The sequence below is a fragment of the Limosilactobacillus gastricus DSM 16045 genome (assembly GCF_001434365.1).
Classification (GTDB): domain Bacteria; phylum Bacillota; class Bacilli; order Lactobacillales; family Lactobacillaceae; genus Limosilactobacillus; species Limosilactobacillus gastricus.
Genome location: NZ_AZFN01000001.1, coordinates 1 through 57671, shown reverse-complemented (window position 1 = coordinate 57671; position 57671 = coordinate 1). Strand labels below are relative to the sequence as shown.

The following is a 57671-nucleotide window of genomic DNA, read 5'->3' as shown; positions in this document are numbered from 1 at the left end:
ATGCATCATCTTTTGCCAAACTTGCGGTTTAGCGTAAACATCTAACATTTGTTTAATCTTATCTACCATTACATATCCTTGGTAATCGCGGAAGCCAAAACCAGTTCCTTCATTAGTTTCTGGATTATAGGCCCAGACGGTATCGGCGAGCCCGCCAATTTGATGCACAATCGGTAACGTGCCATAGCGTAAAGCAATTAATTGTGATAAACCACACGGTTCAAAAGCTGATGGCATTAAGAAAGCATCACACCCGGCGTAAATTCGTTGAGCCAACTGCGGATCAAAAGCTAACATCAAGCGGAACTTATCTGGATGCCGGCTTGCAATCTCTTTAAATCGATCTTCGAAGAACTGATCCCCATTACCCAATAAAACCACCTGAACGTTAAATTGGAGAATATTATCTAATTCTTCGACTAATAATTGACAGCCCTTTTGCGCCGTGAGTCGACTAACCAGCCCAATCATTGGCACGCGAGCTTTAATTGGTAAATTGAGTTCTTTTTGTAAGGCTACCTTATCTTTTTTCTTTCCCGCCATTTTTTTAAGGGAATAATGAACTGGAATGTCTGGATCAGTTTGGGGGTTGAACTTTTGATTATCAATCCCATTTAAGATCCCCGTTACCTTCCAGGCGACCGAACGCAGGACGCTATCTAACCCATAACCAAATTCTGGTGTTTTGATTTCTTCTGCATATGTTGGACTGACGGTTGTCACCCGATCTGCATATAAAATCCCCGTCTTCATCCAATTAACATCATTATCTTGCCGAACAGTCCCATTATCGTACCAGTCATAGCCTAACCCGAATAATTCAGGTAAAACGGTTGCATCATATTGACCCTGAAATTGAATATTATGGATCGTAAAGACCGTTTTAGTTTGATCATAAGCGCCCACAAAGCCCCATTTCTCACGTAATAAGAATGGAATAAAGGCCGTATGATAATCATTACAGTGTAAGATATTAGGAATAAAATCAAAGCGCTCCATAAACATAATGACGGCCTGTTGGAAGAAGGCAAACCGTTCACCATCATCATAATATCCGTAAACGCCGGGACGATCAAAGTAGTATTGATTATCAACAAAAAAGTAGCGAACGCCCCGATCCCGATATTCAAAAATCCCACAATATTGATTCCGCCAACCAACTTCGACGTAGAAGTTACCAAGATAGGTAAATTTTTCTTGGTATGTTTGAGGGATGTCCCGATACATTGGCAAGATCACCCCTACTTCATCACCATCTTTAGCTAATTGATTCGGGAGGGCTCCTAAAACATCTCCTAAGCCCCCAGTTTTAATAAATGGAGCACATTCAGCTCCGCTAAATAAAACTCTCACGTTTTTAGCTCCCTTCAATTACATCTTGGTTCACCACTTGATTCTTACGAATAACCACTGGCCGTTCAGGACTCCCCTTAATCACTATACCTGGTTCCACCACAACATTTTTGTCAATAATGGCATAAGAAACCTGGGCGCCCCGTTTGATCACCGCATTCGAAATGACAATCGAATGATCGATTTGGGTGTCTTCTTCTATTTTTACCCGACGCGAGACCACGACATGATCTAAATGCCCTGCCACCTTACAACCAGTGGAAACTAGTGATTGGCTGACTTGCGAAGTCTTGGTGTAAAAATTTCCAACCTCATTCTTGATTCGGGTAATGACTTTTTGACTCCCATTCAACAAAGAATCATAATGGGTCTTTTCCAGCATATCCATATTAGCTTTAAAGTATGACATAACATCATGGATGTTTTGCATATAACCGGTATATTCATAAGCACTACTATGTTCATGCGTCATTAACCGGGCTAACCCTTCCGTCGCGTCAGGTACAATCCCACTCATCTGGGCGCGATCTAAAACATCCACAAACCAATCCGCATCCGCAATATAAACATTCATAGATAAGTTATATTGTTCTTGTTCACTCATTTCGTGAATTCGATGATTTCCGACAACCTTATTTTCTTCATCAAATAAGAAGAGTTGATCATCTGGAGCGATTTGCCAACGATCAACCTGTTTGAACACGCCCGTAACCTTATTTCCAGAAACCTGGTGAAACTTTAAGATTGCTTTGAGGTCAACATTAGCTAACATTTTATTCCCGATATAAACTACATAGGCTGAACCATAATTTCGAATAAAGTTAATAATCCGATCAAAATACCGCACCCCTTCATACTTCTTCCGGAGCATTTCTTGGGCAAAATTGATTTCCAGATAGCTCCCAATCGTATCTAATCCCCACTCCTTACCACCACCAAGGTGGTCAAGATATGATTGAATCTTATCTTGGTTCACCATCATAAAAATCTCGCGGATATTTGCGTTTACAATACTACTTAATGGGAAATCCATCAATCGATATTTACCAGCGAAATAAAGGGTAGATAAGGAACGGAAACTTGTGATTGGTTGTAGTTCGTTGTATTCATACACATTATCAAAAACGGCGCACATACTATTCGTTTTCATTTGGAATGACCCCCACTCGTTCATTATTTCCAATTACCGCAACCTCTTCTTGCCCATCAATCACCTTATTGCGACCAATTTCAGCATTTTCCCCAATAATGGCATGATTAATAACCGCTCCTTCACCAATGATTGCTCCTGGCATAATAACCGAATCCGTGATTTTGGCGCCCTTTTTCACATTGGCGTTCACTGATAGAATACTATGCTCAACTTCTCCATCTACATAACAGCCATCAACGACCATCGAATCCTTCACTGTCGCATTCCCTGTAATTAATTGGGGAGCCGCGATGGTATCCTTGGAATAAATCCGCCATGAACGATCGTATAAGTTCAATTCGTTATTGGGATCAAGTAGCTCCATATTGGCATTCCAAAGGGAGTCGATTGTCCCTACATCACGCCAGTAACCGCTGAATTGGTATGCAAAAACTCGTTCATCACTTTGTAGATAGAAGGGAATCACGTTTTTCCCGAAATCAAGCATTTGATTATCGGTTGAAAAAGCCGTCGTTAAGGCATCACGAAGTCGCTGCCAATCAAAAATATAAATCCCCATGGAAGCATGATTACTTTTTGGTTGCGCAGGCTTTTCTTCAAAATCAATAATCCGGTTACTTACGTCAGTATTCATGATCCCATAACGTGAGGCATCTTCCATTGGTACATCCATCACGGCAACCGTTAAAGTAGCATTATTATCAATATGTTGCTGAATCATTTCATCATAATCCATCTTGTAAATATGATCGCCCGACAAAATCAAAAGGTATTTCGCTCCTTGCCGATCAATAAAATCGATATTTTGATAGATGGAATGGGCCGTTCCTTCGAACCACCGACTGCCGCGATTGTCGGTATATGGTTGAAGAATATTAATACTTGAATCCAGTCCATCAAGTCCCCAACTGAACCCGTTACCAATGTGACTATTTAGTTTCAGCGGAATATATTGAGTAATCACGCCAATATTGTCAATGCCAGAGTTCACACAATTACTAATGGTAAAGTCAATAATGCGATACCGTCCTCCAAACGGCACCCCGGGTTTGGCTTGGTTTTGGGTTAAGCTACCCAGTCGCGTACCTTTCCCGCCGGCTAGAATCATTGCTAAAACGTCTGATGCCATCATCTAATCCTCCTTTATTTCTTCTTATGCCGATGTGGTTTAATCGTCACTTTAGTAGGTTTTAAGATTAACGCTCCAAAAGCTGGTACATTCGTTTCCAGTTGATAATCAAATTGTTTAAATGGTCGTGCAACGGTCTGGCTTTCTGGATTATCAGTTTCCCAAGTCCCGCCATATGTTTTTAAAGCCGAATTAAAGACTTCATGATAAATCCCAGCATATGGGACGCCGATTGTGAAATGATCACGTTCCACCGGAGTAAAATTCAAGATCACTACCACAAAATCATGGCGAGTCTTTCCCTGTCGAATAAACGATAAGACCGACTCATCACGGTTATCTGCGTCGATCACTACTAAACTAGCTTCTTCTTGTTCTAACTCCCACAGGGCCCGTTCTTGAAGATAAAAATGATTTAGGGACCGATCAAAAGCTAGCATTTGATCATTCAGCGGATCTGTTTGATTACTCCACTCTAAACCTTCATTGAAACGCCATTCCAAATACTGACCATACTCGCCACCCATGAATAGTAATTTTTTCCCTGGATAAGTCATTTGCATGGTTAATAATAATCGTAGTTGATCGAACTGCTGTCGCCGATCGCCCCACATCTTATTCATTAGGCTTCGTTTTCCGTGCACAACTTCATCATGTGATAATGGCAGGATAAAATTCTCACTCATCCGATACATGAAAGAGAAGGTTGCTTGATTAAAATTATCTTTCCGGAAATAGGGATCCATCCTGTAAAAGTCCAGTTGATCATTCATCCATCCCATATTCCATTTATAATCAAAGCCCAGGCCACCATCTTCAATACGCCCCGTAATTTTCACTTGAGACGAGCTTTCTTCAGCAATCATTAATACTTCAGGATGCATCCATTTAATCGTTCGATTTAAAGTATGTAAAAAGGCAATCCCTTCAAGATTCCGATTACCACCATATTGATCTGGTTCCCATTCGCCTGGTCCCCGATCGTAATCGCGATAGAGCATGTTGGAAACCGCATCGACCCGTAACCCATCCACGTGATAGTTTTCAATCCAAAACAGTGCACTTGATAGTAAGAAGGACACTACTTCGGGCTTCCCTAAGTCAAAATTCAAGGCACCCCAACCACGATTCTCCGCGCGCCATTTTTCCTGATATTCATAAGTCGGGGTCCCGTCATAATAGGCTAGGGCATCGGCATTGATGCAAAAGTGTCCTGGTACCCAATCGATTAAGACCCCAATATTAGCTTGATGACAAGTATCCACAAATTCTTGGAAGTCCGCCATCTCACCATAAGCATGCGCCAAGGCAAAGTATCCTGTCACTTGATACCCCCACGAAGCATCCAGCGGGTGCTCCGTTAAGGGCATGAATTCAATGTAATTAAAGCCTTGCTCTTTAACATAGGGAATTAATTCGGCGGTCAAATCTTTAAATTGATATAGCGAACCGTCGGCATGTTGTTTCCAAGAAGCCGGATGGACTTCGTAAATATTCATAGGACGTGAGAAGTTATTCGATCGTTTGTTCCGTCCCTTCCAAAGTCCATCATGCCACTTCCTGGTTGGCATTTCTGTTACCATTGCCGCCGTCCCTGGTCGCGCTTCATAGCGTAGGGCCATAGGGTCAATTTTCATAACTTCCTTGCCATTGGGCTCTTGCACTAAAAACTTATATAATTGCCCGGTTTGTGCCCGGTTGATTGTAATCGACCAAATTCCGTAATCATCCATGACCATGGGGTGCGTCTTTTGCCAATCATTAAAGTCACCAACAACCCAGACTTGCTTAGCATGCGGTGCCCAGACACGAAATACAAAGCCATCATCGGTCCGATGACACCCCATAAAATCTTGTAAGTGGTACTCCTCGCCCTTAGCAAAATATGTTAATCGTTTTTTGAATTCCTCCATCAGATCCCCACCACCTATTCTTTGCTAAAATATTATATAAAATTAATTAAATAACTTATTGTAACCGTTTCAAGCGTTATTCAAGAATATCTGTTATCCTTAATATAACGGATTTGGAACCGTTTCCTGAGAAGTTTGTTATTTTCTACTTATATTATATAATAATTAAGTCGAAAAGCCCAAACTATTTTAGAATTTAAGACAAAGCTGGTAAAAAATCCGATTACTAGCAGTATTATCTTTCAAATCAAAAGAGAGACGAGAATCACACATGAAAGCTTATTATAATTCTTGGGACGAAAATTTTAAGCGACCCTTTGGGGCCGTTAAAATAAATCAAACGATTACCTGGCGAATTATCGTTGATGATCCTAATGTCCAGGTTTATCTGCAACTAGCTCGAGTTGGCGACCAAGAGGTGGCTAATCCCATGCAACAACATGACGGATCAACCTGGGAATACCAGTTAGCATTAATCAAACCCGGTCTGTATTATTATTACTTCGAGATCCATCATCAGGAAAAAACGATTTGGGCCGGGCGTAATGACTTAGGGCAAATAACGCTCACGGATGACTATGCCCAACTACAAAAATTCCAATTGACTTGCTACCAGTTTGAAAATCCAACTCCTGATTGGTATTGCCACGGCGTAGCCTATCAGATTTTCCCCGACCGTTTCTTTAATGGGCATCCGCATAAAGAAATTACAGGGCGTAAACCAAACAGTTTCTTATATGCAACCGAGCAGGACCAACCCTACTACATTAAAAATAGTGATGGCGAAATTGTTCGTTGGGACTTTTACGGCGGTAACATAGCCGGCATCCAGGCTAAGATCCCCTATCTAAAATCACTGGGCGTGACCATTCTTTATCTAAACCCGATTTTTGCCGCTACCAGCAATCATCGTTATGACACCAACGACTTTTTCACCATCGACCCGATGTTAGGGAGTGAAGATGAATTTAAGAATTTGGTGACCAGCCTTCATCAAAATGGAATTCACTTGATTCTTGATGGTGTCTTTAACCACGTGGGGGAAGATAGCATTTATTTCAACGCTCACCAACTCTATGGGCCGAATACTGGTGCTAGTCAAAACCAACACAGTCCCTATTATTCTTGGTTTAAATTCACGCATTATCCAGATAAATATGCTTCCTGGTGGGGGGTCAGCAATCTTCCTGAAGTTAACAAGGCGGACCCGAGCTATCAAGATTTCATTTATGGTAATCAAGGGGTTTTACACAAATGGGATCAATTGGGAGTAGATGGTTGGCGACTAGACGTTGCGGATGAATTACCAATGGACTTTTTGCGGCAATTACGAAACCGAGAAAGGATTGAAGGTAATCAAGTTCTAATTGGTGAGGTTTGGGAGGATGCCTCTAATAAATATGTAGGTAATGAGCTCCGAACTTATCCAAACGGCGATAACTTATCTGGAACCATGAATTATCCAGTCCGGAATTTTATCACTAATTACCTTCGCCAAATTGATGTCACTAAGACCGTTACCGAGTACCTGGGTTTGATCGAAAATTACCCACGTGATTTCATGCAAAATTGCCTGAATAACATTGGGACTCACGATACCATTCGCATTAAAACAGCGCTGAATAATGACGAACAATTAGTTCAAATCGCTTTTGCCATGCTCTTCATGTTACCAGGCGTACCTTGCCTTTATTACGGTGATGAAGCCGGTCTAGTGGGAGCAAAAGATCCTGACAATCGACGATTTTTCCCTTGGGATCAGATTAATCAGACAATACAAGCAACCGTTAAAAACTGGATCAAACGCCGCCGTCAAGAAGACCTTTTGGTCACCGGTGAGATTGGTCTAGCTTATGACGAGCAAGGTCATCTAATGATCGTCCGCTATCAAGATCACCAGGCTGTTTTACTATTGATTAACCCATCTAAATGTCCATGGACGGTTAATCCCCATCAATTAACCCATCTCCATCTCCCAGCAACCATTTGCGACCAATTAGGCCACTTTTTAAAAGAAAAACAAGTCGCCGGAAAACAAAGTCAATTTATAAAGCTTTAAAAAATAGGCGGGTGAAGACTACATTGCTTCACCCGCCTAATTTTGTGCAAAATAAAAAGCCATCAAATGATGGCTTTTGGTAATATGATCGTGACTACTTAAGGGTAACAGTAGCACCAACTTCTTCAAGCTTAGCCTTGATGTCGTTAGCTTCGTCTTCCTTAACGTCTTCCTTAACAGCTGCAGGGGCACCATCAACGATTGCCTTTGCATCCTTAAGGCCAAGACCAGTAATGTCCTTAACAACCTTGATAACCTTAACCTTAGCAGCACCTGCTTCAGTTAATTCAACCGTGAAGCTGTCCTTAGCAGCAGCTTCACCACCAGCAGCACCAGCAACTGCAACTGGAGCAGCAGCTGAAACGTCAAATTCCTCTTCAATTGCCTTAACAAGATCGTTAAGATCTGAGATTGATGCTTCCTTTAATGAAGCGATGATAGCATCCTTATCAAAAGCCATGTTAGATTCCTCCAATATTTGTTATATAGCTATTTGTAAAATTGAATTGGTAAACGATTCGCTTATGCAGCTTCTTCTTCGGCCTTGTCGGCCACAGCCTTGACGGCCCGAGCGATCTTGCGCATTGGGTCTGACAAAGCAGAAGCAAGCATTGAAAGCAAGTCTTCCCGACCTGGCATCGTAGCGTATTCGTTGATTTCGTCAAGAGTCTTGATGGACTTTTCAATGAACCCACCCTTAACTTCAAGAGCTTCATGTTCATCGGCAAACTTCTTCAAGATCTTAGCAGGTGCAATCGCATCTTCATCTGAAGAAACGATTGCCGTAGGTCCAACAAAGACATCGTTTAAACCTTCGTAATCAGTGCCTTCAACGGCCCGTTGCAAGATCTTGTTCTTGATAACTTGCATCTTAACACCTGATTCACGCAATGTCTTCCGTAAAGTAGTCACTTCTTCAACTGTTAAACCACGGTAATCAACAACTAATGCTGTTTCCGCATTAGTTAACATTTCCTTAGCCGCTTCAACTGCAGCGGCTTTCTTAGCGATAGTTGCTTCACTCATTTGATTTCACCTCCCTATTATTTATTTGATCGGATTATTAAAAAACCCCTATGACTGAAAGACATAGAGAAGAACGGTTCGTTTCTTCCTCGGCAGGTAAAATTAAGGCAAAGCCACCTGAGTCTTAGGTCGAGTCATATTTAATCAACTTTTATAGTTTACCAAATTTTTTCAGGGATGCCAAGATTTTTATCCCCAAAAAGCTTGGCTAAGCAATTTTCATTTTGTTAAAATGAATCCAATTACTGTTAAGGAGCAAATCTATGAGTGGACTTGGAACCCTAATTAATGCTGGAGCCATTATTGCTGGTGGCCTACTAGGCTATCTTTTCCAACGCTTATTAATTCCACGAATCCAACAAACCGTTTTACAAGCGATTGGTTTAGCCGTGATCTTTATTGGCATTTCAGGGAGCCTCGCCTATATGTTAAAAATCAACCAGCATCAACTAGTTACCCAGGGTAGTATTATGGTAACCATTTCCTTAGCCCTTGGCGCTGCTATCGGCGAAGCTCTAAAGATCGAAACTGGGTTTGAAAAATTGGGGCACTGGCTACAAAAAATCAGCCATAACGAAGGTGATTCTAAGTTTATCGAAGGTTTCATCACGGCTACTTTAACAACTTGCGTTGGGGCCATGGGAATTCTTGGCGCTTTCCAAGACGGTATCAACCACGATTACACCACTTTAATCGCTAAAGCAGTGATTGACGGCGTTTTTATAGCAATTATGGCCGCTGGTTTTGGGGTCGGACCCATCTTTTGTGCTGTCCCCCTCTTCATCTATCAGGAGGCCATTACCTATCTTGCCGTCCTCATTCGCCCCTTACTAACTAGCACCATGATCAGCGGAATCTCTTTAGTTGGCTCAATGCTCATCACCTGTATTGGTCTCAACATCATGTTTAATTTAAAGATCAAAGTTGGTAACTTCTTACCATCGCTTCTGATCGTCGTTATTTATATTGCAATTTGGGGTTTTTAGCTAGTATTAGCATTCTGATAATGCTAAGATATATTCAGTATTAATCCGTTAGCCAGCTAAATTTGGTTAACGGATTTTAATTTGGAGGATTTTAAATGCAAACATCAGATCAATCTACTCTTAAAAGGTCATTAGGTTTAACCTCCGCCCTGTCGATCGTAGTGGGGACCATTATTGGCTCTGGAATCTTTTTCAAGCAAGGTTCCGTCTTAGATAGCGCTGGTTCCTCAACCATGGCTATCATAGCGTGGATCTTTGGCGGAATTATCACCCTAACTGCCGGCTTAACGATTGCTGAAATCGGGGCGCAGATGCCGGATACTGGTGGACTTTACGTCTACATTGAAAATATTTATGGACGAATTCTTGGCTTTTTATCCGGTTGGATGCAAATTATCGTTTATGGACCCGCAATTATCGCTTCGGTCGCTGGTTTTATGAGCATCTTGATGGTTAATTTCTTTGGCCTCAGTAATTTCTGGCGCATCCCCTTGGCGGTAATCACGATCGTTGCCATTGGCTTAATGAACCTATTGGAGAATAAAGTTGGAGCTGCCTTTTCCGTTATCACAACGATTGGCAAAATGCTCCCCATAGCTGTCATTATCATTGTCGGTCTATTTTGGGGCCATCATAATGCCCTGGGGCAGACCATTTCAGGAATCCACCAATCAACCGGTAATTTGGGGGTTGCGGTTCTGGCCACCCTTTTTGGCTATGACGGTTGGATTCTCATTGCCAGCCTAGGGGGCGAAATTAAACGTCCCCAAAAATTACTTCCCTTAGCCATTATTTGGGGAATCATTATCGTCTTAGTCATTTATACCTTGATCACAATTGCGGTTTTTCGTTTTCTACCTGCTAGTCAAATTCACCAACTTGGTGAAAATACGGTAGCTTATATCGCTAATACTGTTTTTGGTGAGATTGGTGGAAAGTTACTTTCGGCTGGAATTATCATCTCTATGATGGGGACCATTAATGGTAAAATTCTTACTTTCCCCCGGATTGTCTATGCGATGGCACGACGCCAAGATATTCCCTTTTCTAGGCCACTCTCGTATTTGACCCCTAAAGGAAAATCCCCAGTAGTGGCAACTACTTTCATCATTATTCTCGCAACCATCATGATGATTTTCTTTGATCCCGATCATTTATCCGATTTATGTGTCTTTACTGTTTATTGCTTCTATACCTTAGCTTTCTTTGGGATTTTTATTTTACGTCGCCGCAACCATTTTCGACCCTTCTCTACCCCGCTTTATCCATGGATTCCGTTAATCTCTATCTTCGGCGGACTCTTCGTGATCGTCAGCGAAATTTTAAATGACCCTCAAGGGGTGGTTTTATTTCTAGGAATTGTTATCGTCGGTCTACCAATCTTTTATTTGGTTAAGCGTTATTATCGCCAGCGATGATAAGAAAACATTATGGCGCAATCCATAACTTCAATTACAAGTATGTTTAAAGAATAAGGATGGTAAGAAACGCCAATAGGTTTTCTTACCATCCTTTATTATTGTCCATTAGTATATTTTTGACTAAGCGCTTTTTGCACTTTAGCAGGCGCATGGTTGTATGTATAAGATTTAACATAGGAGCCGCGAATCATCAACCGCCGAGATCCATCATCATTACAAGTAATTAAGGTAATGATCTTTTCGGCTGTATTATTAACAACTTCTACCTGGGTCGCGTCGATAAATTTACGTTCATAGATCCGATATTCATAAACTCGATTCAAATCCGTAATGTAGATCTTTTGCCCCACCTTAGCATGATAATATAGTGGTGAAAAGAGAATCTTACTTCCATTAGCCATATTATGACCAGCTAGCGCATAATTACCTTCCCCCATTTGTTGATCTGCCCGCATGGTTCCCGCTGCCAGCGCTAAAGTAGTATTATCAACTCCTTTAGCAATTGGAATCGTCATTTTGATATCAGGAATGGTAATCACCCCAATCACCTTTACCGATTCTTTATTGGCCCGGGCCTTCGCAACCGTTTGTAGATTTAGATCCTGTACATTACTAAAATCGTAACTAGCCTTTTTCTTGGTATTCGCCTTTATTGATTGCCGCGTGACCGTGGGATGATAAGAATCAACCAAATAATCTTTAACCTGTTGATTAAAAATTAATAATAAACTTACGATTGCTAACATCAAGACTAATAGCCAATAAAGACATTTCTTAATTTTCATCTTGATCCTCCCTCAACACAAAAGGCCATTCCGTTGGAATGGCCTTTTTGATATCGAAGTATGATTACTTGAGACCGTACTTCTTGTTGAACTTGTCGACTGCCCCATCGACTTGAGTAAACTTTTGCTTACCAGTGTAGAATGGGTGTGAGTCAGAAGTAATTTCAACCCGGATCAATGGGTATTCGTTCCCGTCTTCCCACTTAACCGTTTCCTTAGAAGTAGCGGTTGATCCTGAAATGAATTGCTTACCAGTTGCTGAATCTTCAAAAACAACATAGTGGTAATCTGGATGAATTCCTTGTTTCATAATTAATATCTCCTTTTGCCATGAATCATTGCCTGAAACATAGTGATTTAACCCTAGTAATATATCATATTTGGTGGGGTTATTGCAAGACTAATCTTCGTCTTCAATCGCGACATCCGCATTTAAGCGATTCAACTTCCACACAATCCGATCATAGCCTCGCAAAATATGATCCGCATTGTGAATAATCGTCGTCCCTTCCGCCATTAAACCAGCAATCATTAAGGATGCTCCAGCCCGGATTTCCGCTGCTTTCACATCTGCTCCTCGTAATTGTTGGGACTGGCGAACCAAAATACTGCCGTCTTGGGCACTAATGTCCATCCCCATCTTTTGCAATTCTGGAATATGCTTAACCCGCTTTGGATAGATTGTATCAACGACCCGACTTTCCCCAGCCGCCCTTGACATCAGAGGGGTTAAGGGTTGTTGCAAATCTGTGGCAAAACCTGGATAAGGCATGGTTTTAACAATGGTCGGCTTCAAATCATGGACCGTTGGTACGTAAATCCGATCTATCCCAATTTGTAAATCGACTCCCATATCAATCATCTTACTGGTGTAGGCCTCAATGTGTTCTGGAATCACATTGTTAATCATAACCCCATCACCCATCGCCGCTGCTAGTGAAAGATACGTCCCCGTTTCAATCCGATCGGCAATGATGGTATGAGTATTCATCGATTGCATGGTCTGCACTCCAGTAATCCGGATGACATCGGTCCCAGCACCCCGAATTTGAGCACCCATGTTATTTAGAAAAGTGGCTAAATCAATGATTTCTGGTTCACGAGCAGCATTTTCAATCACCGTCGTGCCCTCAGCACGGACAGCGGCTAAAATGGCATTAATTGTAGCACCCACGGAAACCATATCCATAAAAATTCGCGCACCATGGAGCCCTTGGGGAGCATCCAGATGAACCGTCCCATTATCTTCACTGACCGTGGCCCCCAAAGCCATAAAAGCTTTTAAGTGTTGGTCAATCGGGCGTGGTCCAATATTATCTCCACCTGGGAAAGTCACCGTTGCCCGGTGGAAACGTCCCAATAAGGCCCCCATAAAATAATACGAGGCCCGCAAACTCTTAATGGCTTTACTTGGTAATTCGGCTTCAATAATTTGCGTTGGATCGACATCTAAGACCCCATGCGTAAAGGACGACTTTACATTCATCGATTCTAAAATGATCATGAGGTTATGAACGTCCAGAATATCTGGAACCGTATCAAACTGGACCGGCGTATCGGCTAAGATCGCTGCTGGGATCAAAGCAACCGTGCTGTTTTTAGCCCCGCCAATGGTAACTTCACCAGCTAGCCGGTTTCCTCCTTTGATAATCATTTTTTTCATGATTGAAAGTCCTCATTTCTACGTAAGTTAGGGAATCACCCTAAACTAATTAATCAGCTAATAACAATAATAAATAAAAAGCAAGGGAAAAACAAGTCGGTTAATTAAATATTAATAAATCACCTGATTAAGCCCGAGCCGCAGCCTTCACAAAAGCAGCAAACAAGCCTTCAGGATGATTAGGCCGGGATAAAAATTCTGGGTGATATTGCGCAGCCACAAAGAAACGATTTTGTGGAATTTCAACCACTTCCACCAGATTACGTTCAGGGTTAATTCCTGAGATCACTAACCCATGGTCCTCTAATTCTTGCCGGAAGTCATTATTAAATTCATAACGGTGCCGGTGCCGTTCACTAATGATAGCTTGATTATCGTATGCAGCTGCGGCAATCGTTCCCGGTACCAATTGACAAGTATAAGCGCCCAAGCGTTGGGTTCCCCCCATATCTTCCACCGATTCTTGATCCGACATCAAATCAATAACATTGTGGGCTGTATTAGGATCAAATTCGGTTGAATTAGCATCTTGGTAGCCCAAAACATCGCGAGCATATTCAATTACCGCGGTTTGCATTCCCAAACAAATCCCTAAGTATGGTACATCATTTTCACGAGCATACTTAATGGCAGTAATCATCCCTTCTACTCCACGGTTACCAAAGCCCCCGGGTACTAGGATCCCGTCGTATGATCCGAGAACTTCTTTAACGTTGTCAGAATTAATATGTTCCGCATTAAAGTGATCAATCTTAACCTTCGCATTAACTGGAAAACCAGCATGCCGGAGCGATTCATTCACTGAAATATAAGCATCTTGTAAATCAGTGTATTTACCAACCATGGCAATCTTAACTTCCTTGGTTAACCCATGCTTAATATGATCAACCATATCTTGCCAAGCTTGCATATCGGCCGCTGGAACGTCTAAACCAAAGTGGTCAACCACCAACTGATCCATCTTTTGTGCTTGTAGCATCAATGGAACTTCATATAAGACGGAGGCATCCATCGACTCAATCACTGCTTCGGGAACCACATCACAGAAATCGGCGATTTTAGCCCGCATTTCATCAGTAATGTGTTCTTCAGTCCGTACCACCAAGATATTTGGCTGAATCCCGAGTCCCCGTAATTCACGAACACTGTGTTGGGTTGGCTTCGTCTTCATTTCTCCCGCCGCCCGTAAATAAGGAATTAAAGTGGTGTGAATATATAAGACATTTTCACTTTCCTTTTCCTTCTTCATCTGACGGATGGCTTCCATAAATGGTTGAGATTCAATATCACCAACCGTTCCACCAATTTCCGTAATTACGACTTCAGCGTCGGTACTTTCCCCAGCCCGTTGAATTTTATCCTTGATCATATTGGTGATATGAGGGATAACTTGGACAGTCCGACCAAGGTAGTCACCACGTCGTTCCTTACGTAAAACCTCTGAATAAATTTTCCCGGTTGTCACGTTGGAATAACGGTTAAGGTTATTGTCAATAAACCGTTCATAGTGGCCTAAATCGAGATCTGTTTCGGTTCCATCATCCGTCACGAAAACTTCCCCGTGTTGATAAGGACTCATGGTTCCTGGATCCACGTTAATGTATGGATCAAATTTTTGAATTGCAATCTTCAAACCACGATTCTTTAATAACCGTCCAAGTGAAGCCGCAACAATCCCTTTACCTAATGACGAAACCACACCACCGGTAACAAAAATATACTTGGTCATTCTAGTTCTCCTTTATTTGGCTGGGGCGTACGCGCTAATAAAATAAGAAGGCTCCCTATTTCTACGAAACAGGGAGCTTTCATTAATCGTACAAAATGTCCCAATGATTTGGGAGCCCAAATAAAATAATACAAAGGGCACTTCTAATAGTCAAGTCGATTAATTAATTTTCTTCGTCGTCTTCTAGTTCATCGTCACTAAATTCCGACAATTGATCTTCGATGTTGGTATCCTCATCGTCATCTTCGTCCGGATTATCATCATCATAATCGTCATCGTAATCATCATCGTCAACGTCATCATCATCCAGATCTTCATCTTCTGGATCATCATTGTCATAATCGATTACGTCATCATCGTCGTCTGAACCAGCCAAAAAGGCGTTGACTTTACGCCGTTTTTTCTTCGGACGATCTTCTTCATCGTCGGTTTCCCCAACCGTCGCTTCATCAATTGAATCGTATGGATACCATGCACGCAATCCCCAAGTATTATCACCAAGTGAGATAAAACTCCCGTCTACGTTTAGGTCCGTGTAAAATTGTGAGAGTCGTTCACGAATTTCCTCGTCGCTCTTATCGAGGTATTGTTGAATCTCATTTGTTAAGTCTGCAAAGGCCATTGCTTCTCCATGGAAAGACAAAATGGCGTGTGCGAATTCAATCATTGAAAGTTCTGACTTGTCTTGACCGTCAAAAACATGTAATTCCAATTGGTGCACATCCCTTCAAAAAGTTTACTCTTTATCTTACGATATTACGCCTTAAATTGCAATTTAATCTGATAGTTACCAAGTAATTGCCCTTGATTCAAAAGCTGATATTTAATCCATACTTCGCCTTGACCACGCAACCAATCAATTGTGACCTTCAAATCCTGAGTCCGGACCGTTAAATCAATGACTCCATAAACCGTCGGATACTTGCTGATGGTTGCTTGATGCTGATCAAAAACCATCGTGGATCTTAATTGCCCATGACGGCTTAAGATCACTTGATCTTGATCAAATCGGAATTGAATTGGGGTTTCCAGTTCATTTTGTCTTTCAACATAACGTAAATAACGCTTTTGATTGCCCATTTGGACTAATTGACCGGGTTCTTGAAAGGCAAATTCTTCTTGCTGGTTCCCTTGACGAATTAGACTTGAAACTTCCACCGTCACTGCTTGTTGTAGCACCATTTTATTTCCCCTTTATAATTGATTTCGTTTTCAATTAATTATCCGTTATAATATAGCATGTTTAGACTTTTAATGGAGGTTCGTATGTCATTTCAAGATGAAAATTTGCAAAAAGAAAAAGTCTTTCGTGACCCCATCCATGGCACCATTATCGTCGATAATCAAATTATTCTCGATTTAATCAACACCCCAGAATTACAGCGTTTGCGCCGGATCAAACAACTGGGAACGACTTCACTAATCTTTCACGGGGCTGAGCATTCACGCTTTGGTCATAGTTTAGGCGCCTACGAAATTGCTCGGCGGATGTGTAATCACTTTCAACGGAATTACCCTCAGCTAACTCCTGGGGATGGCCGCTGGGATGACAAGGAACGCTCTGTTGCGCTTTGTGCTGCCCTGTTGCATGATCTAGGGCATGGGCCATTCTCACACACTTTTGAACATATTTTTAATACAAATCATGAAACGATTACCCGTAAGATTATAACCCAGGATACTAACGTAAATCGAATTTTACGCCGGGTTAGTGATCAATTCCCTGAACAAGTTGCAAGTGTGATTGACCACACCTACCCTAATCCCCAAGTCGTCCAAATGATTTCTAGTCAAGTGGACGTTGATCGCATGGATTACCTCCAACGTGATGCCTACTATACGGGGACCAACTATGGCTTAGTCGATTTAGATCGAGTTTTGCAGGTAATGCGACCGATTAAAGATGGGATTGCCTTTGATATTTCGGGAATGCATGCCATTGAAGACTACATTATTAGTCGTCTGCAAATGTATTTACAAGTTTATTTCCACCCCGTGACCCGGTCTCTCGAAGTTATCTTAGACCATCTCTTGATGCGGGCTAAACACCTATACGAAGACCGCCCTAGTCTATCAGAATTCACCCCGGATCTCTTAATGCCGTTCTTTAATCAAGCTACTCAACTCGATGATTATTTGGCGCTCGATGATGGCGTCTTAACGACTTACTTCCAACACTGGACCCATGCTCATGATGATATCTTAGCGGATTTGGCGAATCGTTTTTTAAACCGAATTCCATTAAAATCCGTTATTTATGATCAATCAACCGTTAATCTAATTCCCCAATTGCAGGATTTAATTACCAAGGCAGGCTTCAACAGTAAGTACTACACCGATACGAATTCAAGTTATAAATTACCTTATGACACATATAATCCTAAAGAAGCCAACCCCCAATCACAAATTGAGCTTTTACAACCAAATGGGGAATTGGTTGAACTATCCAGCGTGAGCACACTCGTCCACAGTGTTAGTGGCCATGCTCAAGGAGATGAACGGTTCTTCTTTCCAAAGGAAATGCTGGGTGAAACAGATCAAACCGAACTGTTTGCCCCAATTTACCAAGAATTCCAATCACACATTCAAAACCATACTATTATCAAACATTAAAGGAGCTTATTTATTATGGCTATTAAATTAGTTGCAATCGACATTGACGGAACTTTAATTACCGATCAATTAACCATCACCCCAGCAACCAAAGAAGCAATTCAACAGGCTACTAAGCAAGGAGTGAAAGTGGTCCTTTGTACCGGGCGTCCAATGACGGGCGTATCAAGTTACTTGGATCAATTAGAATTAAACGGCCTATCAGACGAATATGTGATTAGCTTCAACGGAGGATTAGCTCAAAATACTGCTGGAGATCAATTAGCCAAATTTGTCATCCCATTCGACGATATGATCGATTTAGGTTCATTTGCGCTCAAGCACGCCCTCCACATGGTCGTCGAAACCTCTCACCATATCCATTCGATTAATCGGCAAATTAGTTCTTTCTCAACGGATGAATCCAACTTGGTTTCTTTACCATTACAATATTCTTCATTAGATGCTTTAGCTGATTGTCGCCAAGACTTAACGATTAGCAAATTAATGTTTACTGATGATGCTCATTTAATTGACCAAGCGATTGAAGATTTGCCCGAAGAACTTGCTAGCCGTTTCAACATTGTCCGAAGCGAACCCTACTACCTAGAGTTCGTCAATCCTAAGGCCAGTAAAGGAGCCGCTTTAAAATTATTAGGCGAAGAATTGGGCATTCAAGCTAATGAAATGATGGCCCTTGGAAATGCTCAAAATGATGAATCCATGATCGAATTCGCCGGCTTAGGTGTGGCGATGGAAAACTCCATTCCAAGCACCCTGGCAATTGCAGATGCCGTAACGGCAAGTAACAATCAAGATGGGGTTGCTAAAGCCATTGAAAAATATGTCCTTTAGGAACAATTCAAAAACATAAGAGGCAGGAGGAGAAACGAAATTTTGTTTCTCATCCTGCCTCATTTTTTAAGCATTCATTATCATACTTTTAACTTAACTAATTTGGGTCACGGCGCCAGTATCAGCATTGTAATCATAGATTCCAATTAGATTGGCCACAGTATTATCAGCATTGCTCTGCCGAACCTCAAACCGATATACGTCACCATTTTGACTAACTGGAATAATCCCATAGCCTTGTTGACTAAAGCCCATTTTGCTAGCAAATTGGCTAATGACGCTTTCGCTAGTCGAATTAGCTGCCGCGGCATTAGCAACACTAGAACTTGCCGAAGTAGTACTGCTGGTTTCACTAACCGAACTAGCACTGTTTGTCACACTTTCGCTTGAACTAGTAGCTTTGGTAATCTTCGCCCGCAAAGCTTGGAAAGCAGCTTCCATCTTCATATTACCAGATTTAGCTGCTGACAAGTTAGTTAAAGCTTGGTCATAGTTTCCTTCGTCGTAAGCTGACTTTGCTGAAATGTAATTTTGTAAATCGCTCGCCAAATTTTTGGTCTTCGTCGAGGTACTTCCTGAATCATTTAAAGTATCAAGCGCTGCCTGATATTTACCAGCGGCAATTTGTTTTGTTGCCCTATCATAAGCACTGGTGTGAGTAACACTTGAATTTGAAGTGTTCGACTCACTAGAAGCCGACTTATTGGTGCCACAAGCTGCCAAGGTAACTGCTGCTAATAGGGCTGCCGTCCCAACCAAGCCCTTTTTAATCCCGTTTGATTTCATTAGTTAACTTTCCTCCTTAACGTCGGAATCGAACTTATTTTACAGATTATTAATAATTCTAACATACGAAACAAATAAACCACAAGTTCGCCGTTTATCAGCAAACTTGTGGTTAGTTTAGTCTTGACTAGTTTCAGTAAAACGATTATGGAAGAGTGGACTCACCGCCCGATTTTCATTAATTCGCTTGATAGCGGAAGCAATTAATGGAGCTACCGAAACTTGCACAATCTTATCAATTTGTTTTTCCTTCGGTAATTTAATTGAATCCGTCACTACAACCTGCTTTATTGGCGAGTTTTCCAAGCGTTCAATAGCCGGACCGGAAAGAACGGCATGCGTACATGAAACGTATACTTCTTTGGCCCCGGCATCCATCAATGCTTGAGCACCTAAAGTAATGGTTCCAGCCGTATCGATCATATCATCAAGCATGATACATTTCTTTCCCTTAACATCCCCAATGATGTTCATAATTTGAGCAACATTCGCCTTGGGACGCCGCTTATCAATAATTGCAATTGGTGATTTCAAGAATTCTGCTAAGGCTCGCGCCCGGGTAACCCCACCATGATCAGGCGAAACAACAACCGCTTCTTCAGCAATACCTTTTTGAATGAAGTAGTCAGCTAGTAAGGGAGCCCCCATTAAATGATCAACCGGAATATCAAAGAATCCTTGGATTTGAGCAGCGTGCAAATCAAGGGCTAGCACGCGGGAAACCCCTGAATTTTGTAACATATTGGCGACTAATTTAGCCGTGATCGGTTCCCGCGAGCGCGCTTTCCGATCTTGCCGTGCATAACCATAATATGGAATGACCACATTTATTGTTCGGGCACTTGCCCGGCGAAGCGCATCAACCAAAATCAACAACTCCATTAGGTTATCATTAACTGGAGCAGAGGTTGATTGGATGATATAGACATTATCGCCCCGTACGCTTTCTTCGATGTTGATTTGAATTTCGCCATCGCTAAACCGATTAACGGAGAGTTGGCCTAAATCAAGTCCAACATTTTCTGCAACTTTCTCTGCTAAAGGCCGATTAGAACTTAAAGCAAAGATCTTTAACTTTGTATCAAAGTAACGGTTGGTCATGGTATCCTCCAAGATTTGAGACATCTATTACAACTCTTTATCTTATTGATTTTTTCCCTAAAAATCAAGGTCCGAAACCGTTTACCAAGGAAGCTTTTTGGCATAATTAGCTTTATTCGTTTGTCGCTGACGTGCAATGGCTAAATCGTATTGTGCCGTGTCATCCGTAATCGTTGATCCGGCGGCAATAAAGGAATCAGCAGCAATATTGACTGGCGCCACTAAATTACTGTTACTGCCAATAAAGACATGATCCCCGACATTAGTGTGGGCTTTATTAGCCCCGTCATAGTTAACAAAAATGACTCCACTACCAATGTTGATGTTCTTACCCAATGTAGCGTCGCCCACATAGGATAAATGCCCCATCTTAGTGCCTTCACCTAAGTAAGCATTCTTCACTTCACAGAAATTCCCCACATGAACGTCTTTACCTAATTCAGCTCCTTTACGGAGGTGGCTATTTGGCCCAATATCGCTACCGGTATGCATTTCTGCTTTTTCTAGGGTTGATGAGATCACCTTAACTTCATCATGTAATACAGAATCTTCAATCCGCGAGTGAGCACCAATAAAGCAATCCGACCCAATCCGGCTTTCACCCTTAATCACCACGCCACCTTCAATGACCGTATCATTGCCAATTTTGACATCTGCATCAATGTAGGTGGTGTCTGGATCGATCAAAGAAACGCCATCTTTCATTAACTTAGTGTTGATCCGTTCTTGCATGATACGCCGCGCTTTAGCCAAAGCAACCAGATCATTAACCCCCATTGACTCTTCGAAGTCATCCATTTGATAAGCCGTGACGACTTCGTTTTGTGACTTCAAAATACCGATCACATCCGTTAAATAATATTCGCCTTGGGCATTATCATTAGTCAATTCTTTAAGGGCCGCAAAGAGTTTTTGGTTATCAAAGCAATAAACCCCGGTGTTAATCTCATGAATATCTTGTTCTTCGGATGTCGCATCTTTTTGTTCCACAATCCGTTCCACAATCCCCACTTCGTTCCGGACGATCCGTCCATAACCGGTAGGATCAGGCGCCTTAGACGTCAAAATTGTTACGGCCGCATGCCGTTGTTCATGGTAGTCAAAAAGGCGGTCAAAAGTCGCGGCCGTAAATAAGGGGGTATCGCCACTAACAACGAGAGTTTCTCCTTCACTTTGACCGAGTAAACTTTCGGTTTGCATCACAGCATGACCAGTTCCTAATTGCTGCTTTTGTAAAGCATAGGCCACTTGGTCACCTAAGGTATGTTTAACATCATCGGCCCCAAGACCGACCACCGTCATAATCTTATTAATCCCAGCCAATTGTAATTGACTTAAGACATGTTCTACCATACTCTTTCCACAAACTTCATGTAACACCTTGTGGAGTTTTGACTTCATCCGCGTTCCCTTACCAGCAGCGAGGATAATTGCATTTCGAGTTGTCATCTTTAACTTTGCTTCTTTCTACTTAATCAAATACCGTTGCTAAATAATTACCAGGTTTGGCACTAAATTGGTTATCAGAACTGTCAACCTTAATCAGAGAGGTGCATTCACCAATTAAGCGTTCCCCTTCAAACTGACCTTCTGCAAAAACATTCATCCCCACCAAATGGGCGCCAAATTCATCGATCAAAGACTTCATCCCATTAAGGGTGCCACCACCTTTTAAGAAGTCGTCAACTACGACCACGTTGGCCCCTTCTTTAAGGGTCCGCCGTGATAATTCCATTTTCTTGATTCTTTGAGAAGACCCCGATACATAGTTAACGCTGACCGTCGATCCTTCAGTAATGTGAGAACTATTCCGAACGATAACAAATGGGCGATTTAGATACATGGCCACACTTTGAGCTAATGGGATTCCCTTGGTCTCAATCGTCATAACCACATCCACGTCTTGCGCTTCGTATTGGGTCGCGATCAAGCGTCCGATTTCTCGCAAAACTTCTGGATCGCCTAGTAAATCTGAAAGGTAAACATACCCTCCTGGTAAGAGCCGGCTCTCATCATCAACCTTTTCAACCAATTGATCTATTACCATCTTGGCATTATCAGCACTATACATCGGCGTTAACCGCGCTCCCCCGCTGGCTCCTGGTAAGGTTTCCAACTTACCAACGCCCCAATCTTGGAGCGTTTTTCGTATGATCCCTAAATCTTCGCTAATGGATGACTTCGCTGATCCATACCGTTCGCCAAAGAACTTTAATGACACTAATTCGCGGGGATGTTCCAACAAATAACGTGTCATATCGACCAACCGATTACTCCGTCTAATTTTCATATTTTTACCTCATTACAATGTCGTTAACAAATTAGATGCATCAATTGTAACACGAATGTTCGCCTTTTACCTCCTAAAAGAACAAAATACAGCAAAAAAGGACGCCTTTTTCGGCATCCTTCACTAATTGACTTGATAATGACGATATATCAAGGCCGACAAATAAATCAGAACCTCAATCACCGCAATAAAGAAAGAAACGGGCCAGTTCGTAATGTAACCCAAGTAAAGCCCGAGCCAGGTCCCTAATAAGGAAAAGAGAATAGCTAAGCCAATCATTTTTGCGACCCCAGTCGTATAGTATTTGGCACTAGCCGCTGGGAGGGTTAGCAAAATAAAAATCAAGAGTGACCCAACGATCTGCGCTGTTACACTAACGCTAACCGCTAAAATTAACAAAAATAAGATTGAAATCACCGTTTCGTTAATGGCGCTGACCTTAGCTCCATCTCGGTCAAAGGAAGTAAATTTCAAGCGCCGATACATAAGGAAAACCGCTACTAAAATCAAGATCGTCAACCACAGTAACTGCCAAACCTCGGTAATACTAATTCCAACAACACTACCGAACAGAATACTAGTGGCTGAACTAGCCGTCTGGCTACTTAACGAAAGAAACAAAATCCCTAAACCAATAAAAAGAGCTGACACGGCACTAATCACCGCTTCCCGACGAGATTCTTTCAGGCTTAGCTGGCCAACCAACACGGAACTCAAGACGGTAAATAAAATCATCCCATTTAAAGATGACCAGCCGGCAAAGACCGCAAAGGATCCACCCGCAAAGCCAATTTCAGAAAGGGTATGGGTCATAAAAGACATTTGACGAGCAACGACAAAAACCCCAATGACTCCACTAAGGATGGCAATTAATGTGCTCGCCACAAAAGCGTGACGCATAAAACTTAAAGCAAACATTTATTTCCCTCCTAAGTGTTGTGATAGTTGATCAATCGTCCCATTTCGGTAGCAACCTGGTTCCATATGCAAAAAATGTGTCCCAAATTGTTGCGCCAACTCCCAATCGTGAGTGACAAAGATCACGGTTAGACCGGACTGTTGGAATTTTTGAACTAACGACAATAATTCAATTTTACTGTCTGGGTCCAGACTCGCAGTGGATTCATCAAGGATCAACAGATTCGGATTACTGAGCAAGCTTTGAGCTAAATAGGTCCGTTGCTTTTCGCCCCCTGAGGCTAACCCGAGTGGTTGATCGGCAATTGCCGAAAGGTTTGTTGCTTTAATGATCCGATCAACTTGTTGACGTTCAACTGTCGTTAGCCACGGCATCATTTTCATTGGTAGATTTAAGGCAATAAAATCACGAATTGATAAGGGATATTCATTATCTAAATTCCGAAATTGCGGTACATAACCAATTTTAACCTTTGGATCGCGGACAATTTCACCCGCATGTGGGGTTAACTGCTTGAGTAAAGCCCGGACTAAAGTCGTTTTACCAACCCCATTTTCGCCGACCACCACTAAAAATTCACCTTGCTGAATCGATAAGTTCAGATCGGTAACGACCGGTTTACTGCCATAACCTAATGACAAATGTTGAATGTCTATGAATGCGATGATGATTCACTTCCTTGAATTTTAATTAATTGTTTATACTGGTCCGTCATCCATTCGACATATGACTTCCCATTTGGTTCTGTTTCGGTAACGTTTAAAACTGGCACATTATTTTCCTGAGCTAATTTTACTAAGTTCTTAACTGTCTTGTCACTTTCTTGGCTGTTATTAACAAAGAAAGCAATCTTATGTTGAGTAATATCATCTCGAATTTGTTGAATGTCTTGTGGAGATGGGTCATTATCATCTTCCACCGCTTTTTCGAAATGTTTGTTGTTAACTTCGTAACCAAGATTGTTCAAAGCATAGTCAAAAACCGGTTCACTTACATCAACCAATTTTTGATCGCCAACATTCTGTTTAGCGGTTTTAATCACTTCGTCTAGTTTCGTAAGCTTGGTTTGGTAGGCCTTAGCATTCTTATAATAATCAGCCTTATGTTCTGGATCAAGTTTACTAAATTGCTTGGCAAGCTGGGTTGCCAACTTATTCATGGTCGCTGGTTGGTACCAAACGTGTTCATTATCGCCATTCTTTTTATCAGCCACTTGAGTCCCGACATTAATCACTTTTTGGGAACTATCAGCAGCTTTGGTTAACTTAGTTAGCCAACTATCATATCCCAACCCATTCACAATCACGACATTTGCTTTGGCCACTTTTTGGGCTTCTTTCGTTGATGGTTGGAAATCATGAGGATCCACTGCCTCATTATCAATAAATGAAGTAACTTGACCATGGTCCCCAGCAACTGCTTTGGCCACTTCACCATAAAAATTCAAACTAGTGACCACCCGAATTGGCTTTTGACTAGTCTTATTAGGTGTCCAATTCGTAACCATTAAACCGAAGACGCCTAATAAAACCACCACTAATAAACCGATTTTCCAATATTTTTTGATCATACTACAATCCCCTAATTGCTTATTTTTTATTTAATAGTAATAGTTACCATTTAAACTAAAGTATGATACTTGATAGTTACCGATAAAGCAAGTGGAATTTATTTTTATTAGACATAAATAATGAGCTGGGAAGATTTTTTCTTCACCAGCCCCTTATAATAAGACAACTTGATAGACCTCATGACAAAAGCCTTTTAGCCCATTGTAAATCCGTTTGGCTCGGGATTCAGCATGGCAAATGGCAAAAACCGTTGGTCCAGTTCCACTCATTTGTGAAACATCGGCCCCCAGTGATAACATTTTCTGCTTAAGTTTATTGATTTCCGGATATTCTTGACAAGTCACCGTCTCGAGGCAATTTCCCATATATTGACAAGCCTGGGCCCAATTATGTTCTTGGATCGTTGCCACTAACTGATTAGTTGGAACATGTTGAATCGTTTCATAATTAATTTGTCGTAGGATCGTTGGAGTTGAAACACTAACTTTGGGTTTTGCAATCACGACCCAATAGTGAGGAAAATTAGGTAGCGGAGTGACCTGTTCTCCATGCCCCGTCACATGCGCAGTATGTCCATAGACGCAATATGGCACATCCGAATCGATCGACAGGGCTAATTTAGCTAGTTCAGCTAAAGATAAGTCTAAATGCCAAGCCTGATTCAAAGCCCGTAAAACAGCTGCCGCATCCGATGATCCACCACCCAACCCCGCGGCAACTGGAATATTTTTTTGAATCCGAATTGTCACTCCTTCGCTTTGATGAAAGCGAGATTTCAAAATATGAGCAGCTTGATAGGCCAAGTTTCGCTGGTCATTGGGCAAAAAGCCACTATCTGTGTAAACCTTAATGGTCTGGGGACTAGGGTGAGTTTCGACAGTAACATAATCGGCCAAATCAACCGAATTCATCACCATATTCCATTGGGGTAACCCATCAAAATATCGCATGGGGGTATCCAAAGCTAAATTGATTTTGGCTGGAGCTTTTTCCGTAATTATCATCAATGGCCTCCTTCCCACAAAAATTATACTTGTCATTCATTATACTAAGGTCCCCAGCATCCTTTCAACTAATGGTATCCTTAATTCTTTTGATCATGCTCGTAATTACGGTCAAAAAGCGCGCCCCACAAGCCTAACCACGAACTCACGTTGATCCGTTTCGTACCAACACTCATTCTAGGTTAGCCCTATGGGGCGTCTGATTACTTTTTTCCCAGCTTCAATCAATTTAAGTTACCAGACCATTTGCTGATGTAAAGCATTGGTCAAGCGAATATAATCGTTCAAGGTTAACTGTTCTGGTCGCGTTTGCGGATCAATTTGAATTTCTGCTAAGGCATTGGTAACTAAATCAAGCTTAGCCCGATCATTGGACATTAATGACTTCAAATTATTCCAAAGACTCTTGCGCCGATGGGCAAAGCACCCCCGAATTAAACCAAAAAGACGTTTATCATCATAGGGCAACTCTGGTAATTCGTTTGGACGGGGCGTTAAAACCACAATAGCTGAGTCCACATTGGGAGCTGGAACAAAGGACCGCCGCGACACATTAAAAGCGACCTTCGCTTGCATTTGATACTCAATCGCTAAGGTCAAGGAGCCATAGGCTTTAGTTCCCGGTTTAGCAGTTAAACGTTCCGCCACTTCCTTTTGCATCATTACACAAATTGTATCCCAGTTGACTTCACTAGCCAACAGGTTCATTAAAATGGGACTGGTAATGTAATATGGAAGGTTGGCCACAACTTTAATGGGTTGCTGAGGATTAGCAAACTCTGTTTGAATCAATTCTGGGAGATTAGCTTTTAAAATATCTTGATGTATGACCTTCACATTGTTGTATGGAGTTAAAACATCATCAAGAACGGGCAATAAATCACCGTCAATTTCTAAAGCCACTACTTGATGCGCCGCTTTGGCTAATACTTCAGTTAGGGCCCCAATCCCTGGACCAATCTCAATCACATTATCATCCTGTGTGATGTGAGCAGCTTGGACAATCCCGTTTAACACGTTCAAGTCGGTCAAAAAATTTTGCCCAAAGCCTTTCTTGGCATGAATCCCGTGTTTTTCTAAAATCTCACGCGTCCGCCGATAATTACCAATTGCGGTTGTTTTCTTCATATGATGAACCTTTCTGATCAATTTGTTGAATGGCCGATCTTAGTTCCTCAGCCGTAATCTGAAACATCTGTAGACGGCGCAGTAACTGTTTACCATTTACATAGCCGATCCCTAATACTTCACCCAATTGGAGGCGGCGTTGCTTGGCTTGGGGATGAGCGATCAAATGGGCTTGCATAAGATCTGTCTGGTTAATTGTAGGTAGCAACTTATCTAGACTATGACTACCATGTGCCACTTGGATCGCTTGCCGAATTGCTTGTGGACTAGCATGCTCTACCCCTAAACTCCCGCTACGATTTTTGGGCACTCCCGCCTGGCGGCTAATAAAAGCGTGCTTGGCTTCCGGAATCTTATGGCTAATCATCTTCCGAATCCGCTCTCCATTAAAGTCGGGATCTGTTAATACAATTAGGCCACGTTTAGCTTGCAAAACTTCTAAACGCTTTAAATCATCTAACGATAAAGCAGACCCGTTCGTTTCGAACGTGTCTGCATTTAAGGCTTCATGGACTCGCTTGGTATCATCGCGACCTTCAACCACAATGATTTCCTTAATCTTATCCATTTTAATCTCTTTTCTTAAATAATTGCCGGGCATTTTCCGTTGTAACTTGCGCCAGTTCATCCGGCTCAACTTGCCTTAGCTGAGCTAATTTTTCAACCACAAAAGCAGTAAAGGCCGGCTCATTTTGCTTTCCTCGATAGGGCATGGGAGTTAGGTAAGGTGCATCTGTTTCCACTAATAAGCGGTCTGCTGGCACATATTGGGCGCTAGCTTGAACCTCATGGGCAGAATTAAAAGTAACTACTCCACTGAAGGATAAATACATCCCTAAATCTAAAAATTTCTTCGCCCAATCGACATCCCCGCTAAAACTATGCATAACGCCACCAATTGCTGATATGTCAGTCATTTTTAAGATGTCATACAGTTCCGCTAAGGCCTCACGACAATGAATGACGATCGGCAGATGGAATTGTTGAGCTAATGAAATCTGATCGAGTAACATCTGCTTTTGCAGTTCATGATGATCTTGATCCCAGTAATAGTCCAGACCAATTTCACCCACGGCCACTACTGCAGGATCGGCTAGCTGGTTTGCTAACTGATCCAAGGTTGCCACCTGATAATCACTAAACTCCTCTGGATGCCAGCCAATTACGGCGTGTAATTGATGGTATCGGTGTGCCAACTCTAAGGCCCGCTGATTAAGGAGCTGATTTGATCCCACAATATTCATCTCCGTAACTTGATAATGTTGGGCCCGGGCCAAAAAAGCCGGCACATCATCAAAAAACGGTTCATCATTTAAGTGGGTGTGGGAATCGTAAATTCCCATGCCTACTCAACCCCAGCGCCGGGCACCATCACGTCTGTATCTGGTAAGGTCACGAGTTCTACCTTGCCATCATGTTCAGCCGACAGTAACATCCCTTGACTGAGTTCACCGCGCATTTTACGTGGTTTCAAGTTGGCAACAATCACGACCTTTTTACCCACCAAAGCCTCTGGTTGCGGATACCATTGGGCAATCCCCGACAAAATTTGCCGACCTTCAGCCGTCCCATCGTCTAATTGGAACTTCAATAATTTGTCGGCTCCTTCTACATGATCCACTGCTTTAATCTGGGCCACCTTTAATTCCACCTTATCAAAGGCATCAATCCGGATAGCCTTCTTTCCAGTTGATTCAACTTCTTGCGCCTGTTGTTTGGCCTCTTCCATTGCCTTACGACCTTTTTGTTTGGTATTAGCTGTCATCTGGCTCTTAATGAATTTTACTTCTGCTGGCACATCCAAACGAGGGAAGATTGGCGTCCCTTTGGCAACTACTTGTGCCGTAGCGGGGAAGTCATCAAATGATAGGTCATTTAAGGTTAACGTTGTTTCTGCTAAACCTAATTGATTCAAGATTTCTCGCGGAGCATTTGGCATTACTGGTTGAATCAAGGCAGCAATCACCCGTAATGATTTCGCTAGATTCGTCATCACATCGGAAAGTACCGCTGCTTGGGATTCATCCTTAGCTAAAACCCAAGGTTCAGTTTCGTCAATGTACTTATTAGCCCGAGAAACAAACTTCCACACTTCAGCTAAGGCATCCGCAAAGTGCGTATCAGCCATTAAAGTCCGATAATTTGCTAACACTTCTTCAAAAGTTGCTTTTAAATCAGCATCAAAATCAGTAGTGGCATCATTAGTTGCCACTAGTTGACCACCTTGGTACTTATTAACCATGGCGACAGTCCGATTTAACAAATTCCCGAGGTCATTAGCTAAATCATAGTTAACTTTGTCCACAAAATCTTCGGGGCTAAAAATCCCGTCGTTACCAAATGGCATGGCCCGCAATAGATAGTAGCGCGTCGCATCTAAACCATAACGCTCAATCAAGGTTTCTGGGTAAATCACATTTCCTTTAGACTTACTCATTTTTCCATCTTTCATGGTCAGCCAACCATGACCGATAATATGCTTTGGCAATGGTAATCCTAAGGCATGTAACATGATTGGCCAATAGATGGTGTGGAAACGCACGATTTCTTTACCAACCATATGCACATCAGCTGGCCAATATTTTTGGTAGAGACTATCATCATCAGATCCATACCCCAAGGCCGTAATATAGTTCGATAAAGCATCAATCCACACATAAACCACGTGTTTTGGATCATTCGGCACTTTAACTCCCCAATTAAAGGATGTCCGTGTAACCGCCAGATCTTCTAGCCCAGGTTTTAAGAAATTGTTGATCATTTCATTCATCCGTGAGCTCGGTTGAATAAAATCAGGATGAGCTTGGTAATAATCCATTAACCAATCAGCGTACTTGCTCATCTTGAAGAAATAAGATTCTTCCTTCACCAATTCCACTTCATGACCAGACGGTGCTTTCCCACCAATCACTTGGCCTTGGTCATCCCGATAAACTTCGGCTAATTGGCTTTCGGTAAAGTATTCTTCATCATCAACCGAATACCAACCAACGTACTCACCTTTGTAGATGTCCCCTTGGTCCAGTAATTGTTGGAAGATCTTTTGTACCGCCGCTTCATGATAATCGTCGGTCGTCCGAATAAACTTATCATTGGTAATTTCCAATTTCTTCCATAGTTCTTTAATCCCAGCAGCCATTTGATCAACGTAGGTTTGTGGATCAAGGCCTAATTTCTCAGCCTTTTGTTCAATTTTAAGACCATGTTCGTCCGTTCCCGTTAAGAAGAAGACATCATAGCCACTCATCCGCCGAAAACGTGCTTCAGCATCACAAGCAACCGTCGTGTATGAATTCCCGATGTGTAGCTTACCAGATGGATAGTAAATCGGTGTGGTAATGTAATAAGTTGGTTTATTTTCAGCCATATGAGGCCCCTCTTTCATCAAATTTATTTTAGTATCTAGTATAAGCAAAAAACGGGTGCATCGCAATGCTAACCCGTTCTTCAGTAACTATTGTCTTTTCATCTGGCGCGCTAAACTAAAAGTAATTAGAAAAGCAATCACCAAAAAGACGTTCACAAGCCAATATGGATATAGGGAATTAACATCTAATAACCACCCCGATAAAAGAGGACCAAAGACATTTCCCACACTAGTAAGGGAAGTATTAACTCCATTCAACAGACCTTGATTATCCCGACCTAACTTGGTCATTAGAGTAGTAATGGCAGGACGTACTAAATCGAAACCTTCAAATACCAATAAGGTCGCAAAGACCACCAGCCAATAATGATGCAAGTAAATCACCATCACGGTCCCAATAATGGCCACGAAATAAGTTAGGCGAATCAAGCCCACTTCTTTAAGTTTATCCACCAGCCATTCAAATAGGAAAACTTGTAGAATCAATGACAAAACCCCATTTAATGTTAAGACAGTCGCAATCTGATTGAGATCAAAGCCGTGGACTTGATTAACATATAGACTATAAATACTTTCAAAGCCGGCTAGTCCAAAGGCCGCAATCAAAATCATGACACACAACATCATCAGCGCTGGGGACATAATTTGCTTTAATTGTTCCCAAGAACTCGCCGATCGATATTCTTCGGCCATTTGAGCATGCGCCTTCAGATCATGTTCATCATCCTTTGGTAACCAAATCACGGTCACCAGAATACTAATTACCCCTAGAATCCCCGCGATCCAAAAAGGAAATTTGTAAGAAATATTGGCTAAAATCCCTCCCAGGCCAGGGCCAAGAATTAAGCCACCGCTAAAGGCTGCTGATAGCCAACCAATTACCTTCGCTCGTTGCTGTTCGGTCGTAATATCTGCCGCTAAAGCCATCGAAGCCGGCGTAAACATGGCCGCCGATAAACCATCAATCATCCGCGAGAAGTCAAACCAAAATAAATTTTGTCCCATGGCGAAAATAAATTCACCCACGGTAAACATAACTAACCCCCAAACCATCATAGGCTTTCGTCCCCAACGGTCTGACAAGCGACCAGCAATTGGGGATGCCGCAAATTGCACTAAGGCAAACAAAGCTGACATCATTCCCATATCAAAAGCGGTTAAATGATACTCCTTTCGGATATAGGGCTCAACCGGAAAAATTAAACTCATTCCTAAGAAAATCAAAAACTGACTAATCAACATAATGTATATGGTCCGCTTGGTTTTTTGTGTCATTAGCGAATCCCCCTTTCTTAATTCCATAAAAAAAGCGGTTCAGAATTTCTGCCCCGTTTTTATACAACCAGCCTAGTCTATCATACTAAGCATTAATCTTCAATTCTTTAAAATACTGACTGGCATCAGTTGTGACCATTTCAAAAGCAATTGGAAGTTGTAAAGGCTCCTGATTAACTGCAATCACTTTGGCTCGCGGATTTACATAATCCAATAATCCGGCAAAGGGATATACCCGCATGGAGGTCCCTACAATCACCACTAAATCAGCCTGTTGCATCGCCGCAACAGATTTTTGTACGTTTTGACTATCAATTGGTTCATCGTACAAGACAATATTAGGACGAATCTCACCTCCATCACTTGAATGAATCCGACTAGTTTGGTAGTCAACCAAGCTAACTTTTTGGTGACATTTAACACAATATAAATCGTAGAGATTTCCATGAAAGTCAATTAAATGTTTAGTCTCTGCTAATTCATAGAGATTATCAATGTTTTGCGTAATGACCGTTGCCCGGTCTTGTTGGGTCAGCGCGGCTTGTTTTTGATGTATCACGTTTGGCTTGGCATCCGGAAAGTAAAGGTTTTGTTGACAATAATCATAAAAACCAGCGGGATCAGTGGCAAAATACTGATGGCTCAAATAGTACTCAGCCCGTTGATTTTGTTGATATAAACCATTGGCCGAACGAAAATCTGGAATCCCGGAAGCCGTAGAAACTCCGGCTCCAGTTAAAAAGACCATTGCTTTTGCTTCATCATATAAAGCTTGATGTGGGTTTGCCATTCGATCACTTCCTTACAATATATGGAATCCCGTGTTGATCTAAAAATTCTTGAACTGGTTGAGCATACAGACTCACAAATTCAGCGGCAGTATCGCCTTGGGGAGCATCAATGACAAATGAGTTTTGGCGATCATTCCGCCTTAACCCAACATAAGCTCTTTTGCCACTCTCCCGATTTTGCATATCTGAATGAAAAATCTCAAAAACTTGTTTTACCGATAATCGCAATTGCCGTTCCGAGAGCACTGGTGAAACAGTAGTAAATTCCGTATTATGCAATGGTGGTAATTGCCATGCATGCATTTGTTCATCAAACAACTTGAACAATCGTACAATGACCCGTCGCATCGCATAAGGAGAGTCAACGGCTTTATCAAAGGCCTGGGCATAAAGTGCTTGGGCCGTCTTTAAGGCTGATGGGTAACGTTGATTCAAATCAGCTTGCACCTGATCTAGGTGATCACCATAAAAAACTAAGGCATCTAATAAGGTTAACAAGCGTAAAGTACGCTCATTATCTACTTGGTCGCCTTCGTCCGACAAGGTGGCGTGAATCCCCGCTAAGTATTCTGCTTCAATTTGCGGAGTGATTAATTCGTGGCGCCGTTGTTCATCTACGACCACCGTATGCATGGCAACATTATATAGATCCGTTGCCATGATCATCATTTGTTCATCCAACTCATCTTCACCTAGCGATAATTGGAAAAAGATTTGTGGAAAACCTTGTAAAAGCATTAATAAATGCAACAATTCATGCGAGGCCGTGTAGTCTGGTTCCGTAAGGTCCGTTAAAGTAATCATCAAGCCGCCCGGAAAAACTTTTTGCTGGGCTTGATCATGACGAACATAACCTACTTGGTCACCCTCAAAATCCAAGAACACTGTCCCGGTAGGATAAAGCTGATTCACTTGCTCTAGTAACTCGTTGGTTGCAGCTTTTAATGATACTTTCTTACCTGCCATTTACTTTTTACCTCGTAATTCTTCTAATAACTTGGTCGCCACTTGCGTATCAACACGAGGACTAGCAATTAAAGCTTGCACCAGCCCTGCAATCTCGTCTTCTTTAGTCCCGACACTAATTGCCAGCGATCGATATTGGAGTTTCATATGCCCTGCTTGAATCCCCGTGGAACCCAGTGCCCGTAGTGCGGCCAAATTTTGCGCTAAACCAACACTAGCGATCACCCCTGCTAATTCTTCCGCGGTTTGGATGTGACTGATTTGATAATTAATTTGCGACTGGGGCAATAGCTTGATCGAACCCCCAACCACTCCGACTGGCATGGGCAAGGTCAACTGACCAACTAAGTAATCTTTCTCCAGATGCCATTGGCTTAACCCGCGATAGTGACCATCTCGACTGGCATAGGCGTGTGCCCCACTCTCAATCGCCCGCCAATCATTACCGCTAGCAATTACTGCTGCATCAATTCCATTCATAATGCCCTTATTGTGGGTGGCCGCTCGATATGGATCCACTTGGGCTAACTGACTAAGTTGCACTATTTTTTCCGCAACCTGGCGACCATTTTGATCAATGGTCCCTAAATCACGGACGTGAACCTTACCAGTAACGGTTTGTAAACTATCGACTGCATAATTACTCAAAATGGCTGTTAAGACTTGATAGCCCTGCTTTTGAAACCATTGACCCACGGCTTCTGCCATCGTGTTGACACTGTTGGCTCCCATAGCTTGGCTGACATCAATGACTAAATCGACACTGATAAAGGGTTCAATCCGGCGAACGCGCAGTTCGATGGCTCCGGCACCCCGTTTTTGTAAGGACGGGTGGGCTTGATTAGCTACCTGTAAGATAGTCGCTTGATGATCAAAGATCCATTGCCGACATTGGTCATAATTTTCGACTTGCTCTAAAACCACTTGACCAATTACCTTCCGGCCCCCTGGATGCGCCTCAAAGCCACCACTTTTGGCAATCCGTTGGGCTCCATTACTAGCTGCGGCAACAACGGAAGGTTCTTCCACCACCATCGGCAGGGTATAATTTTGCCCGTTTACTACTAAACCCACGGCCAAGCCTTCCGGCAAATAATAATCAGTCAGATAATTTTCAATTAACTGACTACTTAGGGAATCTGATTGCGAAAAAAGAAGCTGACATTGTTCTGCTGTCAGCCCCAAGTGTTCCTGTAATAATTGATATCGTTGTGCGATGGAGCGTTTATAAAAACCTTGATACCACTCTTTAGTCATCTTGTTTCCCTCGTTGTTGAATATATTCGGTAATAATTCCCTCACGGACACCACTTTCCGAAAAAATCACACGGCCGTCACTATTCCGTTGCAACAAACAAATCAAGGGTAATAAGCCCCCTACAATAATATCAGCTCGGTCATACTCCAATCCTGGCAAACGTTTTCGTTGTGCCAGATTGCGACTTAGCATATCGCGAAAAATTGAATACACGGCTCCGGACGACATCCGATAACCATGAATTGAATGGGGACGCTGTTTGCGCCGGACTTGTGACATTCGTGCTAGGGTTCGATTAGCCCCACCCAGCAATACTATCGGCACACGATTGGAATAACGTAACCAAGGAACTTTATTAAAACGATTGGTAACCAGCGTTTCGGCCCGAAATAGATCGTTAGCCCGGACATAGCCACCTAATTGAAATTGTTCCGATAAATTAACGGCGCCAAATGGTAAAGAAATCATATCCCGAGCCTTTTTATGTTGCACTAGAACTAACTCTGAACTTGCACCCCCGACATCCAAGATCAGACAATGATCCATTTTTAAGGTTCGTTCAACTCCCAAGTAATCATAGTAAGCTTCTTGCTTGCCTGTGAGGACTTGGAGGGTCAACCCGACTTCATTTTGAACCCGGTCCAAAAACTCCTGTTGATTTACGGCTTGTCGGACCGCGGCCGTCGAAATACAACGCACACTAAGTTGGGAGTATGATCGATAAATCCGCTTAAACCGTTTTAAAGCCGCAATAGTCCGATCCATGGCAGGTTTTTGGAGGCGTTTTTCCGCACCCATTCCTTCAGATAGCCGAGTGTTTTCCTTCACTCGTTTCACTTCTCGGAAGTTCCCATTCGCATCGATTTGAGTAATTGCCATTCGGGTCGAATTAGAGCCCAAATCCACAATTGCCAGATTTTCCACGCTCGGTTCACCTCCTTATTTTAATTTTTGGTCAAAAATGTTTCCTTATAATCTTACCATTTTCAAAGCTAACAAGCATTATCTTCCCGCAGGTTTTCATTCTTTTTCGTTTTTCCTGGTCCGTGATAGAATATGATAATTAATCAAGCTAGGAGGACCGGTCATGACAGATGCAGAGCGCCAAATCGAGCAGACACGTGTAGATCAAGTCATCAAGGAAATTCAATTACAAATTAACGCCACCCGTACCGAATTAGCTAAGGCCCATGATGAAACTCGCGCCGTTGAAGAAAATTATGGAGCTAATGCTTCAATCAACCGCTATGAAATTGACGATATTGCCGAATCACGTTCCGCAATTGAACAACAACGTCAATTGGTGGCCCGGGCGACGGAAAACGAAACGATCTTGCAACACCAATTGACCACCTTAGAACAACTTGCCAAACATCCTTACTTTGGGAGAATTGATATCTTAGATCCCGGCGAGCGTGAACCAGAATCTTTATATATTGGCACTGCTTCTTTGATGGACCACACGAAAAGCGAATTCTTAATTTATGACTGGCGGGCCCCAATTTCCGGAATTTATTATAACGGGACGCTCGGCGAGGTTAGCTATCAGACCCCAGCTGGTATTCAAAAAACCAAACTGGTCAAAAAACGGCAATTTACCATTATTGATGGTCAAATCACCAATATGTTCGACACCAATGAAACGGTTGGTGATGAAATGCTGCAAGCAGTCTTAGGCGAACAAAATAATCAAGCTATGCGTAATATTGTCGCCACCATCCAACACGATCAAAATACCATTATTCGAGATACCGAGAGTGATTTATTGGTGGTTCAAGGGGTCGCCGGCAGTGGTAAAACCTCCACCATTCTCCAACGGGTCGCTTTTCTGCTTTATCATGCCCGGAACCAACTAAACGCCGATCAAATGGTCTTATTCTCGCCTAATCAACTCTTTAGCCACTATATTTCCCAGGTCTTACCAAGTTTAGGTGAACGGAATTTGCGTCAAGTCACCCTCCATAATTTTTTGCAGCGTCGCTTTGAAGGCTTACAAGTAGAATCACTTTTCGAACGCTATGAAGAACGACAATTAGACCGATCACACCAAGTCGGTGATGATTTCTTTGAATCCCCTACCAGTATGACCGCTGTCTATGACCGCTGTCCAAGACTATTTAACCTTGATCCGCCAGCACCAGCGGCCCCTTCAGTTTATCGATGTGACTTTTAATGGCCGAACCTTCTTTTCCCAAAAACATTTTCAACACATTTGGGATCAAATCGACCCCCAATTAAAGTTACAAGATCAACTGGTGAAGTTAAAAAACCATTTTATTCGCATACTGAAACAGCGTATCACCAAAATCGCCCAAAGTGATTGGTTAACTAAAGAACTCGACACGCTTAATCGTCAACAAATCCAACGCTTATTGGGTTCTAAATCAATTGAAAATTTTAAAGATACGGCCGCTTATGATCGGTATCTTGCTCGTCAATTAGCGAAGCAACGTTTACGAATTGTTTATGATGCCCTCTACAATAATTTAATGATTGATTTTCCCAATCAATATACGGACTTTCTACAATGGATTGATCTCCCAGCTTCAATTCACCGGCAGGAACTGATCCAATCCTTCCAACATCAATTGGAATTCCATCACTTTCCTTTAGCGCATACCGCCCCTTACTTATATTTACGTGATTTACTGACTGGTCGGGGACAAAACCGCAACTTCCAATATGTCTTTATTGATGAAATGCAAGACTATCCTCTCAGTTTATTAATCTATCTCAAGTACACTTTTCCAAAGGCCCAATTTACGGTAATTGGCGACAGTGAGCAGGCTCTATTCCGGCCTTTGGAAGCACCCCAAGTTCTTTTAAAGCGAGTTAGCAAATCCTTACAGGCTCAACACCCAACCCTAGTTAATCTGCAACAAAGTTATCGCTCAACCTATGAAATCACCCAATTAGCAACCTCATTACTGCCGGACGGAGATCAAATCACTGCTTTTAGTCGTCATGGTGACCAACCCCAAGTGATTATTCGCCATGATTCAACCGCTTGGCAAGCCGCCCTCATCAAGTGTGCCCAACGGTTACAAAATGGCTATCAAACCGTCGCCATCTTAAGTCAGAATGGCCAACAAGCCCAGGTACTTTACCACCTGCTTCATCCGCACTTTAACCAGATTAGTCACCTGACTGAACATGACCTAAGTCTAAAAACTGGGATCATTATTTTGCCAATTTATTTGGCTAAAGGTCTTGAATTTGACGCCGTGATCCTCCCCGATATTAGCCAGGACCATTTTACCCGGCAACAAACCGGTCAATTGTACACCATGATGACTCGAGCCATGCATGAATTAGTCATGTTATCATTAGGGCCTATCACGACTTTAATCACCGACAGCCAAAACCTTCAAATCGATCAACAAATTTCTTTTAAGCCAAAGTAAGGTTTCCTCTTGTGTTTATCCTCCATTACTATCAGAATATGTCTTGCTTCTGAATTAGTTTAGAATTATTATAAACACGCAGAAAGCAATTTACCGATTTGGAGGTATAGATTATGGAAAACCAAAAAGTTGTTATTGTTGGTGCATCACATGGTGGGCATGAATCTGCCATTGAGATTTTAGATAAGTATGAGCACGTTGATGTGGCCATTTATGAAGCCGGTGACTTTGTCTCCTTCATGTCTTGTGGAATGCAATTATTCCTCGAAGATAAGGTGACGGCGCAAGATGACGTCCGTAACTTCGCGCCAGCGGATATTGAAAGTCGGGGCGGTCATGTTTTTAATCAAGCTGAAGTAACGGCTATTAACGCCGATCAAAAAACGGTGACGGTTCACTTTAAAGCAACTGACAGTGACCAAACTGTCCCTTATGATAAGTTAATCCTATCGTCTGGGGTTACCCCAATGACCTTACCTGTCCCTGGCGCTGACCTGGATAACATTTATTTAATGCGTGGTTACGATTGGGCTACTAAGATCAAGGCGGCTTTAACTGACGACCGCTTCCACAAAATCACTGTCGTTGGTGCCGGTTATATTGGGATTGAAGCTGCCGATGTCTTATCATCCTATGGCCATAATAAAGAAGTGACCCTCCTGGATCGGAATGACCATATTCTGGAACGCTACTTAAATACGGAAAACATCGCCATCTTAACCAACGAGTTTGAAAAGCACGGCGTTAACATTAAAACTGGTCTCAATATTGAAAGTTTTGTTGGTGAAAACGGCCAGGTCACAGCCATTCAAACTGATCAAGAAACCATTCCAACGGACCTAGTCATTGTTTCTGCCGGGGTTAAACCGAATACCCAATGGCTCAAGGGAACAATTAATCTCGATCGACACGGTTTCATCCAAACCGATGCGTACTTACGGACTAATCTACCTGACGTATACGCCATCGGTGATGCGATCCTACCGCTCTCGATTCCAGCTAATAAACCACTGCCAATTGCTTTAGCGACAACGGCACGTCGAGAAGCTCAGTATGTTGTTAACCATCTCTTTAAAGCTAAACCAACTCATCCATTTAAAGGCGTTGTTGGTTCATCAGCTCTTTCCGTGTATGATTACCATTTTGTGACCGCTGGTTTAAACGAAATGACTGCTCGTGAAAGCCATATTGATTTTGCAACTAGCTTTTATGAAGACCGGCAACGACCGGCCTACATTCCGAAAAATGATAATCCTCGAGTCTATGTCAGCTTAACTTACAATCCATTAACTCATCAATTATTAGGTGGTTCTGTACTATCCACAGCTGATCTAACCGCCCAAGGGAATGTTTTATCCCTAGCCATTGCCCAGAAATTAACCTTAGAAGATCTGGCTTGCGCCGACTTCTTCTTCCAACCTGGATTTGACCGGCAATGGAGCTTACTTAACCTCGCAGCACAACATGCATTAGGGAATGCCCCATTCTAAAAAATAAACTCTCGCTTAACCAAAGCTATAATGCCCTCTAAGTATACAGATGAAATAAAAAATCATCTGATACTTGGAGGGCATTTTTCTATGGGCCGTCAATCTAAATTTTCAGTTGAAGATAAGCTAAGAATAATTAATGAGACAAAGTACATCGACGTAGACACGGTAGCTAAAAAATATGAAATTAGCAGATTTACTTTGCACACCTGGCAACTTAAATACAAATACCAAGGAGTTGAAGGGTTACGCTCTACTCATCATAATCAACAATATCAAGCATCGAATCATTCATTAGAGGAATTTGCCATCAAAAATGGGCTTAAATCTAAAAATCAGCTTTTAAACTGGATTCACCAGTATAATGAATTTAACTTAAAGGCATATACGCCAAGAAAGCGAGATTCAAAAATGCATGGCAGAAAGACTAGTTTTGAAGAAAGACTCACGATTATTGAAGAACTGATTAAACACGACTTGAACTATAACTGGGCCGTTGAGCACTACAATGTCAGTCACCAACAAGTTTATGGTTGGTATCGTAAGTACCATCAAAGCGGAAATAATCCAGAATCACTACGTGATCGCCGAGGTAAAGCTAAACCTGAATCTCAATGGACGGAAGCTGATCGCTTAAGGGCAGAAAATCGACTGCTTAAAGCCAAATTAAAGCAACAAGNCAACCAATGAAGTGAAAAGATTACGACAAGAAGTAAGGCAGCTGAAAGCTAAAGCGAAGGAACGGGAGGTACAGATTGCCTTCGCAAAAAAATTGATCGAAATACACAATCGGGAGGTGGAACGGCCGGACGATATCAAGCGATTCAGGAAATGAGCCAAAGTGGGTATAAGGTATCTGATCTAGTTAAAGCAGCCGGGGTAAGTCGGCAGGCTTACTACAAGTGGCTTACCCATGAACCGACGGTTCATGATATTCAAGATCAAGAAATTCTAAAGCTCGTTAAACAGTTAGAAGCACAACATAAACACTGCGTTGGTTATGACAAGATGACCCGTTTGATAAAGCAGGAAAGATTATCATACACAGTTAACAAGAAGCGCGTCATGTGCATTATGAAGGAACACAGTATTAAAGCGGACTATCGTCAGCCTAAGAGAAAACGTGTGCAGGAGCAGGAAACTTATGAAGCACAAAATACCCCGAACCGCCAGTTTGAACAAGCTGCCGCAAATCAGGTGTGGGTGACGGACACGACGGAAATTGCCTACAACATTCGTAAGTACAGAGTCCGTCTACACGTTGTCCTGGATCTATACGGTCAATACCCACTTAGCTGGATTATTACGCCTACAGAAACGAGTACTGGGGCTATTAAAGTATAGAAAAGCTGAATTTATAGTACTAAACCGAAAATAGCCACTAGGNGAAATGGAGATTGCCTTCGCAAAAAAATTGGTCGAAATACGCAACCGGAGGGTGAAAAAGAAAACCAATACCAAGCAATTCAAGAACTAAGTAGAGAACATGAATGGTCAATCACGCAGTTAAATAAGCTGGCTGGCATAACACGTGACGCATACTATAAATGGCTTAAACGGGAAACAAGCCCCTATCGAAAAGAACAGGATCAATTATTGACGGCCATTCTTGAACTAGAGGAAGAGCACCATTGGACGCTGGGCTATTTAGGAATGACGACGCAACTGAAGTCTGAAGGCAAGTTAACTTTTTGTGCGGGCCTAAAGCGGGTCACTCGTTGTATGCAGGACAATCATATTAAAACCACTATTCGAAAGAAGAAACATAATCAAATTAAACGTCACGAAGAATATGTCAGTGATAATTTATTAAACGAACAGTTTGATCGCCAAAGTAAAAACGAAGTTTGGGCTACCGACACAACGGAAGTTGTGTATGGTAATCAAACCGTACACAAAGTTCGCTTACACGTTGTCCTAGACTTATATGGACGTTATGCACTCAGTTACAATATTTCAGCAACTGAAACGACACAAGCCGTAATTGAAACCTTTGAACGAGCGTTCAAAGGTTAACCACATGTTCATCCAATGATTCACACGGATCGTGGAGCAGCGTATTGTTCAGGAGTCTTTACTAGTTATTTAGCTTCGAAAAATTGTGTACATAGCATGTCGCATCCAGGTCATCCTTGGGAAAATTCACCGATGGAACGCTGGTGGAATGACTTTAAGCTAATTTGGCTAGCTCGACATCCACAACCAAAAACGCTGGCCGAACTTGAGCGACTAGTTCAAGAAGGAATCGAATATTTTAATACTAAACGCGCATACGCAACAAGAGACGGCTTGACTGCGGAGCAATTCCGCAACCAAGCCGCCTAAACTAAATTTATTCTATTTCAACTGTATACTTGACAGGACATAGTGCCCAAATCGTTAAACGAGAGTTTATTTTTTAGGCTGTTTTCATGCGCTTAATGGCATGTTTCAAAATAAATGGTGCCAAAATCGTCGCTAAGACAATTACCGTAATGATGTCCGAATAATATGATTCCGATAATAAATGAGCCTCATAACCAATCTGAGCAGTAATCAAGGCCATTTCACCCCGGGCAATCATCCCACTACCAATTACATAAGAACTATCCAAGGGGAAGCCCATCATCTTTGCGCCACCACCCGAGCCGAGCAGTTTCGTCAAACATGCCAAGACGGTCATCACCAGGATGAAGACGATTGAATCCCAGAAATGGTCCAACCGCATACTCAAACCAACGTTTACAAAAAAGATCGGAATGAACATGGCATAACCAATCGGAATAAAGCTTCGGTTAACAGTTTCTTTCTTATGGGTATTAGCAATGGCGATACCGGCGAAGAAAGCCCCAACGGCCCCACTCAAGCTGACTGATTCGGCTGCTGCCGCCATCCCCAAACAAATGACCATTGCCATCACTGAATTAGCGGCAATCGGTAACATTTTAGAACTCAAATGCATCAAGTATGGAGCTAACCAACGAATCAATAGGTAGGACCCACCAAAAAAGGCAACTTGCAGTAATAACACTAAGCCCAGATTAGTAGACCCATGACCTGAAACATGGCTCCCCTGACTATTCATCATCGAAATCATAATACTTAAGAGCATGACACCCCCGATGTCATCAGCAACCGCGGCGCCAAGGATCGTGGCTCCTTCTTTTGTATCCATTTTCCGATATTCACGGAGGACTGCGACCGAAATACTGACCGAAGTCGCAGAGAAGACGACCCCAATAAAGAAAGCTTCAAAAACAGGAATTCCAAAACCATACGCAGCCACTCCCATGACCAGAATTGGTAAGAGCATCCCTCCTAACGCCACCATTAAGGCCGGTTTTAAATATTTTTTCAGTAGAGATAGGTCACTTTCGAGGCCGGCAATGAACATTAAAACAATTACCCCAATTTCTTGGAATTGCTCGATCATTTCGGATCGTTGTAACCAACCTAGCATGGCCGGACCAGCTACGACCCCAACTAAGATTTGTCCGATCACATCGGGGATCCCCACCCGGCTAAAAAGTTGTGAAACAATTAAAGTGACTAATAAAATTAAAGCTAAGGTGCCAATAAATGACATCAATTTCTCCTTTCATTTCCTGTGGTCATATTATCATATCAAACTTTATTACTCCGTGGTATCTAAATCGCTGCTTTTAATGAAGACCCCATCTGCCGTAGTTTTACCCGTTCGCTTGGCAATTTCTTGATAAGCGGCATTTAAAGCGGCCTGATGATCTACTCCCACCAACCGACAAAAGATAAGGAGCGCAATTTGTAGATCCCCAATACTGTCGATTAGTTTGTCCCTTTGCTCTTTATTAAAGGCGCCTGACAATTCACCAAGCTCTTCAGTCATCTTCATAAATTCAACCCGGGGATCTGCTTGATCAACCCCCCGCGCTTTAGCCCAATCATAAATTTTGGGAATTAGTTCCTCATACCCCATTATTGTTCTTCTTTCTTAGTTAATATTTCCTTTAGCATCTTGACCATTGCATCAACATCGTGGGTCGCTACAAGATGCTCCGCTAGTGGACTAGCCTGATCTTCAAAAGCAACGATCGGCACCTGATGATGACGGAAATTTTCGATTACATCTTCAGATTTATTGCCGTTATTAATGTCTAAATATACATCAGCCGTTTGGGCCCATGCATCCACTAAGATTGGCGGACACATCTCTAGTAAAGTTACATTATCATACCGGCGAATTGCTTTGAGTAATGGATGAACCCTCGTATAAGCTGCCACTACAAAGTCATAGTTGGGCATCGCTTGCACTAGGGCATCAAAATCTTCCAGGCTATATGAATTAGTTAAGGTAAAGAAAGTTGGGCGCTGGTTACTTGGCAATGAATTGGTAATTTGGAAATGGTTTTGCCATTTACTACTAATGGCTGACCATTCCATCATCCGATAATCCCACCATAAATCCTTCGTCCGGATCGAGGTATTTAATTGCCAAGGCTTATGAATATTGACATAGTGTAAAATTTTTGGCAATGGATTAATTGATACCTGCGCATAATCACCTAGGTCTTGGACTAAAGTGAACCAGTCCAGTCCAATCATAAAATTATAGGTTTTATCGAGCACCACAAAATCACCGGCTAGCATTTCATTTAACATTTGCTGGTCGCCAAAGGTAATTTGATCCGCATGTTCGTTCATATAGGCAAAGATCCGCCCTTCAAAATCACTGGCTTTCCACTGGTCTACATCAACCACTAAAAGCCCAGAATTGAATTCATCGGCAATCACACCATGATCACCCGTAACATTCTGTGCAGCCGCTAACAGTTTCCCCCGTAAATCCAGGGTAAACAATTCACTAACATCAGCCGTCACAATCGCATCAACGTCAATATAAACTGCCCGAGGTTCGGTCACAAACTGCCCCATCAACAACCTACCATAGGCAATGGTACTAATGTTGGCGGGGGTATTATATTGTTGCAACTGTTCAGTACTGATCCGACAATCAATTAATTGACCGCCAAAGGGTTTAATCATCTGGCGCACGCGTTTAAACCATTCTGGCGGGAGGGTTTCATTAATTAAATATACTTTGGCATCAGCCACATTGGCCATAATCGACTTCATCGTGGTTTCAACTTGATCTAAATAGCGCTCATCAGCGCAAAGTACAAAAGCGTGGGTCATTTTTCTTTTCCTTATACTAACTGTGATAATTGTTGCCAATCAGCTTCGACGGTTGGCATTAACTGACGACGATATAAAACGGCGGCCGGATGATACATGGGGACAATCTGATAGTTAGCTTGGCTCCATTGATATTGGCCAGTTGCTGAATTAAATTCCAGAACTGGGTGTTGAATTAACTGGCCGTGCACCGCTGAGATTACTTCATCTGGTCCTAATAAACGGTGCAAAGCCGTATTTCCCACCGGAATAATGACATCCGGTTGAACTTGATGCAGTTCCCAATCAAACAAGGGCGCATAAATCCGGACCTCTTTATTCGAAGGCGTCCGGTTCGGATATTTAGTCACTATCTTCCCCGTCCGCCGGTCCTTAACCTGTTTGATCGAATACGGACGACTCCGCACCACACTCGTGATATAAACATCTTCTCGTTGATAACCAGCTAAGTTTAAAAAGCGCATTAACTCTTTACCTGAAGCCCCATGAAAAGGAATGTGACTCTCAATTTCTTCTCGTCCTGGAGCTTCACCGACGATCATAAGATGGGGATGCAGGGGACCCGCCCCCTCTAGAAAATCTTCTAATTTAAGGTCAGTCGTCTGGGCTTTGATTGCTTCAACTAATTCGGATGGATAATGCATAATTATTCTTTTTGCCCCTGTAGACTCTCAATCACATGTGAAGGAATAGCGATTGCACAAGCGGTTAACAAAACAGAATACATAGCTGCTGGGGGATAAACTGTTAAACTAAGGACTAAGCCCACTAGTTTAATTAAGAGATCTAAGCTTAACCAGTGCTGACGGAATCGCGATTTCGCTCGTTCTTGCGGATTCTCGATGACTAAAGTACGACTCAATAACAAATTAAAAACTGTTGTTAAGACAACCACTACCCCATACAACACCTGGGCGACTGAATTGTTAAAATGATCGCTAACTAATTTAGTGGTATATGGAAATAACGACGCCCAAAAAAGGACAATCAAATTCATCCATAAGGTGGACGTTTTGATCATTTTGACATGTTGCCATTCATTATGTAACCCAACCCAAAGCGTCCCTAACCAGAAAAAGCTTAAGGCATAAGCTAAGTAACTTTCATGTAGAGCCCAGATCCCGGACCAGGTCATTTGTTCCGGTTCATTTAACTCCAAAACTAAAATTGTCATCACGATGGCTAAGATTGCATCGGTAAAGGCCATTGTTCGTTCTTTTGACATAATTATCCTCCCTAAAAATCTTAATATTCATCTTACCAAATATTTCGAGATAGTGTGAAGATCCAAGGATGAAAAATCAGCCGATTCATTAATAAAACCCCAAGGAAACAATAAGTCCTTTGGGGTTCTATTAATGAGTTTTAAGCTAGATTAAGTTCCGACTTGGCATACAAGACTGCCTGGCCGGCTAATTTCACCATATTACCTTGATCTTCACAATATAAAACGCCACTCCGCGCTGAAGCTTGATAAGCAACTAAGTTGTGTTTACCTAATTGTTGAGCCCAGTAAGGGACAATATGACAATGACCACTCCCACAAACAGGATCTTCTGGAACCGCTAATTTGGGGGCAAAAGAACGGGAAACACAGTCAAACTCGCTCCCTCTAGCTGTCGCATGCTGCAAAAGTCCCGGCAATTGAGCTAATTGTGCTTGATCCGGCTCCATATCTTTAACAATCTGCTCATCATCAAAGATACACAATAGATCACGCCCTAAGAAGGCGGCTTGCGGTGTTGCACCAAAGGTCGCCGTCATGGCAGGTGTGACTGCAATCGACTTTAATTCAAAAGATGGAAAAGTCATTTCATAGCGATCCGCCACCTTCGTGACCATCAAATCACCACTTTGACTTGTCGTAAAGGTTATTTGATCCCCCAAACCAGGATTTTGCATAAAAATTGCAAAAGCCGTTGCAAGGGTCGCATGCCCACATAGATCAATTTCACCTCCTGGAGTAAACCACCTCAACAAGTAATGATCTGGGCTCTTTTGAATCGTAAAGGCCGTTTCAGAAAAGCGATTCTCCATCGCAATCTTTTTCATTAGCTCTTCACTGGGCCATTCGTCAACGAAACAAACGGCAGCGGGATTACCCTTAAATAATTTATCCGTGAAGGCATCGACTACATACATGTCCATTTAGTTTTCCTCCGTCTCTTGAACTAATCGTTTTAAGAGATTATCAATGTGTACTTGCATCACATCAACTTTTCCCACCGGTAAGGTTATCTTCTCAAATAGCAATGGTAATTCAGTACACCCTAGAATGACAGCATCATAACCAACTTGATCTTGCCAAGCTTGACATAACTGGGCAAATTCGTATTGCGTACTTGCTTTCACGACCCCAAATTCTAGTTCATCCGAAATCCGTTGATGAATGAGTTGTTGCTGATCTTCTGTCGGTTTTATAACTTCGATCCCAGCATTTTCTAGTTTTTGACTGACAAAGTTTTCATGCATGGTTGGATAAGTGCCTAATAAGAGCACTCGCTTACGACCCCGTTGATTTAGATAATCAACTGTCGTGTCGACCATTGATACCAACGGAATTGAAAGCCGCTCCTGAACCTGATCAAATACCACATGCGGAGTGATCCCGGTTAATGCCGCAAAGGTCGCTCCACCTTGTGCCAAGTTTTCAAAACCTTTAACCAGATAATTGGTCAAACCGGCATAATCTTGAGCTTGGGCAAAAGCCAAAACCTGAAAAACATCTAAACTCTCGATCATAATAGGTGGAAAAGCATCTTGATGCAATGTCTGCGCATAGCGACTGGTTAATTGCTGATAATAAATTAAGGTTGATTCTGGTCCTGTCCCACCAATAAGGCCTAGCTTGGTCATCGGTAAATTCCTCGTTTTTAATGATTATGATAGCATAATATCGATGACAAATTAGATATTTCTAATGATTATTTAATAAAATGCATAAACAAAACTAACTTAAGTTTACCTGATACAATAGCGAACCTAGCTGATCAATTTCACCGGTCGTTTTAAGCTTTCGCATTTGCCGCGAGATGGTCTCAGGGGTGGTACCTAAGTAAGCCGCTAAATCCTTTAATTCGAATGGCAAGCTAATCGTCGAAGTTCCCTGCTGGATTACTAAATCGGTCAAATATGTCCGTAACCGTTCTTCCAGATGGTTAATTGCTAATAATTCAATTTGTTTAGCTTGTTCATTGTTTTGAAAAATTGTCGAACGTAACAGTTGGTAACTAAGATCGGGAAACTTTTCTAAAAGTTGCTGAAATTCATCGGCTTGAATTGTACACACTACCGAATCCTGCCGAGCAACCACGGTTAAGGTCTGATTCTTAGCTCCAAATAGCCAACTTTCTCCTAAATAGTCTCCTGAATTCATTAACTTTCGGAGTCGCTCATTACCATCTTCAGTATAATGAATCACCTTTAATTTCCCGCTGGCGAGAATGATTAATTCATGATCATCGCCGGGTGCTATTACCAAACTTCCTTTGTCAACTTTAATTCGGTGTACTAGCCCTTCAATCACCATTTTCTGTTGGTGACTAAGGGACTGGAAAAGTGGTACCAAGTTAACACATAGTTCTGCATCCATTCATTTTCTCCCTCTACTATTCATCATCATCTTCTTCATTATACAAGCCTTCGTTTAATTCATGCCCCAAAAATCTTTGACCAAGAGCGATTTGTTTCTTTATCCAACTAGCTAATTTTATTAACAATTCTGCTTCCCCATAATGGTCAGCCACTTGAGCTAACTTAATTGCTCGAGTAATGAATAGGAGTTGGGTATCAAAATCATGAAGCAAATCAAATAGCTGTTCTGATCCATCCAGATATTTTTTGGCACCATCTTCTGCTAGCATCGAAAATTCAATTAACTGTTCGGTCGTGGTTGGAACCAGTTCATTTTCACTAACTAAAGCTTGATTTAGTTGCTGAAAAAAACTCTCTTCCTGATTTTGCCATCTTAGACCATATTGATCCATAAACAAGCTCACCGGTCCTTTAGCAAACAACCGAACCTGCTCAATTTTTAACTGATGTAACCACAAATTCGCGGTAACATGCCCAATCATGGCTCCGGCAGTGGGTTGATGATGTTCTTGTTCACTACGCTTTAGTTCAGTTTGATATTGGGTTTTTGCATCCATGATCTAGGCCTCCTTTACAGTAATTTTCTCAACAGAATAACCTAACTGACTCACTACTTGACTAAGCTGCTCAGCCGAAATAATTCCTTCATCAATCGTAGTCTTAACTTTTTCCGCATTAAACAAGACTTTAACATCTTGAACTCCTTTTTGTTGACTAACTGCGGTTTGGATTTTTGTCATACAAGACGGACACGTCATTCCGGCTAATTTTAAAGTTACTTTTTTCATTTTTCTTACCTCCTGCTTTAATTATCGCTTCAATCAAGTCATCTGTAATTGACCATGATCAAGTCAATATCGAATTAATCGCATTCCATTCAAAATCACAATTAAAATACTTAACTCATGCACTAACATTCCCGATGCCATATAGATATATCCCGCTATCAACCCTATCAATAGCAACACGACGGTTAAAATCGCAATTGTTATATTCTGGCGCATGTTGCGAACTGTTCGCTTACTGTAGCTCAAGGCCATTTTTAGCTGTTCAAGTGTAGATCGAACCAATACGACATCCGCTATCTCAATTGCTGCTTCAGTCCCACTTCCCATAGCAATTCCCACATTCGCCTGAGTTATGGCTGGGCTATCATTAATACCATCGCCAATAAAAGCGACCTGATGACCTGCATCCTGTAGTTGTTTGATAACCGCTTGTTTATCAGCCGGTAGTAGATCCCCGCGTACTAAATCAATTGGCACTTGACGCATAACGCTCTCAGTAACCGCTTGATGGTCTCCTGATAAGACTACTAATTGATAGTGCTGCTTTTCCTTAAATTCCTTTAAAATCGATGCTACTTCCGGTCTTAACACATCCATAACCGCAATTCCCAATCGGAGTTGGCGATTAACTGCCATTAGGACGTGAGTGCTCTCTGCTGGTAGACTCAACTGAGCTAATGAGATTCCTGACTCAGTCATCAATCGTTCATTTCCCACTAGAACTTCCTGACCATTAATTTGAGCCACGATCCCTCGCCCTTCAATAATTTCACTATGATCAATCGGATCAAAATCTTCTCCTGGATAAGCCTCTAAAATGGCGTGGGCTAATGGATGATTAGATTCACTTTCAAGACTAGCTAATAGTCGCCAATTATTGTTAAGGTCCCCATTAATATTTTGTACTGTCTCCACCTGGGGTTTACCAACGGTTAGCGTCCCCGTTTTATCAAAAACTAAGGTATCAACCTTTCGTAAACTTTCTAAAACTCTCCCACCTTTGACCACAATTCCTTTTTTGGCCGCCGTTCCAATTCCAGCGACTGTTGAAACTGGCACCCCAATTACTAAAGCTCCTGGGCAGCCGAGAACTAAAACGGTGATTGCTAGCGATAGATCACGACTAATTAAACCGACTAGAACCGCTAATACCAAAACTAATGGTGTATAAAACTGGGAAAAACGATCGATCAACCGTTGCGTCTGCGTTTGACTATCTTGGGCATTTTCAACCAGTTCAATTAATTTACCAAAGATTGTATCCTCACCGACTTGTTCAGTCATTACTGTTAGGGTGCCACTGGTTAAAATCGTACCAGCCGAAACGGAATCCTGAACTCGTTTATGAACGGGTACAGATTCTCCAGTTAAGCTCGCTTCGTTAACATGACCATCGCCAGCAACAACCGAACCATCAACCGGTATTTGGGATCCGGTTTTTACTAGCAACTGATCACCCGGCTCCACCTCATCAATATCAACTTCTTCTGGCGCTTGATGACCGTTTATTCGTAGGGCCGTTTGGGGTGCTAAAGCCGTTAATTCCCTAATGGATTGGCGCGTTTTGTTTAGGGTGATTGTCTCCAACCAATCCCCAAAGGTGAACAACCAAACTACAATTCCCGCCTCATTATATTCGCCAATTACAAAGGCCCCAATTACAGCAAGTGACACTAGAGATTCAATCGAGATAATCTTATATCGCAAAGATTCCCCTGCACGAATCACCAATGGAATTACCCCGATCAAAGCGACTAAGATCATCGCCAGCTGATAGATCATCATCCCAAAATAAAACTTGCCTAAATATGCAACAGCTAACAAAGTCGTCATCACGATTAATACTAAACGTTGATGATCTAGATAAAATTTTTGAATGCGACTCATTTTCATCACCTCTTAACTATTTTTCTATAGTTTAGGTGATGCTACCTACCGTGTAATTGATCATTGTCAAGTCAACACAAAAAACACCACCCCCTCATCAGGAGTGGTGTTTCAATAATTAATACTTAAAGTATGGTTTTTATTTTCCTTCCGCATGGCGGACTAGGTTCTGTTGATACCGACCGAGCAGTACAATCACCCCGAGAATCAAGGCTAGGAAACCACTGACGATAAAGACATTCATCCCCATGCCAGATAAGAGCGACGTTAAGGGGTTAACAACGAAGGGACTAACAACTCCGCCGACCGAATAAACTGCCACAAAGATTCCGAGCGCCATTGACATCGTGCTCTTATTAACTGAGATCGATAATAGGTACGGGAATTGTCCCATGGCGATACTCATGGCCGCACCGACAAAGAAACTACCAATAAAGGCAAACAAGAGGGTGTGTACATAACCAATCAGCAAGTAAGAGAGTCCATAAACGAGGTAGGCAATGAAAATCGTGGAGTTCTTAAAGCGTTTCCCAATAACTCCCACGATCAATCCACACAACATTCCGCCAATTAAAGAAATGGTGGACGTCAAGGCTGCTTGCGCGGTGGATCCCATATGTTCTTCTGTAATGAATAAGGAAATATTGTTATTCAAGACGTTATTCAGAAGCATCACGCCAAAGCCCCAACCAGCGGAATACCAAACATACTTATTTAATTGAATGCCGCCATCGTCAGCTTCATTGTCATCGTGATCAGAGACATCCTTCGGGTGCATCGGTACTAACAGCAAGACCACTAGTAAAACTAAGAATGAGAATAAGTAGATCCAATAATTGTTGACCCAAGAACTTTGCGCGGCCAATTGTCCCCCACCCATGATGAAGACGATTCCACCGATATTCGTGAAGGTGGTGGTTAAGCCCATTGTTGATTGCCGTTCCGCTTTAGGCAACATTTGCGAAATCAACACTTGAGAAAGGTTGGTACAACTCCCTTGACCAAGACCGACTAAACATGAACAAATCAACAGAAAAGCAAAGCTGGTGTTGTAGACTAAGGGCATAAAGCCCCCTAAACAGATCAGAATAATCGCCCAAATGGTCAAAGTTTTTAAATTAATTTTCGTGGTCGTCAGCTTCCCAATGATAATTCCGGCCAGCATCATAAAGAGGTTCGGCAAGGAGGTCAACATTTGAACCGACGTGTTATTCAAGCCAAAGTTTTGGGCAATGGCCGCATATGATGGTGTGATAGCCAGGGCAGCCATCCCCATAGCACTAACTGCTAGGACCCCAATCCGCGTTTTAGAGATATATGATTTACTTGGAACATCCATTTCCTTAATCCTCCAAATCAAAAGTTACTTGAGATCTTCAACAATGGCTAAGCCAGCTAAACGCCCTGAAGTCCAGGAGAATCCCGATGCTAACCCTTCATAGGCTGGATAAGATTGGCCTTCATAGTAGCCACCAGCATTAGCCCCACCAGCATAGAGTCCTTTGATTGGCTTGAAGTCTTTATTTAAGACCCGCAAATGATCATCAACCCGCATTCCACCAACGGTTCCTAAGAAGGCCACCTGGGCTTTAATCGCATAGAAAGGCCCTTCTTCAACCGGATACTTCAACGATGCTTGTGGTTTAGCAAATTCAGTATCATTTTGGGTTCTAACGGCTTCGTTATAGCGCTCAACGGATTCCTTTAATTCTTGATAGTTAAAGCCGGCATTTTGAGCCAAGTCGGCCAAGGTTTCACCTTTAAAGGCCGTTTCTTCTTGAACCGACTGCTCAGCTAAGGCCACAAAATCACCTTTTGCATCCGTAGCACCGGGACCAGCTTTGGAAACTTTTAATTCATGACCAGTCGTGTATTCATTCAGCGTCTTCGTATCAACTAAAATGTAGTACATTCCACCGACGTTATACCCAGCGTTGGCCCACAGGACCGTGTCATAAACCGTATCTTCGTTGGTGAACCGGCGTCCTTCTGGATCAATCCACATTAATGGCGTTAAGAGGACCCGCGTTAATGGATTATCGGAGAAACCAGCTAAGTGTTTACTAGAAGTCTTTTGAGTAACCTTGGATTTAGCTAATTGAGCGGCATGGATCAAAGCATGGGCATCAATCATGGTCCCACCAGCTTTAAACATTGCTGCCATCCCTTCACCTTTACTTGGCACCCCTAGCGAACGCATCCGGTTAGTATGCATCACCTTTTCAATCCATTCTTCATTCGCCCCAAAACCACCGGTAGCGACCACAACTGCCTTGGCTTTGATTTGTAGGGTTTCCCCTTGATCATTTTTAGCAATCAGACCTTGGACTTGACCATCCGGTGCTTGAATCAACTTCGTCATGGTCGTATTGAAGATAAATTCAACCCCTTTATCTTCGAGAGATTTTTGGATTCGGTCGTAACTAGCATCCTTATTTTGATACATGTGGTATGACCCACCGGCATACGGATTATCAAGATGCGCGAATTGGGTGGTTTGGCTAGTTGGATTTAACTTAATCTCCATCCCCAGTTCTTCGATCGACTCCAAAGTTGGTTTAGCATTTTCTACAATTCGCCGGGTCAAGGGGCCATTGTTTAAATAGTGATTATATTCATTCAATTGCCGAATGGCCTCTTCGGTACTTAAATGTAGGCCCTCAGCCCGTTGTTCCTTAGTGTCCACGGCAAAGAATCCACTGGAAATCTTGGTATTTCCCCCAATTTGAGGAAGCTTTTCAATCACAATTGTTTTTAAACCGTTGGAGACCACGGCATTCGCGGCCGACAAACCAGTCCCACCAGCACCAGCAATTACTACATCTGTATTGAGTTCTACTACCATCTTTGTTTCATCTCCTAATTAATTTGTTGTTTATATTGTAATGTGAAAAAATGTACAATAAAATAATTATAGTTATCTTTATGTTAGTTATAAATTATCTTAAATGAGGTTTTAACATGATTAAACACTATAACAATGGCGATTTAATCAATAGCCATCTCCATAAACATTCATCAGAAGATAAAGATATATTTCACATAGAATTGCTTGAAGCACTTTCATCTTGTACCGTTTCGGCTGGGAAAAGATTCATCGCTTTGGATCGTTCCGACATCGTAATTTCACGTCACTTTAAAGGACTCAAGCTAACTAGTAGCAAAAGTAAAAACATTCTGACTCATTATGAGGTTGATTTAGAATTTCCCAGTCCCTTGAATCAATTTTTAGTGGCGGATAATCCCTTGATCCATGATTTAATGAACGATCAATCCGCTGGGTTAACCTATGTCACCTTCCATCATCTGGAAAATCAGATTTGTCATCATTACCTGCAAAACATTCAAATCTTCGACCCGCAGCTTGATGACCCTTACATTTATTTTCAAAACCAACGACTTTGGGGATTGCTCTTTACGGAATTACTCCGAAATCATTACCAAACCATCAATAAGCCCTACTCGGATTTCCCATCCAAGGAAATCCGCCATGCTTCTAAAGATTCTCAAGCCGGGGCCATCATGTCCTACATTACAAATAAAAACGGAAAAGTAACCTTGGCCGAAACCGCCAATTATTTTGGCTTCCAGCAAAATTACTTTTCCCGTTTATGTCATCAATTATTTGAATTTAGTTTTATCCACTTGCGCAATCAAATTCGGATTGATTTAGCCTGTGAAATGCTTCGATATACCACCAAAAGCATTGTCGAAATCAGTGATGAAATTGGCTATGCTGATCAAGCCAACTTCACCAAACAATTCATCAAGCAAAAAGGGATGAGCCCAAGTAAATACCGGAAGGTTAGCGATTAGTAAACAATCTATAAGCTAATCACCTGCTCCTAAATTATCTCTATACTTACTTTATCTCATATTTTTGAGCACTTTAAAAATCGACAATAAAGCGCGAGAAGATAAATTAATTGATCGAGTTTTTAACCCTTTATTTTCTGTACTGCAATAACAAGGGATAGTATGCTTAATGTCAAAGAAAAGAAAAATGCTGTGGATACACCAAAAAGTTGCAAGAACATGAGCATACAACTGGTTCCGATTGCACCTGAAATTTGACGAACAGTGTTAATAATTGCAGTGCCATCACTTACAAGATTCGTATTAATCTGGTTCAATGTCCATGTTGTCACAGGCATAATAAGAAGACCAATTGAAAAATTTCTTATACATTGAACTGCAGCAATCATGACCAGAGAACTGCCAGTATTTAGCGTCAGCAGAAGTCCAGTTCCAACACAAAGCATAATTGAAGCCGCAACAGTCAGGCGATGAAAGCCGAATTTGTCTGCTAAAAAGCCGGAAACAAGGCTTGCAACAGCAACCAGTACAGCACCGGGGAAGGTAACGATGCCGGAAACCGATGCACTTACGCCAATGAACTTTTGCATATATAGAGGTAATACTACGGAAACTCCATTAAAAGCTGTAAAAAGCAGGAATGTAAAAAGCGTTCCAGTCAGCATACCTTTATTTTTGAGGGTATCAAGTTGCAACAAAGGCTGTGAAATACGAAACTGTCGATGAATAAACAGAAAGATAATGAGTAATCCTGCCGTAAGGCATGATAGAGTAATAGCACTTTTCAGTCCAAATTGGGAGATAAATGAGATACCCAGAGTAAATCCAGAGAATCCTACGGACGAAAGAAGCAAGGATAGTTTATCTAAAAAGCAATTTCCCTCTTGCTTGGTTAAATTTTTAAGCAAAAGCAGGCTCAGGAATAATAGAATAGCTCCTATAATCGTAAGAAGCACAAAAACACTTTTCCATGACCATGCATCGGACATAAGACCAGAAAGTACTGGACCGAATGCAGGCGCGAATCCCATGGATACTCCGATTATGCCCATCAATTTATTTCTTTGTTCAATGCTGCAACTGCAATAGATTGCAATTTGCAAAAGAGACATTAGGATACCTGTCCCTATTCCCTGCAAGATGCGGGAGAATAAAAGAATTTCAAAATTCGTTGCAATAATTCCGATAAATGAGCCAATCGTGAAGGTCAGCATAGAAAAGGTAAATAACTGTCTGCAAGAATAACGTTTCGTGAAAAAAGCACTTACAGGAACTAAAATACTTGCAATCAGTGAATAGATTGTTGTTAGCCATCCAGCGGTGGAAGCAGAAATTTGAAAGTCGTTTATGATGGGTGTCAAAATGGTAGCCATCATATTTTGTGTCAGAAGTCCAAGCAACGTCCCGGCAAATAGTATGACAATAGAAATAGGATTAGAGTTAAAAAAATTACTTTGTGTTTTCATTAAATATTCCTCCATGACTAGCTTGAGACAAATAATATCTTAAGATAAATTATATCTCTGGTTTGTAACAACGTCAAATCCGTTGACAAAAAATATCTCAAGATATACAATTACAGGTGAGGAGGTGTCTGTACATGCAGACAAAAATAGGAGTTGAACAGTCCATTTACGTGATTGTAATAATAGCAAAGCAAAAATCAGGAGAAGCTGTGAAAAGTCAGGCATTGAGTGAAATTCTTGGCGTGTCTGATTCGTATCTAAAAAAAATACTGGGGAAATTAGTAAGAGCCGGTATCCTTAAATCTTCTGCATCCAAAACGGGTGGAATGTCTCTTGGCAGACAACCGCAAAAAATCACATTTTTGGATATTTTTGAAGCAATCGAGGGTGAAACCCCCTTTTTGCACAGCCATAATCTGAGAGAAACCGTTCAGACAGATGATATTGATGAGTTTGTCAAACAAGCTGATAAGGCTTTGAGTATTTTCAGAGAAGCAGAGAATTCATATAAAAGTTCATTGTCAAAATATACGATTGCCGATTTACTTTACTGAACTGAAAATTCCAGTTTATCGAAATATTTTGGGTCTAGAATTTCTGGTATTGATTTACATCAATGCCAGATTTTTTTGTACAATTTTATGCATAGAAAAAGGACATTCTATCCTTTGCCAAATTTACAATCAATCTCCACAATTAAAAGAAAGTTGGTAGGAAGAATGTCCCAAACTGATTTCACCTTAGAAGTGCTTGGAATTAAAGACCCAAACATCACTGTTCTAAACGTGGCTAACGAACATATTAACCGCGAATCGATTTGTAGAATTACTTCAAGACTTACCTATCCCGTTGATCACTGTGCTAATTGTGGATTCAAACAGGTCGTTAAAAACGGATTTAGGAAAGCACACGTAAGGCTAGCTAGCCTTAATGGAATACGATATGAACTAGAACT

General features: G+C 41.9%; 53 protein-coding genes, 6 pseudogenes and 1 other annotated feature (1 of these 60 running past the window's edge). Of the genes and pseudogenes, 16 read left to right on the top strand and 43 right to left on the bottom strand.

Annotation, left to right across the window (positions count from 1 at the left end):
• The 4 genes in view from glgA to glgB are tightly spaced (at most 14 nt apart) and all read right to left on the bottom strand, a layout consistent with a single transcriptional unit that may run on beyond the window.
• Positions 1–1353, bottom strand: the 5' portion of a protein-coding gene (glgA, locus tag FC60_RS00280; RefSeq protein WP_056936543.1) for a glycogen synthase GlgA. 78 nt of this gene lie to the left of the window's left edge; the window shows 1353 of its 1431 coding nt (coding positions 1–1353); its start codon is at positions 1351–1353; the stop codon falls past the left edge of the window.
• Between the two features lie 4 nt (positions 1354–1357).
• A complete protein-coding gene (glgD, locus tag FC60_RS00275) occupies positions 1358–2503 on the bottom strand; it encodes a glucose-1-phosphate adenylyltransferase subunit GlgD (RefSeq protein WP_056936542.1) in 1146 nt (381 codons plus the stop codon).
• Entirely contained in the window at positions 2490–3635 is a 1146-nt protein-coding gene (locus FC60_RS00270) for a glucose-1-phosphate adenylyltransferase (RefSeq protein ID WP_056936600.1), read from the bottom strand. The genes glgD and FC60_RS00270 overlap by 14 nt, the downstream gene beginning before the upstream one ends.
• Positions 3636–3649: 14 nt before the next feature.
• Positions 3650–5548, bottom strand: a complete 1899-nt coding sequence (gene glgB, locus FC60_RS00265) for a 1,4-alpha-glucan branching protein GlgB (protein WP_056936541.1) — start codon at positions 5546–5548, stop codon at positions 3650–3652.
• 271 nt (positions 5549–5819) lie between these two features.
• Between glgB and FC60_RS00260 the strand changes: the two genes are divergently transcribed.
• A complete protein-coding gene (locus FC60_RS00260; RefSeq protein ID WP_056936540.1) occupies positions 5820–7607 on the top strand; it encodes a glycoside hydrolase family 13 protein in 1788 nt (595 codons plus the stop codon).
• A 94-nt stretch (positions 7608–7701) separates the two neighbouring features.
• On the opposite strand, the gene rplL is transcribed toward FC60_RS00260, so the two are convergent.
• Together rplL and rplJ are read right to left on the bottom strand one after the other, a co-directional pair.
• A complete protein-coding gene (gene rplL, locus FC60_RS00255; RefSeq protein WP_007121925.1) occupies positions 7702–8067 on the bottom strand; it encodes a 50S ribosomal protein L7/L12 in 366 nt (121 codons plus the stop codon).
• A gap of 62 nt (positions 8068–8129) precedes the next feature.
• Positions 8130–8633, bottom strand: coding sequence for a 50S ribosomal protein L10 (gene rplJ, locus FC60_RS00250; RefSeq protein WP_007121926.1), 504 nt, complete (start codon positions 8631–8633; stop codon positions 8130–8132).
• Positions 8634–8663: 30 nt separating this feature from the next.
• Positions 8664–8780, bottom strand: a sequence feature (ribosomal protein L10 leader region).
• A 116-nt stretch (positions 8781–8896) separates the two neighbouring features.
• Between rplJ and FC60_RS00245 the strand changes: the two genes are divergently transcribed.
• Positions 8897–9619, top strand: coding sequence for a DUF554 domain-containing protein (locus tag FC60_RS00245; protein ID WP_056936539.1), 723 nt, complete (start codon positions 8897–8899; stop codon positions 9617–9619).
• Between the two features lie 95 nt (positions 9620–9714).
• Positions 9715–11037: an APC family permease gene (locus FC60_RS00240; protein ID WP_056936538.1), complete on the top strand. Its 1323-nt coding sequence runs from the start codon at positions 9715–9717 to the stop codon at positions 11035–11037.
• A 98-nt stretch (positions 11038–11135) separates the two neighbouring features.
• Here the strand turns inward: FC60_RS00240 and FC60_RS00235 are convergent, their stop codons facing one another.
• From FC60_RS00235 to FC60_RS00210, 6 genes are all read right to left on the bottom strand, one after another.
• Complete coding sequence (locus FC60_RS00235; protein WP_056936537.1) at positions 11136–11825, bottom strand: class A sortase; 690 nt, start codon at positions 11823–11825, stop codon at positions 11136–11138.
• 64 nt (positions 11826–11889) lie between these two features.
• Positions 11890–12135, bottom strand: coding sequence for a type B 50S ribosomal protein L31 (locus FC60_RS00230; RefSeq protein ID WP_007121929.1), 246 nt, complete (start codon positions 12133–12135; stop codon positions 11890–11892).
• Positions 12136–12225: 90 nt separating this feature from the next.
• On the bottom strand, positions 12226–13488 hold the full coding sequence (locus FC60_RS00225) for a UDP-N-acetylglucosamine 1-carboxyvinyltransferase (protein ID WP_056936536.1): 1263 nt from the start codon (positions 13486–13488) through the stop codon (positions 12226–12228).
• 127 nt (positions 13489–13615) lie between these two features.
• Entirely contained in the window at positions 13616–15217 is a 1602-nt protein-coding gene (locus FC60_RS00220; protein ID WP_056936535.1) for a CTP synthase, read from the bottom strand.
• Between the two features lie 163 nt (positions 15218–15380).
• Positions 15381–15929, bottom strand: coding sequence for a DNA-directed RNA polymerase subunit delta (gene rpoE / locus FC60_RS00215; RefSeq protein WP_056936534.1), 549 nt, complete (start codon positions 15927–15929; stop codon positions 15381–15383).
• 44 nt (positions 15930–15973) lie between these two features.
• Positions 15974–16399 carry a YwiB family protein gene (locus FC60_RS00210; protein ID WP_056936533.1) on the bottom strand — a complete coding sequence of 142 codons (426 nt, stop codon included), beginning with the start codon at positions 16397–16399 and terminating at the stop codon, positions 15974–15976.
• An 84-nt stretch (positions 16400–16483) separates the two neighbouring features.
• Between FC60_RS00210 and FC60_RS00205 the strand changes: the two genes are divergently transcribed.
• The gene (locus tag FC60_RS00205; RefSeq protein ID WP_056936532.1) at positions 16484–17830 is read left to right on the top strand and encodes an HD domain-containing protein; all 1347 of its coding nucleotides are present in this window, start codon (positions 16484–16486) and stop codon (positions 17828–17830) included.
• A gap of 15 nt (positions 17831–17845) precedes the next feature.
• Positions 17846–18664, top strand: a complete 819-nt coding sequence (locus FC60_RS00200) for a Cof-type HAD-IIB family hydrolase (RefSeq protein WP_056936531.1) — start codon at positions 17846–17848, stop codon at positions 18662–18664.
• Positions 18665–18757: 93 nt separating this feature from the next.
• Here the strand turns inward: FC60_RS00200 and FC60_RS00195 are convergent, their stop codons facing one another.
• The 17 genes from FC60_RS00195 to FC60_RS00115 form a co-directional block, all read right to left on the bottom strand.
• Positions 18758–19450 carry a hypothetical protein gene (locus tag FC60_RS00195; protein ID WP_056936530.1) on the bottom strand — a complete coding sequence of 231 codons (693 nt, stop codon included), beginning with the start codon at positions 19448–19450 and terminating at the stop codon, positions 18758–18760.
• A gap of 117 nt (positions 19451–19567) precedes the next feature.
• Positions 19568–20551, bottom strand: a complete 984-nt coding sequence (locus FC60_RS00190) for a ribose-phosphate diphosphokinase (RefSeq protein WP_056936529.1) — start codon at positions 20549–20551, stop codon at positions 19568–19570.
• A gap of 81 nt (positions 20552–20632) precedes the next feature.
• The gene (gene glmU, locus FC60_RS00185) at positions 20633–22000 is read right to left on the bottom strand and encodes a bifunctional UDP-N-acetylglucosamine diphosphorylase/glucosamine-1-phosphate N-acetyltransferase GlmU (RefSeq protein WP_056936528.1); all 1368 of its coding nucleotides are present in this window, start codon (positions 21998–22000) and stop codon (positions 20633–20635) included.
• A gap of 22 nt (positions 22001–22022) precedes the next feature.
• Positions 22023–22841 (bottom strand): pur operon repressor, encoded by an 819-nt coding sequence (purR, locus tag FC60_RS00180; protein ID WP_056936527.1) that lies wholly within the window; start codon positions 22839–22841, stop codon positions 22023–22025.
• A gap of 123 nt (positions 22842–22964) precedes the next feature.
• Positions 22965–23759, bottom strand: a complete 795-nt coding sequence (locus FC60_RS00175) for a metal ABC transporter permease (protein WP_056936526.1) — start codon at positions 23757–23759, stop codon at positions 22965–22967.
• Positions 23760–24425 (bottom strand): metal ABC transporter ATP-binding protein, encoded by a 666-nt coding sequence (locus FC60_RS00170; RefSeq protein WP_056936525.1) that lies wholly within the window; start codon positions 24423–24425, stop codon positions 23760–23762.
• Positions 24413–25330 (bottom strand): metal ABC transporter solute-binding protein, Zn/Mn family, encoded by a 918-nt coding sequence (locus tag FC60_RS00165; protein ID WP_082601305.1) that lies wholly within the window; start codon positions 25328–25330, stop codon positions 24413–24415. Before FC60_RS00165 ends, FC60_RS00170 begins: the two co-directional genes overlap by 13 nt.
• A gap of 153 nt (positions 25331–25483) precedes the next feature.
• Positions 25484–26335 carry a 4-(cytidine 5'-diphospho)-2-C-methyl-D-erythritol kinase gene (ispE, locus tag FC60_RS00160; protein ID WP_056936524.1) on the bottom strand — a complete coding sequence of 284 codons (852 nt, stop codon included), beginning with the start codon at positions 26333–26335 and terminating at the stop codon, positions 25484–25486.
• 234 nt (positions 26336–26569) lie between these two features.
• Positions 26570–27463, bottom strand: coding sequence for a 16S rRNA (adenine(1518)-N(6)/adenine(1519)-N(6))-dimethyltransferase RsmA (gene rsmA, locus FC60_RS00155; protein ID WP_056936523.1), 894 nt, complete (start codon positions 27461–27463; stop codon positions 26570–26572).
• The gene (rnmV, locus tag FC60_RS00150; RefSeq protein ID WP_056936522.1) at positions 27438–28031 is read right to left on the bottom strand and encodes a ribonuclease M5; all 594 of its coding nucleotides are present in this window, start codon (positions 28029–28031) and stop codon (positions 27438–27440) included. The genes rsmA and rnmV overlap by 26 nt, the downstream gene beginning before the upstream one ends.
• A 1-nt stretch (position 28032) precedes the next feature.
• Positions 28033–28806, bottom strand: a complete 774-nt coding sequence (locus FC60_RS00145; RefSeq protein ID WP_056936521.1) for a TatD family hydrolase — start codon at positions 28804–28806, stop codon at positions 28033–28035.
• 2 nt (positions 28807–28808) lie between these two features.
• Positions 28809–30830 (bottom strand): methionine--tRNA ligase, encoded by a 2022-nt coding sequence (gene metG / locus FC60_RS00140; protein ID WP_056936520.1) that lies wholly within the window; start codon positions 30828–30830, stop codon positions 28809–28811.
• 87 nt (positions 30831–30917) lie between these two features.
• Positions 30918–32105 carry an MFS transporter gene (locus FC60_RS00135; protein ID WP_056936519.1) on the bottom strand — a complete coding sequence of 396 codons (1188 nt, stop codon included), beginning with the start codon at positions 32103–32105 and terminating at the stop codon, positions 30918–30920.
• 85 nt (positions 32106–32190) lie between these two features.
• Positions 32191–32895, bottom strand: a complete 705-nt coding sequence (locus FC60_RS00130; protein ID WP_056936518.1) for an NAD-dependent protein deacylase — start codon at positions 32893–32895, stop codon at positions 32191–32193.
• Between the two features lie 4 nt (positions 32896–32899).
• On the bottom strand, positions 32900–33862 hold the full coding sequence (locus FC60_RS00125) for a hypothetical protein (RefSeq protein WP_056936517.1): 963 nt from the start codon (positions 33860–33862) through the stop codon (positions 32900–32902).
• Positions 33863–35119 carry a hydroxymethylglutaryl-CoA reductase, degradative gene (locus FC60_RS00120; RefSeq protein ID WP_056936516.1) on the bottom strand — a complete coding sequence of 419 codons (1257 nt, stop codon included), beginning with the start codon at positions 35117–35119 and terminating at the stop codon, positions 33863–33865. It lies immediately after the preceding gene.
• Positions 35112–36044 (bottom strand): Ppx/GppA family phosphatase, encoded by a 933-nt coding sequence (locus tag FC60_RS00115; RefSeq protein ID WP_056936515.1) that lies wholly within the window; start codon positions 36042–36044, stop codon positions 35112–35114. The genes FC60_RS00120 and FC60_RS00115 overlap by 8 nt, the downstream gene beginning before the upstream one ends.
• Before the next feature lie 163 nt (positions 36045–36207).
• Between FC60_RS00115 and helD the strand changes: the two are divergent.
• The 8 genes and pseudogenes from helD (at position 36208) to FC60_RS09615 (ending at position 42339) form a co-directional block, all read left to right on the top strand.
• Positions 36208–38524 (top strand): annotated as a pseudogene (helD, locus tag FC60_RS09805) (RNA polymerase recycling motor HelD).
• Between the two features lie 113 nt (positions 38525–38637).
• Positions 38638–40014, top strand: a complete 1377-nt coding sequence (locus FC60_RS00105; protein WP_056936514.1) for an FAD-dependent oxidoreductase — start codon at positions 38638–38640, stop codon at positions 40012–40014.
• A 30-nt stretch (positions 40015–40044) separates the two neighbouring features.
• Positions 40045–40693, top strand: a pseudogene (locus tag FC60_RS09455) (helix-turn-helix domain-containing protein); the annotation flags it as partial.
• A 1-nt stretch (position 40694) separates the two neighbouring features.
• Positions 40695–40849 (top strand): annotated as a pseudogene (locus FC60_RS09630) (helix-turn-helix domain-containing protein); the annotation flags it as partial.
• Positions 40846–41355 (top strand): annotated as a pseudogene (locus FC60_RS00095) (IS3 family transposase); the annotation flags it as partial. The pseudogenes FC60_RS09630 and FC60_RS00095, both read left to right, overlap by 4 nt.
• 46 nt (positions 41356–41401) lie before the next feature.
• Positions 41402–41491 (top strand): annotated as a pseudogene (locus FC60_RS09625) (helix-turn-helix domain-containing protein); the annotation flags it as partial.
• Positions 41492–41610: 119 nt separating this feature from the next.
• On the top strand, positions 41611–42030 hold the full coding sequence (locus FC60_RS09620) for an IS3 family transposase (protein WP_235806041.1): 420 nt from the start codon (positions 41611–41613) through the stop codon (positions 42028–42030).
• A gap of 15 nt (positions 42031–42045) precedes the next feature.
• On the top strand, positions 42046–42339 hold the full coding sequence (locus FC60_RS09615) for an integrase core domain-containing protein (protein ID WP_235806037.1): 294 nt from the start codon (positions 42046–42048) through the stop codon (positions 42337–42339).
• A 73-nt stretch (positions 42340–42412) separates the two neighbouring features.
• On the opposite strand, the gene FC60_RS00085 is transcribed toward FC60_RS09615, so the two are convergent.
• The 13 genes from FC60_RS00085 to FC60_RS00025 all read right to left on the bottom strand — a co-directional run bounded on the left by FC60_RS00085 (position 42413) and on the right by FC60_RS00025 (position 54279).
• Positions 42413–43579, bottom strand: a complete 1167-nt coding sequence (locus tag FC60_RS00085; protein ID WP_056936513.1) for a cation:proton antiporter — start codon at positions 43577–43579, stop codon at positions 42413–42415.
• Between the two features lie 48 nt (positions 43580–43627).
• Positions 43628–43948, bottom strand: a complete 321-nt coding sequence (locus FC60_RS00080) for a MazG-like family protein (RefSeq protein ID WP_056936512.1) — start codon at positions 43946–43948, stop codon at positions 43628–43630.
• On the bottom strand, positions 43948–45165 hold the full coding sequence (locus FC60_RS00075) for a glycosyltransferase family 8 protein (protein WP_056936511.1): 1218 nt from the start codon (positions 45163–45165) through the stop codon (positions 43948–43950). Before FC60_RS00075 ends, FC60_RS00080 begins: the two co-directional genes overlap by 1 nt.
• A gap of 11 nt (positions 45166–45176) precedes the next feature.
• Positions 45177–45809, bottom strand: a complete 633-nt coding sequence (locus FC60_RS00070; protein ID WP_056936510.1) for a uracil-DNA glycosylase — start codon at positions 45807–45809, stop codon at positions 45177–45179.
• 2 nt (positions 45810–45811) lie between these two features.
• A complete protein-coding gene (locus FC60_RS00065) occupies positions 45812–46390 on the bottom strand; it encodes a TMEM175 family protein (RefSeq protein WP_040467941.1) in 579 nt (192 codons plus the stop codon).
• Positions 46391–46530: 140 nt separating this feature from the next.
• Positions 46531–47313: a PhzF family phenazine biosynthesis protein gene (locus FC60_RS00060; protein WP_056936509.1), complete on the bottom strand. Its 783-nt coding sequence runs from the start codon at positions 47311–47313 to the stop codon at positions 46531–46533.
• Positions 47314–48021, bottom strand: coding sequence for an aspartate/glutamate racemase family protein (locus FC60_RS00055; protein ID WP_056936508.1), 708 nt, complete (start codon positions 48019–48021; stop codon positions 47314–47316).
• A 94-nt stretch (positions 48022–48115) separates the two neighbouring features.
• Positions 48116–48757, bottom strand: coding sequence for a Crp/Fnr family transcriptional regulator (locus FC60_RS00050; RefSeq protein ID WP_056936507.1), 642 nt, complete (start codon positions 48755–48757; stop codon positions 48116–48118).
• A 16-nt stretch (positions 48758–48773) separates the two neighbouring features.
• Positions 48774–49316 carry a ferritin family protein gene (locus tag FC60_RS00045; RefSeq protein WP_056936506.1) on the bottom strand — a complete coding sequence of 181 codons (543 nt, stop codon included), beginning with the start codon at positions 49314–49316 and terminating at the stop codon, positions 48774–48776.
• Positions 49317–49319: 3 nt separating this feature from the next.
• On the bottom strand, positions 49320–49547 hold the full coding sequence (locus FC60_RS00040; protein ID WP_056936505.1) for a heavy-metal-associated domain-containing protein: 228 nt from the start codon (positions 49545–49547) through the stop codon (positions 49320–49322).
• 63 nt (positions 49548–49610) lie between these two features.
• Positions 49611–51434, bottom strand: a complete 1824-nt coding sequence (locus FC60_RS00035; protein ID WP_056936504.1) for a heavy metal translocating P-type ATPase — start codon at positions 51432–51434, stop codon at positions 49611–49613.
• A 139-nt stretch (positions 51435–51573) separates the two neighbouring features.
• A complete protein-coding gene (locus FC60_RS00030; RefSeq protein ID WP_056936503.1) occupies positions 51574–52773 on the bottom strand; it encodes an MFS transporter in 1200 nt (399 codons plus the stop codon).
• 24 nt (positions 52774–52797) lie between these two features.
• On the bottom strand, positions 52798–54279 hold the full coding sequence (locus FC60_RS00025; protein ID WP_056936502.1) for an FAD-dependent oxidoreductase: 1482 nt from the start codon (positions 54277–54279) through the stop codon (positions 52798–52800).
• A gap of 116 nt (positions 54280–54395) precedes the next feature.
• Between FC60_RS00025 and FC60_RS00020 the strand changes: the two genes are divergently transcribed.
• Positions 54396–55250, top strand: a complete 855-nt coding sequence (locus FC60_RS00020; protein WP_082601303.1) for a helix-turn-helix domain-containing protein — start codon at positions 54396–54398, stop codon at positions 55248–55250.
• Between the two features lie 122 nt (positions 55251–55372).
• Here the strand turns inward: FC60_RS00020 and FC60_RS00015 are convergent, their stop codons facing one another.
• Positions 55373–56716, bottom strand: a complete 1344-nt coding sequence (locus FC60_RS00015) for a DHA2 family efflux MFS transporter permease subunit (protein ID WP_056936501.1) — start codon at positions 56714–56716, stop codon at positions 55373–55375.
• A gap of 134 nt (positions 56717–56850) precedes the next feature.
• Between FC60_RS00015 and FC60_RS00010 the strand changes: the two genes are divergently transcribed.
• Both FC60_RS00010 and FC60_RS09610 read left to right on the top strand, forming a co-directional pair.
• A complete protein-coding gene (locus tag FC60_RS00010) occupies positions 56851–57270 on the top strand; it encodes an RrF2 family transcriptional regulator (protein WP_056936500.1) in 420 nt (139 codons plus the stop codon).
• A gap of 114 nt (positions 57271–57384) precedes the next feature.
• Positions 57385–57671, top strand: a pseudogene (locus FC60_RS09610) (hypothetical protein); the annotation flags it as partial.

Excerpts from the sequence above, each read along its gene's own strand:
- glgB (WP_056936541.1), bottom strand. The coding sequence starts at position 5,548 with ATGGAGGAATTCAAAAAACGATTAACATATTTTGCTAAGGGCGAGGAG.
- metG (WP_056936520.1), bottom strand. The coding sequence starts at position 30,830 with ATGGCTGAAAATAAACCAACTTATTACATTACCACACCGATTTACTAT.
- FC60_RS00085 (WP_056936513.1), bottom strand. The coding sequence starts at position 43,579 with ATGTCATTTATTGGCACCTTAGCTTTAATTTTATTAGTCACTTTAATT.
- FC60_RS00080 (WP_056936512.1), bottom strand. The coding sequence starts at position 43,948 with ATGGGGTATGAGGAACTAATTCCCAAAATTTATGATTGGGCTAAAGCG.
- rplJ (WP_007121926.1), bottom strand. The coding sequence starts at position 8,633 with ATGAGTGAAGCAACTATCGCTAAGAAAGCCGCTGCAGTTGAAGCGGCT.
- FC60_RS00125 (WP_056936517.1), bottom strand. The coding sequence starts at position 33,862 with ATGGCAGGTAAGAAAGTATCATTAAAAGCTGCAACCAACGAGTTACTA.
- rplL (WP_007121925.1), bottom strand. The coding sequence starts at position 8,067 with ATGGCTTTTGATAAGGATGCTATCATCGCTTCATTAAAGGAAGCATCA.
- FC60_RS00010 (WP_056936500.1), top strand. The coding sequence starts at position 56,851 with ATGCAGACAAAAATAGGAGTTGAACAGTCCATTTACGTGATTGTAATA.
- FC60_RS00130 (WP_056936518.1), bottom strand. The coding sequence starts at position 32,895 with ATGGCAAACCCACATCAAGCTTTATATGATGAAGCAAAAGCAATGGTC.
- FC60_RS00245 (WP_056936539.1), top strand. The coding sequence starts at position 8,897 with ATGAGTGGACTTGGAACCCTAATTAATGCTGGAGCCATTATTGCTGGT.
- FC60_RS00070 (WP_056936510.1), bottom strand. The coding sequence starts at position 45,809 with ATGCATTATCCATCCGAATTAGTTGAAGCAATCAAAGCCCAGACGACT.
- FC60_RS00060 (WP_056936509.1), bottom strand. The coding sequence starts at position 47,313 with ATGGACATGTATGTAGTCGATGCCTTCACGGATAAATTATTTAAGGGT.
- FC60_RS00220 (WP_056936535.1), bottom strand. The coding sequence starts at position 15,217 with ATGACCAAGTATATTTTTGTTACCGGTGGTGTGGTTTCGTCATTAGGT.
- FC60_RS00210 (WP_056936533.1), bottom strand. The coding sequence starts at position 16,399 with ATGGTGCTACAACAAGCAGTGACGGTGGAAGTTTCAAGTCTAATTCGT.
- ispE (WP_056936524.1), bottom strand. The coding sequence starts at position 26,335 with ATGATAATTACGGAAAAAGCTCCAGCCAAAATCAATTTAGCTTTGGAT.
- FC60_RS09615 (WP_235806037.1), top strand. The coding sequence starts at position 42,046 with ATGATTCACACGGATCGTGGAGCAGCGTATTGTTCAGGAGTCTTTACT.
- FC60_RS00050 (WP_056936507.1), bottom strand. The coding sequence starts at position 48,757 with ATGGATGCAGAACTATGTGTTAACTTGGTACCACTTTTCCAGTCCCTT.
- FC60_RS00135 (WP_056936519.1), bottom strand. The coding sequence starts at position 32,105 with ATGACACAAAAAACCAAGCGGACCATATACATTATGTTGATTAGTCAG.
- FC60_RS00225 (WP_056936536.1), bottom strand. The coding sequence starts at position 13,488 with ATGAAAAAAATGATTATCAAAGGAGGAAACCGGCTAGCTGGTGAAGTT.
- purR (WP_056936527.1), bottom strand. The coding sequence starts at position 22,841 with ATGAAAATTAGACGGAGTAATCGGTTGGTCGATATGACACGTTATTTG.
- rnmV (WP_056936522.1), bottom strand. The coding sequence starts at position 28,031 with ATGGATAAGATTAAGGAAATCATTGTGGTTGAAGGTCGCGATGATACC.
- FC60_RS00175 (WP_056936526.1), bottom strand. The coding sequence starts at position 23,759 with ATGTTTGCTTTAAGTTTTATGCGTCACGCTTTTGTGGCGAGCACATTA.
- FC60_RS00040 (WP_056936505.1), bottom strand. The coding sequence starts at position 49,547 with ATGAAAAAAGTAACTTTAAAATTAGCCGGAATGACGTGTCCGTCTTGT.
- FC60_RS00030 (WP_056936503.1), bottom strand. The coding sequence starts at position 52,773 with ATGGATGTTCCAAGTAAATCATATATCTCTAAAACGCGGATTGGGGTC.
- rsmA (WP_056936523.1), bottom strand. The coding sequence starts at position 27,463 with ATGAAGAAAACAACCGCAATTGGTAATTATCGGCGGACGCGTGAGATT.
- FC60_RS00045 (WP_056936506.1), bottom strand. The coding sequence starts at position 49,316 with ATGGATGCAAAAACCCAATATCAAACTGAACTAAAGCGTAGTGAACAA.
- FC60_RS00165 (WP_082601305.1), bottom strand. The coding sequence starts at position 25,330 with ATGATCAAAAAATATTGGAAAATCGGTTTATTAGTGGTGGTTTTATTA.
- FC60_RS00055 (WP_056936508.1), bottom strand. The coding sequence starts at position 48,021 with ATGACCAAGCTAGGCCTTATTGGTGGGACAGGACCAGAATCAACCTTA.
- FC60_RS00025 (WP_056936502.1), bottom strand. The coding sequence starts at position 54,279 with ATGGTAGTAGAACTCAATACAGATGTAGTAATTGCTGGTGCTGGTGGG.
- FC60_RS00015 (WP_056936501.1), bottom strand. The coding sequence starts at position 56,716 with ATGAAAACACAAAGTAATTTTTTTAACTCTAATCCTATTTCTATTGTC.
- FC60_RS00145 (WP_056936521.1), bottom strand. The coding sequence starts at position 28,806 with ATGGGAATTTACGATTCCCACACCCACTTAAATGATGAACCGTTTTTT.
- FC60_RS00075 (WP_056936511.1), bottom strand. The coding sequence starts at position 45,165 with ATGACCCACGCTTTTGTACTTTGCGCTGATGAGCGCTATTTAGATCAA.
- FC60_RS00190 (WP_056936529.1), bottom strand. The coding sequence starts at position 20,551 with ATGACCAACCGTTACTTTGATACAAAGTTAAAGATCTTTGCTTTAAGT.
- FC60_RS00240 (WP_056936538.1), top strand. The coding sequence starts at position 9,715 with ATGCAAACATCAGATCAATCTACTCTTAAAAGGTCATTAGGTTTAACC.
- FC60_RS00200 (WP_056936531.1), top strand. The coding sequence starts at position 17,846 with ATGGCTATTAAATTAGTTGCAATCGACATTGACGGAACTTTAATTACC.
- FC60_RS00205 (WP_056936532.1), top strand. The coding sequence starts at position 16,484 with ATGTCATTTCAAGATGAAAATTTGCAAAAAGAAAAAGTCTTTCGTGAC.
- FC60_RS00260 (WP_056936540.1), top strand. The coding sequence starts at position 5,820 with ATGAAAGCTTATTATAATTCTTGGGACGAAAATTTTAAGCGACCCTTT.
- FC60_RS00195 (WP_056936530.1), bottom strand. The coding sequence starts at position 19,450 with ATGAAATCAAACGGGATTAAAAAGGGCTTGGTTGGGACGGCAGCCCTA.
- FC60_RS00270 (WP_056936600.1), bottom strand. The coding sequence starts at position 3,635 with ATGGCATCAGACGTTTTAGCAATGATTCTAGCCGGCGGGAAAGGTACG.
- FC60_RS00230 (WP_007121929.1), bottom strand. The coding sequence starts at position 12,135 with ATGAAACAAGGAATTCATCCAGATTACCACTATGTTGTTTTTGAAGAT.
- FC60_RS00065 (WP_040467941.1), bottom strand. The coding sequence starts at position 46,390 with ATGTCAAAAGAACGAACAATGGCCTTTACCGATGCAATCTTAGCCATC.
- FC60_RS00035 (WP_056936504.1), bottom strand. The coding sequence starts at position 51,434 with ATGAGTCGCATTCAAAAATTTTATCTAGATCATCAACGTTTAGTATTA.
- glmU (WP_056936528.1), bottom strand. The coding sequence starts at position 22,000 with ATGACAACTCGAAATGCAATTATCCTCGCTGCTGGTAAGGGAACGCGG.
- FC60_RS00105 (WP_056936514.1), top strand. The coding sequence starts at position 38,638 with ATGGAAAACCAAAAAGTTGTTATTGTTGGTGCATCACATGGTGGGCAT.
- FC60_RS00235 (WP_056936537.1), bottom strand. The coding sequence starts at position 11,825 with ATGAAAATTAAGAAATGTCTTTATTGGCTATTAGTCTTGATGTTAGCA.
- glgD (WP_056936542.1), bottom strand. The coding sequence starts at position 2,503 with ATGAAAACGAATAGTATGTGCGCCGTTTTTGATAATGTGTATGAATAC.
- FC60_RS00020 (WP_082601303.1), top strand. The coding sequence starts at position 54,396 with ATGATTAAACACTATAACAATGGCGATTTAATCAATAGCCATCTCCAT.
- FC60_RS00120 (WP_056936516.1), bottom strand. The coding sequence starts at position 35,119 with ATGACTAAAGAGTGGTATCAAGGTTTTTATAAACGCTCCATCGCACAA.